The 57671-nt window shown below is 60.7% G+C and carries 36 protein-coding genes and 1 riboswitch (1 of these 37 running past the window's edge); of the genes, 20 read left to right on the forward strand and 16 right to left on the reverse strand.

Annotated elements, in window-relative coordinates; translation table 11 throughout:
- Positions 1–84: 84 nt before the first annotated feature.
- The 3 genes from AC1DY9_RS15495 to AC1DY9_RS15505 are packed head-to-tail and all read right to left on the reverse strand — an operon-like array spanning position 85 to position 2192.
- A complete protein-coding gene (locus tag AC1DY9_RS15495; RefSeq protein WP_477666978.1) occupies positions 85–858 on the reverse strand; it encodes a metallophosphoesterase family protein in 774 nt (257 codons plus the stop codon).
- Positions 859–897: 39 nt separating this feature from the next.
- Entirely contained in the window at positions 898–1707 is an 810-nt protein-coding gene (locus tag AC1DY9_RS15500) for a hypothetical protein (protein ID WP_477666979.1), read from the reverse strand.
- A gap of 29 nt (positions 1708–1736) precedes the next feature.
- The gene (locus tag AC1DY9_RS15505) at positions 1737–2192 is read right to left on the reverse strand and encodes a hypothetical protein (RefSeq protein WP_477666980.1); all 456 of its coding nucleotides are present in this window, start codon (positions 2190–2192) and stop codon (positions 1737–1739) included.
- A 270-nt stretch (positions 2193–2462) separates the two neighbouring features.
- Between AC1DY9_RS15505 and AC1DY9_RS15510 the strand changes: the two genes are divergently transcribed.
- The 5 genes from AC1DY9_RS15510 to AC1DY9_RS15530 all read left to right on the forward strand — a co-directional run bounded on the left by AC1DY9_RS15510 (position 2463) and on the right by AC1DY9_RS15530 (position 11165).
- Entirely contained in the window at positions 2463–2810 is a 348-nt protein-coding gene (locus tag AC1DY9_RS15510; RefSeq protein ID WP_477666981.1) for a helix-turn-helix domain-containing protein, read from the forward strand.
- An 820-nt stretch (positions 2811–3630) separates the two neighbouring features.
- Positions 3631–5010 carry a gamma-mobile-trio recombinase GmtY gene (gene gmtY, locus AC1DY9_RS15515; RefSeq protein ID WP_477666982.1) on the forward strand — a complete coding sequence of 460 codons (1380 nt, stop codon included), beginning with the start codon at positions 3631–3633 and terminating at the stop codon, positions 5008–5010.
- Positions 5011–5075: 65 nt separating this feature from the next.
- Positions 5076–9089, forward strand: coding sequence for a gamma-mobile-trio integrase GmtZ (gmtZ, locus tag AC1DY9_RS15520; RefSeq protein ID WP_477666983.1), 4014 nt, complete (start codon positions 5076–5078; stop codon positions 9087–9089).
- Positions 9073–9729, forward strand: a complete 657-nt coding sequence (gene gmtX, locus AC1DY9_RS15525; RefSeq protein ID WP_477666984.1) for a gamma-mobile-trio protein GmtX — start codon at positions 9073–9075, stop codon at positions 9727–9729. The genes gmtZ and gmtX overlap by 17 nt, the downstream gene beginning before the upstream one ends.
- 107 nt (positions 9730–9836) lie before the next feature.
- Positions 9837–11165, forward strand: coding sequence for a YifB family Mg chelatase-like AAA ATPase (locus tag AC1DY9_RS15530; protein WP_477666985.1), 1329 nt, complete (start codon positions 9837–9839; stop codon positions 11163–11165).
- A 43-nt stretch (positions 11166–11208) separates the two neighbouring features.
- Here AC1DY9_RS15530 and AC1DY9_RS15535 read toward each other — a convergent pair whose 3' ends face one another.
- The 6 genes from AC1DY9_RS15535 to metH all read right to left on the reverse strand — a co-directional run bounded on the left by AC1DY9_RS15535 (position 11209) and on the right by metH (position 30291).
- Entirely contained in the window at positions 11209–15348 is a 4140-nt protein-coding gene (locus tag AC1DY9_RS15535; RefSeq protein WP_477666986.1) for an OmpA family protein, read from the reverse strand.
- Positions 15345–23048 (reverse strand): DUF7933 domain-containing protein, encoded by a 7704-nt coding sequence (locus tag AC1DY9_RS15540; protein ID WP_477666987.1) that lies wholly within the window; start codon positions 23046–23048, stop codon positions 15345–15347. The genes AC1DY9_RS15535 and AC1DY9_RS15540 overlap by 4 nt, the downstream gene beginning before the upstream one ends.
- A 629-nt stretch (positions 23049–23677) precedes the next feature.
- Positions 23678–25003 carry an HdeD family acid-resistance protein gene (locus tag AC1DY9_RS15545; protein WP_457281753.1) on the reverse strand — a complete coding sequence of 442 codons (1326 nt, stop codon included), beginning with the start codon at positions 25001–25003 and terminating at the stop codon, positions 23678–23680.
- Positions 25004–25070: 67 nt separating this feature from the next.
- Positions 25071–26282 carry a M23 family metallopeptidase gene (locus AC1DY9_RS15550; RefSeq protein ID WP_457281754.1) on the reverse strand — a complete coding sequence of 404 codons (1212 nt, stop codon included), beginning with the start codon at positions 26280–26282 and terminating at the stop codon, positions 25071–25073.
- A 175-nt stretch (positions 26283–26457) separates the two neighbouring features.
- On the reverse strand, positions 26458–27258 hold the full coding sequence (locus AC1DY9_RS15555; RefSeq protein ID WP_477666988.1) for a glycine zipper 2TM domain-containing protein: 801 nt from the start codon (positions 27256–27258) through the stop codon (positions 26458–26460).
- Between the two features lie 213 nt (positions 27259–27471).
- Positions 27472–30291 carry a methionine synthase gene (gene metH / locus AC1DY9_RS15560; protein WP_477666989.1) on the reverse strand — a complete coding sequence of 940 codons (2820 nt, stop codon included), beginning with the start codon at positions 30289–30291 and terminating at the stop codon, positions 27472–27474.
- 15 nt (positions 30292–30306) lie between these two features.
- Positions 30307–30403: riboswitch (S-adenosyl-L-homocysteine riboswitch) on the reverse strand.
- A 93-nt stretch (positions 30404–30496) separates the two neighbouring features.
- On the opposite strand from metH, the gene AC1DY9_RS15565 reads away from it, so the two are divergent.
- On the forward strand, positions 30497–31105 hold the full coding sequence (locus tag AC1DY9_RS15565) for a Crp/Fnr family transcriptional regulator (RefSeq protein ID WP_457281758.1): 609 nt from the start codon (positions 30497–30499) through the stop codon (positions 31103–31105).
- Positions 31106–31175: 70 nt separating this feature from the next.
- Here AC1DY9_RS15565 and AC1DY9_RS15570 read toward each other — a convergent pair whose 3' ends face one another.
- Both AC1DY9_RS15570 and AC1DY9_RS15575 read right to left on the reverse strand, forming a co-directional pair.
- On the reverse strand, positions 31176–32159 hold the full coding sequence (locus AC1DY9_RS15570; RefSeq protein WP_457281759.1) for a Bug family tripartite tricarboxylate transporter substrate binding protein: 984 nt from the start codon (positions 32157–32159) through the stop codon (positions 31176–31178).
- Positions 32160–32403: 244 nt separating this feature from the next.
- Complete coding sequence (locus AC1DY9_RS15575; protein ID WP_477666990.1) at positions 32404–33450, reverse strand: homocysteine S-methyltransferase family protein; 1047 nt, start codon at positions 33448–33450, stop codon at positions 32404–32406.
- A gap of 179 nt (positions 33451–33629) precedes the next feature.
- Between AC1DY9_RS15575 and AC1DY9_RS15580 the strand changes: the two genes are divergently transcribed.
- Together AC1DY9_RS15580 and recQ are read left to right on the forward strand one after the other, a co-directional pair.
- A complete protein-coding gene (locus AC1DY9_RS15580) occupies positions 33630–34022 on the forward strand; it encodes a rhodanese-like domain-containing protein (RefSeq protein ID WP_457281761.1) in 393 nt (130 codons plus the stop codon).
- 117 nt (positions 34023–34139) lie between these two features.
- On the forward strand, positions 34140–36032 hold the full coding sequence (gene recQ / locus AC1DY9_RS15585; protein WP_477666991.1) for a DNA helicase RecQ: 1893 nt from the start codon (positions 34140–34142) through the stop codon (positions 36030–36032).
- Between the two features lie 50 nt (positions 36033–36082).
- On the opposite strand, the gene AC1DY9_RS15590 is transcribed toward recQ, so the two are convergent.
- Both AC1DY9_RS15590 and AC1DY9_RS15595 read right to left on the reverse strand, forming a co-directional pair.
- On the reverse strand, positions 36083–37117 hold the full coding sequence (locus AC1DY9_RS15590; RefSeq protein ID WP_477666992.1) for a glycosyltransferase family 2 protein: 1035 nt from the start codon (positions 37115–37117) through the stop codon (positions 36083–36085).
- Complete coding sequence (locus tag AC1DY9_RS15595) at positions 37107–37619, reverse strand: serine O-acetyltransferase (RefSeq protein ID WP_457281764.1); 513 nt, start codon at positions 37617–37619, stop codon at positions 37107–37109. The genes AC1DY9_RS15590 and AC1DY9_RS15595 overlap by 11 nt, the downstream gene beginning before the upstream one ends.
- Positions 37620–38108: 489 nt before the next feature.
- Here AC1DY9_RS15595 and AC1DY9_RS15600 point away from each other — a divergent pair, with 489 nt between their 5' ends.
- The 5 genes from AC1DY9_RS15600 (at position 38109) to AC1DY9_RS15620 (ending at position 43076) form a co-directional block, all read left to right on the forward strand.
- Positions 38109–39083, forward strand: a complete 975-nt coding sequence (locus tag AC1DY9_RS15600; protein WP_457282080.1) for an amino acid ABC transporter substrate-binding protein — start codon at positions 38109–38111, stop codon at positions 39081–39083.
- Positions 39084–39168: 85 nt separating this feature from the next.
- Positions 39169–40371 (forward strand): amino acid ABC transporter permease, encoded by a 1203-nt coding sequence (locus AC1DY9_RS15605; protein WP_477666993.1) that lies wholly within the window; start codon positions 39169–39171, stop codon positions 40369–40371.
- A 1-nt stretch (position 40372) separates the two neighbouring features.
- Entirely contained in the window at positions 40373–41476 is a 1104-nt protein-coding gene (locus AC1DY9_RS15610; RefSeq protein ID WP_477666994.1) for an amino acid ABC transporter permease, read from the forward strand.
- Positions 41477–41494: 18 nt separating this feature from the next.
- A complete protein-coding gene (locus tag AC1DY9_RS15615) occupies positions 41495–42238 on the forward strand; it encodes an amino acid ABC transporter ATP-binding protein (protein WP_477646928.1) in 744 nt (247 codons plus the stop codon).
- 4 nt (positions 42239–42242) lie between these two features.
- The gene (locus AC1DY9_RS15620) at positions 42243–43076 is read left to right on the forward strand and encodes a class II glutamine amidotransferase (RefSeq protein WP_457281768.1); all 834 of its coding nucleotides are present in this window, start codon (positions 42243–42245) and stop codon (positions 43074–43076) included.
- Positions 43077–43169: 93 nt separating this feature from the next.
- Here the strand turns inward: AC1DY9_RS15620 and AC1DY9_RS15625 are convergent, their stop codons facing one another.
- Positions 43170–45533: an ATP-binding protein gene (locus AC1DY9_RS15625; protein ID WP_477666995.1), complete on the reverse strand. Its 2364-nt coding sequence runs from the start codon at positions 45531–45533 to the stop codon at positions 43170–43172.
- Positions 45534–45786: 253 nt separating this feature from the next.
- On the opposite strand from AC1DY9_RS15625, the gene AC1DY9_RS15630 reads away from it, so the two are divergent.
- Positions 45787–46989: a threonine ammonia-lyase gene (locus AC1DY9_RS15630; protein WP_457281770.1), complete on the forward strand. Its 1203-nt coding sequence runs from the start codon at positions 45787–45789 to the stop codon at positions 46987–46989.
- A 17-nt stretch (positions 46990–47006) separates the two neighbouring features.
- On the opposite strand, the gene AC1DY9_RS15635 is transcribed toward AC1DY9_RS15630, so the two are convergent.
- Entirely contained in the window at positions 47007–47495 is a 489-nt protein-coding gene (locus AC1DY9_RS15635; RefSeq protein WP_457281771.1) for a glycine zipper family protein, read from the reverse strand.
- Positions 47496–47633: 138 nt separating this feature from the next.
- Between AC1DY9_RS15635 and AC1DY9_RS15640 the strand changes: the two genes are divergently transcribed.
- Positions 47634–47801, forward strand: a complete 168-nt coding sequence (locus AC1DY9_RS15640) for a hypothetical protein (protein WP_164483721.1) — start codon at positions 47634–47636, stop codon at positions 47799–47801.
- Positions 47802–48312: 511 nt separating this feature from the next.
- Positions 48313–50205: a phosphoenolpyruvate carboxykinase (GTP) gene (locus AC1DY9_RS15645; protein WP_477666996.1), complete on the forward strand. Its 1893-nt coding sequence runs from the start codon at positions 48313–48315 to the stop codon at positions 50203–50205.
- Between the two features lie 151 nt (positions 50206–50356).
- Here AC1DY9_RS15645 and AC1DY9_RS15650 read toward each other — a convergent pair whose 3' ends face one another.
- Positions 50357–51013: a hypothetical protein gene (locus AC1DY9_RS15650; protein ID WP_457281773.1), complete on the reverse strand. Its 657-nt coding sequence runs from the start codon at positions 51011–51013 to the stop codon at positions 50357–50359.
- Positions 51014–51195: 182 nt separating this feature from the next.
- On the opposite strand from AC1DY9_RS15650, the gene AC1DY9_RS15655 reads away from it, so the two are divergent.
- The 4 genes from AC1DY9_RS15655 to AC1DY9_RS15670 form a co-directional block, all read left to right on the forward strand.
- Entirely contained in the window at positions 51196–52152 is a 957-nt protein-coding gene (locus tag AC1DY9_RS15655) for a LysR family transcriptional regulator (protein ID WP_457281774.1), read from the forward strand.
- 727 nt (positions 52153–52879) lie between these two features.
- Positions 52880–55660, forward strand: coding sequence for an autotransporter family protein (locus AC1DY9_RS15660; RefSeq protein WP_457281775.1), 2781 nt, complete (start codon positions 52880–52882; stop codon positions 55658–55660).
- An 81-nt stretch (positions 55661–55741) separates the two neighbouring features.
- Positions 55742–56629 carry a hypothetical protein gene (locus AC1DY9_RS15665; RefSeq protein ID WP_477666997.1) on the forward strand — a complete coding sequence of 296 codons (888 nt, stop codon included), beginning with the start codon at positions 55742–55744 and terminating at the stop codon, positions 56627–56629.
- A gap of 402 nt (positions 56630–57031) precedes the next feature.
- Positions 57032–57671: the 5' portion of a Bug family tripartite tricarboxylate transporter substrate binding protein gene (locus AC1DY9_RS15670; protein WP_457281777.1), read on the forward strand. 362 nt of this gene lie beyond the right edge of the window; only the first 640 of its 1002 coding nucleotides appear in the window; it begins with the start codon at positions 57032–57034; the stop codon falls past the right edge of the window.

Here is a 57671-nt window from a genome sequence, read left to right on the forward strand (position 1 = left end):
AGAGAGGGAGCTGAGACAGTTTTTTTTTAGCCATGAGTGGCTCCGGATGCAGTACCCCGTCGAAGTCAAGAAAGAGAATCGGGCTCATGGCGGCGCGTTCTTGAAAACATCCAGGTATTTTTGCCGGAAGTCCCGCTGCGCATCCAGCTCTCCGGGGACGATCACGGTGGCGTTTCCGTCCGCGTTGATGGCGGTAATACCCCGCAAGCCAACGCCGAAACTCCTGAAGCCCTGCTGGCCCCATCGATCGGAACTGTCCAGGTTGTCGTGGTGGTGCCCATGCACTGTCAGCTTGACTCCCATGCTCTGCGCCAGGGTGTCCAGGATGTCAAAGCCGTTGTGGTGATAGCCCGGCGCTTCGTGGGTGATGAGGACGTCCGCCTGCATCAAGGACAAACGATCCAGCTCGTCTGGATAAATGCTTGACCAGTGTTGGCGCGGCACGCCACCCTGCCACCGATCTTGCTGGGGCGTGACCTTGACATGCTCCCTGCGGTTGCGGAACTTTGGTGGGGTAGGCAGGCTGGGATACCAGACGCCTTCCCGAAATACGCCACCCAGGCCGGCTATCCGAAGGCCATTGGGCAAGGCCACCACCCGGCCGTCGAGATTTCTATCCGCCAGCTGGCTGCCCCAGAGGTGATTCCAGTTGCGCTCGCTGTCGGTGTCGTGATTGCCGTGGATGTACCAGAGCTTGTCGGAAATCGGTGCCAACTCCTCGTGCAGCGGCCGCACTGGCTCCATGTCCCCCAGCAATATGACTGCTGATGCGCGCAACTCGTCGGCAGTTCGCAGGATATGGCCAAACTGCCCGTGCGGGTCGCCGCAGAACAAAACGATTTCGCCAGGGGATTTCACAGCACTCTGGACTCCCGCGGAATCTGGGGTGACCTTCGACTACTGCTTTGGAAGCGTGGCACCGACACGCCAGCTCGCCATTTCTTTATAGGCGTCGGGCTTGCCCTCATACGCCTGGTCGACCGCAGCCTGAAGGGTTTTCACCCAGCTTTGGAGGTGGGCAATGAACTGGCTCTTGATGGGATCGGCTGCAATTTCCGATTTGCTCCACCCACCGGCGAAGCCTTCGGAATCCGGAAAGATGTCAAAGGTCACGTCAAGCTTCTTTGAGTTCATGCCGTCTCGGAGAACCCCAACACGAATGGCCTGTTTCTGAAGAGGTGCTGCATTTTGGGGTTGCGTGATGTCGGGCGTCGCTCCGGACTGGTATTTGTTAACGGAGACAAATGCGCAATTGGTGCCGCGGGTGAACGTCGGTTGTTCAGCACTCAGCACGACGCCGTAGATGTCCTGCGCGCCGGCGCCCCCGCCACACGGGGTTGGGTTCGTCCAGGAAGTGTGCTTCTTGTTCTCGGCGTGGGAAACCCGAACGCTCTGAACGTCACGCACTACACCTTTCTCCATGCGCACGAAGTTGGTTCGACTGACAACATACTCACCCGTGCTTGGGTTGTCCTTATTCAGCAAGCCTTTGGACGGCGTCGCAGACAGGAGCGTCCAACCCTCGCCCGGCAACCAGATGGGGTAGCCGCCGGCCGTCATGGTTGCGGTTTGGGGGATGCCGGCCGTCGCATCGGCTGACGCTCGATGTTCTGTGCTGTTGGAAACGTACAGCTCCTCGGCTGTGGCGGAAAACGAAGCAGCGCCCAGTAGCGCAACGGCAATGCGGGTTTTGAAGAATTTTTTCATGTGGATGTTTTTTGGGGGGCAACGCAAAGTTATTGCGGCAAAGGAAAAGTGTGGTGGAGAACTTTTTTGCGCAACCGCTTGACTGGTGTGGCTAGCATCGAGTCGGCATACGTCGCACCCTCTGCCGTTTCGTAAATATCGGCTAACTGACCATGCTCCGACGGCTCTTCAGCCCGCCAGACCGCCCGCAAAGGTTCCATCTTCCATTGGTTGGTGCCGTTGAAGTGCCCCGGGGTGACGATGAATACCGAGTCAAGCTGGAGGTGGCTTGCCACATCCAGCTTCGTCAATGCTTCCACGTCCGAAATGTTCGATATCAACATCGTTCGGCTGACTCGGAAGGAGTCATCGTCAATGGAATCTGGTTGACTGATCGACACGAGGAACCATGGTCGCTGGAGGGCAAGTTCCGCGGCCCACCAATGAGTCAGTCCATCCCCAAAAGGGTTCAGTGGCGCCTTGTGCTCTTTGTAAGTAAGGAACATGTTGAATTCATGGGGTTTCGACTGTATAGATAGCCGGCTTCGGGAAGGTCTCGCGCTCGAAGACAGCGCCATATGCCGAATAGATTCGCTGGCCGGCAGGACGATGACCGTTACCGCTTCGAGGCTTGGTCCATGGGCGGCTTCGACAAGGTCTGAGAGAGCATGTTTTCAAATGCAAATATAGATGTTGTTTGTTGATTATCAACAAATTAGATCATTCTACATAGAGCGTCGATTGTCAACACTTTGATACGAATCAAAGGATGTGATGTGCGACGTAAGAAAAAAAGGGAATTTCCTGAAGACTTTCGACGGCAACTGGGTGCCGCTATTGCAGAGCGGCGCAAGCTCGGCAAGCTGACGCAAGACGATCTTGCCGGTTTAGTGGAAGTGGATGCGGAAACAGTTTCCCGGTTCGAGCGCGGCATTTCCATGCCTTCGCTTGAGCGCCTATGGGTCATTGCGGATGCGCTTGATGTCGGCATTAGTGATCTGCTGACGGCAACAAGCGCGTTACCGAACGATCAGGCTCGCAAGCTTGCGACAATCATGGAGGGACTTGTGGCCGCTGATCAACGATTGTTGATGGATTTTGCTCAGCTACTTCAAAAGCGATAGTTGGACGCACCGTAACCAAAAGAAGACGCGAAGGGGAGTTGCCCGTTCTACCTTTCGATTGAACCTGTCCAGGTATGTCGATTGGTCAGCCGTATGGTGCTGGCCAATTCTTCGCGGCGCAGAGCCTCAGCTTTCAATCGCTTGTGCTAGATCGGGATTGCCAGCAGTTGAATGACTGGGATGGCCGAGGCGAATGAAAGCATGTGCCTGCGAAACTCCTGACTAACCGTCTAGGCGGACTATGTCCTGGCGCTATGGGCATAATTTTCATCCGCCAGCAAATTCCTCCATCGCGCGAGTCCTCTTCGTACAAGTATCCGCAAAAAAAACAGATATCTCATAGCTTTTCTAAGCTCGCAGAACCATTCTGGGTGGTCACGTCGGATAAGACAAAAGACAACAATGTAAGTGTGCGATGGTGCTGGGTATATACATGGCACCATTCCGCTAAGTGATTCTTTGTAGTCCCAAAAAAAGCCTAGAAATATTGAATTCGCTAGGTCAGAATTTGCTTGATGCACAGCTCTTTAAGCAGAAAAGTTCTGAGATTCTTCCGGCAAGATTTTCTCAATCTGCGGACCCTCCCTAAGGGTTCCTCCGTCGAAGATTCTTCAGTTGCGATGTCATTTCTTCGCGAAGACTCGGGTCACGAACAACCAAACTTAACAGGTGGTACCCGGGCGAGCATTGTGACGCATGGCCTGAACATTCTTGGCCTTGAATCTAAGCACTACTACTCGATGAGTAGCTGGAAGTTGGGGGGTGCACCTTGGGCGTAGTGATAGAAAGTCAATCACAAGCAGAAAATGCTCTTCAGCCAATGGCGCTCACACGAGTGCGGGCTAGAGTTCTGACGGATCAAACCGGAGCATGGGTTGAAATTCCGGTGCTGCTGACGCCGTATGGTGTTCTCGAGCCACTTCTGCAGTATTGCATCGACTTGTCTCACGTAAAGAGCTTCACATGGATGAACAAACTAATCAGAGCAGTGAAGCTCTTTATTCAATACGCTTCTGTTCACCCAGCTGACCACAACCGCCGTACGCTGTTTCGCGGTTTTGCTCAACGTCTTTATACAGGGACCTTCGGAAAAGGCACGGATCCTAGCAATCTATGTTGGCGGCCGGCAAGTCATGAAGTTGCAGGATATTCCATCCAACTACTTTCGGAGTTCTTCGAACACATAGGGACAGGCGAGAGCCTCAATCCTCGGCGAGATGCTGGACGATACGACCGGTTTATTGACCAGTGTGCATATCAATATCGACGAGACAGGAGTTTTTTGGGCCATACGTGGGCCCCTATTGATGAGCAGCCAAAAAATAGAGCGGTTCGCCCAAAGAGGCCATTGGTTATTGATCGTTACGAACCTCCGAGATTCCCCGAAGACCGGTTGATGGACTTGCTTTTCAAGGGCTTTAAGGTGGGATCGCGCCAGGACTATCGCGGCATGCTTATAACCTTGCTGCTGCACGGGGCTGGGTTCCGCAGGTCGGAGCCATTTCATCTGTATGTGTCAGATGTGATGCTGGATCCTGAAAATAGAGACAGAGCACTCGTCCTAATCCACCATCCATCTCGAGGAGCGGCACCCCAGCACAACAGGGGCAGTCGTGCGAAAGTGCCACCGGACCGCGCGACATATCTAAGAACTCATTGGGATCTAGATCCGCGACATCATATTCTTGGAGCAAGCCATGCTGGCTGGAAAGGTGGTGCGCACGAGCAGGAATTCGACAGTATTTTTTTTCGTGCCTACTGGTTTATTCCTCAATTTGGTGAATTGTTTCTGAAGCTATGGCGTGAGTATCTAAAGCAGATCGTCCATTTAAATCGCAGCCATCCTTTTGCATTTGTCAATCTGCACGGCGGCGAGATAGGAAACCCCTACAACCTCGGACAATTCAGTAAGGCACATGCAGCGGCATGCCGCCGTATCGGCCTGGAAGTTTCAAAAGCTAAAGGCACTACACCACATGGTCACCGGCATGCCTTTGGGCAAAGATTGGAGGAAGCCGGTATCCACCCAGAAATTAGGCGTCGCATGATGCATCACGCATCACTGGATAGCCAGGAGGTCTATATGCAACCGTCACGTGCCAAGATTCAGAGCGAACTGGAAAAGGCCCAATCACGTTTGATTCAGAAAAATCCGCCGAAATGGGTTACTGACCTAGATTCGGCGAGCGACTCGCTCTAGGTTAAAGAGAAATCAGCATGGCTAGGATCTATGGGGAGTTCACACCGGAACTACGCAAGACTGCAATGGAACTCGCCAAGAAGGTTGGTGTAACGTCTGCAGCACTTGAGATGGGAATCAGTAAGTCGGCCGTCCATAAATGGTGCGCTGAGAACGGCGTTCATCTGCCGGAAAAAAGGCGTACGTATTCCGCCGAAGAGATGGAGCGAGCCGTACGGTTGGCGGTAAAAGAAGACGATGACCACGCGGCTCTAGAGCTTGGTATTCCACACTCTACCGTGCAAGGTTGGCGGGTAAATGTGCATGGCATTAAAAGGCGTAAGTACTCAGCTGATGATAGAGAACGAGCCGTGCAGTTGGCGTCTGAAAAGGGCACTGAGTTCGCCGCTATAGAAGTTGGTGTTTCATACGCCACCTTGAAAAACTGGCAAAGGAAAGTACACGGAACAACACAGCGCAGTTACTCCGTCGAGGAGATGGAACGAGGCGTGCAGTTGGTATCTGAAAGAGGCCTTACGTTTGCGGCTGTAGAACTTGGTATTCCAAACCCTACATTGAAATCATGGTTCAGAAAGATACACGGCTCTAAAGGGGTTACATACTCTGTCGAGGAGATAGGGCGGGCCGTGCGGATCGCCTCAGAAAAAAGCGTTGAGTCTGCGGCTGCAGAACTTGGTATTCCTTACCCTACCTTGCAAGCTTGGTGCGTAAATGCAGGCTCCTCAAGAGGCCGCAATTACTCCGTTGAGGAGAAGGAACGAGCCGTGAGGTTGGCATCCGATAAAGGCATTGAGTTCGCAGCTCTAGAACTCGATATCTCATACTCTACTTTGAAGGGTTGGTATAGAGAGGTACACGGCTCTAGAAAGACTAGGTCCTCGGCCGAGGAGAGGAAGCTGGCGGTGCAATTGGCAGTTGAAAATGGTGTTGATTTCGCTGCCTCGAAACTGAATATATCAAGTATTAATTTAAGGCGATGGATCACAAAAGTACACGGGTTAAAGAAGCCTAAGTACTCCGCTGATGACAAAGAAAAGGCTGTGCAGTTAGCGACAGAAAAAGGCGTTAGGTTTGCGGCTCAAAAACTTGATATCCGGCCATCTACATTGAGGAATTGGTACGTCAAGGTGTATGGCACGCAATGGGATATATACAAGTACAGCGCCGAGCAGAAAGAGGCCGCGCTCAACCTTTTGAGGCAAAACGACGGAAATGCTCCGCTTGTCGCAAGTCAGACAGGTATGAGAATTGGGGCAGTCGAGCAAATCTGGGCCGCGGCGCATCCGAAAGCGGTCAATACCTACTCCGCAGCGCAGCGTAAGGCCGCCGTTTCACGCGCAGTTGCGGTCGGCGCAGTGAAAGCGGGACTGGAATTGGGAATCAACCCTTCCACCATAAAAAATTGGCGCACTGCGGCGAGAGAAAAAGGTGAATTGCCGGTCAGGCGACGAGTCAACGATCACGCAGACATTGAACTTGAATGGGTATCTCGAGAATATCCTGAACTCGAAGTGTGGCGCGGTCACGCATTGATATGGCTTAGTGTGTGTACGAACAATATTGGGTTGCGCCTACGCGGATTGCGCGTTTTCTTTAGAGACTATTTGCTCGGGCTGGTGAAGCCCGAACATGGACTGCTCACACCCGCTGAGTTCTTTTCTCGTGGACTGGTGCTGCCGAACTTGTTCAAGTTGTGTTGTCGTGACTCAAGCTACGGGCGTGGGCTAAATAATGTGGTGCATGAGTTTCTGCAATGGCTATTGCTTGAGCAATTCAGTCTAGAGGACGACTATGGCCGATCTGTCGTAAGCCCGGCTTTTCATAACCCAGTTTCACATATTCAAGGCTTCAGCGATAAGAGAGAAGAAAGTGTCTATTCGCCGCTTCCTTATGGTTATGTCGACGAGTTACGCAGCATGCTCGCGCAGGGGCCTAACTTTAGAGATTGGAAGCGTGCGCAAAGCCTTTTCTCCAAAGATGCAGATCTTGATCAAAGAGGAGTTCGGGGATCTGACTGGTATCGCGTCTCCGAAGAAAAAATTGACACATCCGATCCAGATTGTGTTTGGCGGCATCGGAGTCGTCCGACCGATGCGACGCCGATTTTAGAAATGTGGTCCCCTGTGCGTTGGGTCGCATTGCTTACCAAAATGATTCTTCCACTTAGAACATTTCAAGTGCGCATGTTGGATTCCGGCGAAGCTGACACTTGGCGATATTCTGAGGGACTTTGGATACCCAATACCAACTCGCTCAGAGGAGGGAGTGAAAGAAAGCCGCTTGAACAAGGTGTTTTTCGTCGATTGAACTCCAGTGAAATGTTGATGCGGGACGATATGAAGAGTGGGACGGAGCTGTATATCAATACCAACAAAACCAACGACATTGCCAAGAGCGGTGCCGCTAAGGGTTACTCCATGCCGTGGGTCACGTTGGGCTCCCTCCACAATGATGTCTATTACTGGCTAGAGAAGCTTCGAAACTGGCAAGAAAAGTACAACCCAGTGCGCAGTAGGACTTCGTGGAACGACTTGATCCTGGGCCGGCATCTTCATGCTAAAAGTGATGTGCAGCTAGCGTCCTATCCGGATGCGTGCTTCCTCTTCAGGCTTGCAGAGGATAAAAATGGTGAACGCAACCTTCCACTGGCAGCGTTCATACTTGATTTGCCCTGGTACTTCCTGCTGCGTTCCTTCCAAGAGCGTCTGGCGAAACGCGGCGAGCGTCATGCTGACGGTAGTCCAATCGTTCTGGTATATCCGCGCGAAGCCTCACCAGAATCCGGGAAGAAGGATACAAAGCAAGACGTCAGTGGCGGGAATCGAAGGAGAACGTATTTCCCGCTTCACAGTCTTCGGGTTTCCATCATCACTTCGCTTGCCATTGACGGAGAGCTTCCATTTCCGATTCTGCAAAAACTAGCGGGCCATAGCCGGCTTCTTATGACGTTGTATTACACCAAAATCAACGGGCAAAGAATGCAGGCTGAGATCAACAAAGCAACAATTCAAATGGAGCAAAACAAACAACGTAGCATCATTGAGTTTCTGCGTCACACCGAATACCAGGAATTGGTGCGTCAAGCAATCTGCAACAGTGAAGCAGCTCTAGGCGCCGCTATCCCCGAGCATCCAGCCGCTCGAAACCCGGCCGGATGGATGCTTATGCATCACGGCGCATGTTTGGTAGGCGGGAATACAAGCCCCTTGGAGGACACCAGCGGTATTGGGGGGTGCTACAACGGTGGGCCGTGTGTGAGGAATGCTGGGGGAGCCTCTATACATGCGCCTGTGTCTGGTGGCGCTCGCAACTGCACCCGTTGTCGATGGTTCGTCACAACACCTCCATATCTTGCCGCGCTGGTGGCCCATGGCAATGTTATAGGCTACCACCTCGACCGCGCTAGAGATGAATGCGCGAAACAGGAGCGGCTCCTTTCTCAAATGGTTGGCGAGCGAGCAGATGCCGAAAATCGTGGTGCAGCCTTTGAAAAGGTGGCTGCAATGATTGAAGTGGAGAGACTCTTGGAGTCCGCCGCAGCACGGTTCAATGATCGCATCGATGACTTTGCAGCTTGCTGGCAGTTAATTCAGCGGTGCCGTGATGCCCTGAATAAAACTGACGAACTGAAACCTAAGTCGGTTCTGGTTCTTGGTGGCAGTGTTTCGGATTTTGAGGTTGCAATTAAAGATACCGATTCCGAACTTTTGCAATTGTGCGTAGTCTGCGAAACGGTCGAACTTTATCCAGATCATGGCACTGAGGACATTGCCATCATTCATCGCGGACAGCTACTTGATGCCGCACTTTTAAATGAAAATATCCGTCCTGTGTTTTTGACTCTCAGCAAAGAGGAGCAGCTGAAGGTTGGCAACGAGTTTGTACGAAACTTAGCGCAGATTTGCAATCCGCAATCTTGGCATAGTGGTCGCGATGCTGTCGTTGCGGCTATCGACAACAAGATCAAATTGTCGACCCTGTTGGGTGTCGATATCGAAAATATCCTGAGTGCATCCCTGAGCAGTCAGCCAGTTCAGCTATCGCTACCAAAACGTATCGGTGATGACAAAAAGAATTGAGCCCCAGGAGACGCTAGACGGCCTGCTGGCACGGAAGCCCCGGCCGGAGCGTATCAAAAATCTCAGACTACTTCATGAGATTTGTGCAGTACAAGCCAAAACAAGTTTTGACTTCAGCCTCGCCACAATCGGGAAATTGTCTGAGTCCAGAGGGGGTATCTCATATCGAGCGCTATACAACGCTTCTTCGTCGGACTATCGGTCTTTGATCGCAGCCTGGCAGGAGTGGTGCGACCGATCAGGGCTAAAACCGAAGCACATTGAAGCTCGAATCACAGACTCGCTCCTTCTCAAAATTGATGATCCGGCTGTTAGAGGACTGATCCAGGGGGTGCTAAGCGAACGCGATCGCTTAAGGGCTGAACTGAACTTGCTCAAATCCTCGACAATTTTGAATATTGATCTGCGCGCGGCCCCTCAAAAGCCTCCCCCAACTCAAAACGCCACGCCGACCTCACAGACCGTCTTTCCCCTTACAAATTCGGAGCGAGACGCACTCAGCAGGGCTGTTTCTTCCACTTTTCTTGCCGAACAAGGCTGGGCTCAAGGAGCTCTCGGTGAGGTCAAAACTAGTTCGGGACGTTTAATCTATTGGCACGGCTACGTCACGGCAATAAAGAAGACGCTAAATCAAACCTAATACTTTTGGGTTCATTCGAGAATTCAGCGCAATACACCGATTCGATACATAGCTACTTACTTGCCGCGCCTCTAAGGAATAGTAGCGGTGCGCGATCGGTGTATATATTGGAGTCGAGAGGCGCGCCCGGCCGGTTCGACCTGCCCATCGCGCTCGGCATCCTGGCGGCCAGCGGCCAGATCGACGCCCGCAAACTGGAAGGCTATGAGTTCGCCGGCGAGTTGTCGCTGGGCGGCGACTTGCGGCCCATTCGGGGAGCGCTTGCCATGAGCCTCGCCCTGGCGCGCCCGGAACGGCTGGCCGCCGAGAAGCTGCCGAAGCTGGTGCTACCGGAGGCCAGCGCCCAGGAAGCAGCGTTGGTCCCCGGCGCCGAAATCTTTCAGGCGCACCATTTACTCGATGTGGTGAGGCAATTTTTGCCGGGCGACACCCCGATCGAAGCAGGGGAAGGCTGGTCTCGCGTCAAGCCGATCGTGCCTTCGGGGCAGTCCCCGTATCCTGATCTGGCCGACGTCAAAGGCCAGGCGGCGGCCCGACGCGCCCTGGAAATTGCCGCGACCGGCGGGCACAGCGTACTGATGATGGGCGCCCCAGGCTCCGGAAAATCCATGCTGGCACAGCGCTTTGCGGGCCTTCTGCCGGCCATGACCACCGAAGAAGCGCTGGAAAGCGCAGCGGTGGCGTCATTGGGCGGCCGGTTCACGCTGGACAAATGGGCGATACGCCCCACCTGCGCGCCTCACCACACGGCCAGCGCCGTTGCGCTTGTCGGTGGTGGTTCCCCGCCGCGGCCTGGTGAAATTTCCCTGGCGCACCGCGGCATCCTGTTTCTGGATGAACTTCCGGAGTTTCCGCGGGCAGCCCTGGAAGCCCTGCGTGAACCGCTGGAGTCCGGCACCATCACCATTTCGCGAGCCGCCCAGCGCGCCGAGTTCCCGGCGCGCTTTCAGCTGGTTGCAGCTATGAACCCTTGCCCCTGCGGTTACCTCGGCTCGAGCTTGCGGGCTTGCCGTTGTTCGCCCGAACAGGTGTCGCGTTACCAGGGCAAGCTCAGCGGCCCGCTGCTGGACCGCATCGACCTGCATGTTGAGGTGGGTGCGCTCGCAGCCGATGAACTGGTCAACGCGGCGCCGGGCGAGGCCACCGCCGTTATCAGGGCCCGGGTTGCCACGGCACGTGATCGTGCTATTGCCCGGCAGGGCACCACCAACCAGGCACTGGAAGGCCAGGCCATTGATGCGCAATGCCAGCTCGATGACGCGGCCGCGAAATTCCTGAACACAGCAGCAGCGCGGTTAGGGTGGTCAGGCCGCAGCATTCATCGCTGCCTGAAAGTGGCCAGGACGATTGCCGACCTCGCAGGCGCCCAGGCCGTCCAGGTCGTCCACGTCGCGGAAGCCGTGCAGTACCGCCGGGCGCTCAAGGCAGCCCATTGACCGCCGCCGCACAACCGCGCGAAGGCCTGTTAATTTCAAACGTTCAATAGGTGGCAAGCACATTCAGGAACCAGCCCCGGCTGCGGTAAGACAGGTCGGTCAGGTCATCGGAATACTTGGTGAAGTTGTATCCCACCCCAACCTTCACCCCCTTGCCAAGGTGGCGATAGACACCGAGGAGCATGCCGGCTTTTGCATCCTGCGCCTCCGTGGCGCGCAGGTTGCGCCATTCAATCAGGGCGTCCCACTCCTTGACCAGGTGAAGATCCGCCCGGAAGATCAGAAGATCAGCACGGCTGGAGAACCACTCCCCGCCGGCAACCGGCATTTTCAGCTCGCCGATGCGGAACGCGTATTTGGCGCCGACGGAAAGCCACGGCTTCACGTCGTAAATCGTGTCGACGGAAAACACCTGGCTGCGCTGCGCGTAGTCGGCCGCCTGGCCCGAAGGGGTCAGCTGGCCCGCGGTCGGCACGTTGTGCAGGTTGGTGTACTTGAACAGGGTGTTCCAGCGGTCGTTGTCAACCGGCCGGTAGGCGCTGCCCAGCACAAACTCATGGTAGTTACCGTCGACAAAGGCCCCCTGGCTGTTGCTTGAACGCGAGATATTGAGCTTGCCCAGCACGCGCCAGGCAGGGTCCACCTGCATGCCCACCGTGTTGCGCATCAGCCAGGTGGTACGTTCGCCGGACACATTGCTCCGGTCGTTGCGCCACTCAAGATTACCGCCGTATTTCAGGCTGTCCTTTTTGTAGCCGACAGAGCCACCGAGCGCACGGCGCCTGAGGTCACCGGCCAAGGGATCGGACACGGTTCCGAACTCGACCTTGGCGCCCCAGTTCCAGCGGTCATTGGGCGACCAGTCCATGCCAAAGGCTTGCGTCAAGCTTTGCGGGCCGGCCCCATTGACTGCACGGCCCTCGCCGAACACCCGCAATTGATCGGACACGCGGGTGCTTGCACCAGAGACCAGCGTCCCTTGGCGGCCGCGCCACGCGACATCCGGGCTTTCTGTTTCCATCGTGTACGCCAGATAGGCATTGCTCCGGTCGGAGATGCGGTAGTCGGCGCCCAGCTTGCCGCCGGCGCCCATGCTGCCGCCGGATGCTTCGCCGCTGAGCTTCACGCGTTCGCTGACTTGCAGTGCGCCACCCAGGCCGACGCGGTTGTTGGGGTCGCGCGTATCGTCACGCTCCAGCGTCCCCTGAACGTAACCGTAAGCTTCCCAGTTTTCTTTTTCGCCGGGTTTTCCACCCGCACGATCAGGCCGGTAATCCGCCCTCACCTGCGCATCCGTGCGCGATCCGGTCTGGGAAAGCAACGGACTGGCATTCGGCGTGACATTGGAACGATCGTCCGCACGGACCCCGACAGCGACTTCCCATTCGCTGTTCAGCGTCTGCCGCACCGCAAGCTCGGCGTTCTGGTTATTCTGCAGATCGCCGTCGCGCTTGTCTGCCTTGACCAGCACGCGCGTGCCCGGAGCAAGCTCCACATCGGCAGCGGCACCGGCCTGCCGGACCGCCTCGCCGCCTATGCCAATCTGCCCTGGGGCCGAATAACCGCGGTCACGGTTCTGGACATAAGAGGTGATCTTCCCCTTCATGCTGTCGGTGACTTCGGCGAGATCCACCGAGCCTTCCAGACGTTCTGCGCCGGCCGACTGGATGCCGCCGTTGTTCAGCGTGTTAAATCCAAAGCCGCCATCAAGAGAGGTTTGGGCCCCATTGCCCGGCCCCTTTGAGCGTGCCGCCTCAAACTTCAGCCAGGTGCCAGGCTTGTAGCGCAGCGTCCCGTCGATTCCCTTGAGCGTCTGGCTGGATCCTGTTTCGCCCTGGTGGTAGCTGCTGGCGCCCAGCTGCACATGGTCGTTCAGCCATTGGCTCGCGCGAATGCCGGTCGACAGGTTGTTGATGGCCGTGACGCCGGGCGCAAACTCGTATGTCGTCACGAGGTAGACCGGCTGGCCGCCTACCGCAGACGCCATGATCAGGCCGGCGCCGGCGCCAGTCGCGGACAAGGGCGACTGCAACAGAATACGGCCTTGAAGGTAGTTGATCTCGTAATCCTGCGTAGGTGCGAGCTCGCGGCGCTCGATCACCATGCCGGAGTCCTTGTCGCGGACCTCGATCCAGACGCGCTCCGAGCCCTGTGTGATGTCGAGGTGGCGCAGGTAGTACAGCGAGCCTCCCGTGCCGCGAAACTCCTCGCGCGAAGCCAGCGTTCCCGGATCGGCGGCAAAAGCATCAATCTGGGTCTGTTTTTCGCCATAGGTCGTGGCATCTTCAGAGCGGTAGCGTACCTGTGCGCCATACAGGCCGCGTGAGTATTGCATCAGCTCCGTTCCGCTCCACGAGGTCTGGAAGTTACCCCACATGACGTGCGAGTCGCCTTTTTGCAGTTTGACAAAAAACTTGCCCTGCGTCGGCGCATCATCCACCGTTGTGCTGTCATCGCCGTAGACGGGGTAATAGAGGTTGGGGTCAATACTGCGCAGAAGGTATTTGGGATCCTTGCTGGAGAAGTTGGAAAACAGGTCCTCGATAGGACCTTCCCGGGTATCGGCCGAAGCCGTCAGCAGCCATTCGCCCTTGATTTTCCCCTTGAGGTAAAAAGCGGCGCGGCCATCGACATACACCTTGTCTTCGTAGTGACTCATGTCACCTGTCACCAGTTTCGCAGGCCCGGAGACGTTGTTTTTCCCGACCGTCAAATCCCCTAGTGCCAGGTAAAACCAGTCATCCGCGGCGATGTTGAGGTTGCGGCGAAAGGTGCTTGCGCGCCCGTCCGACTCTTTCAGCGTCACCTCTACAGACTGCGGACCTGCCGGCATGATTTGTTTCATGGCGAACTTGCCCTGCGCATCGATCGGCAGCTCCAGCCCCAGCGCTTCGATACGTTGGCCCGGCTTGAGATTGGTACCGTTGACCGTGACCGTGCCCCCGGTGACCGGAATATTGCGCAAAGCCAGGCTGTTTTCGCCATACCCCGTCAGCCGCTCGCGCTCGAGCTTCTCCGCATCTTCATTGACCGGCATGGCGCGCGCCAGAAGGTTCAGGGATTTCAGACTGGTCTCGTCGAAACGCCCCTGGGCGTCATAAACACGCAGGAGGTAGAACACCTGGTCGCCGGCTGTGTTGGCCGGAACGGTCCAGTTGAGCGCGCCTGACCATGTGATGGGCACGACCTCAAAAGGATGCTCCTGTGTCTTCTGCCCTGCACGGAAAAGCCGCAGTTCGGCCTTTTTGATCCAGGGAATGTAGTTTGACCAGGCCCGAAACTCCGCCACCTCGCCCTTGACCGCTGCATTGGGTGTGGCCCAGGCATTCATCACCGGCGCAATGGCCAGGCTGTCATAACGCACCTGGATGTCAGCCTTCTCGAGCGCGACGTCGGCGCACCGCTGGCCATCTGCCTCATTGGGAATCTCGGAGGTATTGATCGGCTCGCCATCAATCGTGATGCGAAACGGCACAGTGGACTGCCCCACGGCCTGTGGCGTGCAGGGCTTGGCGGCCGCCAGCGGAACAGGAACGCCCGCCGGCGCTGCGGCATCGAACCACACGCGCAGCTCGACGCGGCGATTGCGGGCCATCCCTTCAGACGTTGCGTTCGATGCCAACGGTTTGTTCTCGCCTGCACCTTCGATCGAATAAGTGATGGCGGGATTGTTCAGCTGCTGCTTGAGATAGGCTGCAACCGCCAAAGCACGGGCCTCAGAGAGCCCCTGGTTATCCCTGAAGATCCGCCTGGTTTCAGGCGCCAGACGCTGGTTGTCCGTGTGCCCGACAACAGCAATGCGCATGCCTGGAGACGATGCCCCCCTGGCGCGTATCTCGGCGGCCAGCGCTTCGATGGACGCTTTGGCGGCGGGCAGCAACTCGGCCTTGCCCGATACAAAAAGGCTCAGGCCGCTGGCTTCTTCCAGCGCCTTGTTGACGGAGGCGACGCTCTGCGGCACCTGTGCGGCGCGGCTGCGCATGCCTGCCGCCTCTTCCCGCGTAACGCCCGAAGGCAACGGGTAGCTGATGGCTGGCTGCACCTCCGAAGGCGGAGGCGTCGAGAACAGGTCGATGCGGCCATTGTCAATTCGCTTGCCGCTGACTTCGGTAGCGGCCCATACAGAAGACCCTGCACAAAGGACGCTGACGGCTACTGCAATGGTGTGTGTACGGAAATTCATTTCGCCGACTCCAGCTCGGTCTCAATCATCAAGGGATGGAGGGGTTCACTGTCTGTTTCCGCGCGCTCCTTCTTTCGCCTTTCCTTCCACAAGGTCTGTATCCGGTCACTGATCGCCGACACGCGTTTTTCCGCAAGCCCTGCCGCCTCGGCGCCTCGGTGATAGGCAATGCGCAGGATGGATGGACGTGTCGCCAGTTGCGAAGGCAGCTTTTCCAGCACCGCGAGATACGCAGGCTGCAACTCCGTGCCGTCGTTCAGGAATGCAGCGCCGGAGAGTTCGAGCCGGACCACACGATGGACCGTCGCGCCGAAATTGAGCTTCACCATCTTGCCGCGTGTCACCCGGACATCACGCGGGTTTTCGGTTGTCAACCGATAGCCCGAAGGCAGGGTTCTTTCGTCCACCTTCATCACGAAGTTGGAACCGCGATCAGCGTTCGGGATTGCCGCGCAAGCCACGTGGAAGCGTCCATCATGGTCGCTGGTAACCAGCAACCCGCGCGCAGTTGCAATGCGGACATTCGCGATGCCCGGCTCCCCCTCGTCCTGGTAACCATTGGCGTTCTTGTCGTCAAAGACCTTGCCGATGATGTCGGAGCAATCGAAGGTGGGATCGGGGACCACACGCACCGTCGCTGTGGCCGTGTTGGACACCTGGGCGTTGACCAGCGCATTGCGGGCTGCGACCTGATTAACGTAAGTACCTTCCGACACACCGCTGCCGACCACCAGCAGCATGCGCAGTGTTTTGCGCTCACCTGCGGTAAACGTCTGGCCGGCCCAGGTGAGGTTGCGTCCGCTCACCGTGGGCTCAAGTGCCACGCCATTGAGCGATGCCGAGCCGGTGCGATACCTGAAGCCCGCCGGAATCACATCCACGATGTTGATGTTGCCGAGCACCGCATTCAGCGTGTTGGTCGCCGTGATGTTGTACGGCACCAGGTCGCCACGGACCACGTTGACCAGCGGTGTGCTCTTTGTCATCACAATCGCGCCACCCAACACCGGGTCCAGCGGGATATGGTTGTTCAACACGTTGGCAGAGCCTGGAACTGCGGCGAAGGTGAACGTGTAGAAGTACTGGGTCGTGGCCGCACCGCCCGCAAGGGCCAGGGTGTTGTTGGGGCAAGCTGCGGGGTTGTGCAGCGGCACGCCCGCTGTGGGTGCGAAGTTGCTGTTCTGCACCAATGCCGGGTCTGGGCTCGGAGGCGCCAGGCCCACGCCCAGGGTCGCGGTACAGGCCGGAATAATCGCCGACGGACCGGGCAGGTAGCCCGGTGGCGACGTCACCGTCAGCGTGTACAAGGTCGCGCCTGCCGGAGCGCCGCCCAGCAACAGGAACTGGTAAGAACCATCAGCACCGGTGGTCTGCGTCAGGCTGCCGCCAATCACGTCGGCTGCGGTGAGGCCTGGGGCCGAGAGTGTGACGATGGCGTTGGGTACAGGCTGACGGCTGACCGCGTCATAAATCACCCCGCTCGGATCCAGCGGCAGGCTCTGGGCCAAGGTCGTGGTGCCAGCGGTTAGCGTAAGGCCTCTTAACGTTCCGTCGGTATTGTTCGCACCGGCCGGGTTGGAGGTCGAATTCACCTGTCCATTCGTATAGGGCAATCCGGTCTCATTGGGCACTGGGCGTCCATAGATGCGCCCGCTTGTGGGCTCCCGAAAGCGGATCTGGTAACCCGAGCCCGGCGCCACGCTGGGAAAGCTGTAAGCGCCGTTTGCGTCGGAGGTGGTGGTACCCACCACCACGCCGCCGAGTGTCAGCTCGACGATCCAGCCCGGGACCAATGGTTCACCTGGGTCCTTGATGCGGTCATGGTTGAGGTCGCGCCACACGCTGCCCTGTACCGCCGCCACATCGGAGATCGCCGTGGGGTCGGTTGCCGTGTTGTTGCCGGAAAAGCCGCTGGGCTCATTGCCGCCGGAAACCACAGCCGTGTTCACCAGGACCTGTCCGGACAAACCGGCAGCCACCGCAACACGCACCGTGATAACGGGCGCCGTCGCCCCGGATGCGATCACGCTGTTGGTGTTGCAGGTGACGGTTGTGGCGGTGTTGGAGCAAGACCACGTTGCGCCGCCATTGACGGCAGCTACAGTCATACCCACGGGCAAGGTGTCGACCACCGTCACGGTGGCGGACGTCGCCGCTGCACCGACGTTGGAGACGGTGATGGTGTAGAAGCCCGTGCTGGATCCCTGGGCGAAGCTGACCGGCGCGTGCGTTTTGGCGATCGCAAGATCAGGCGCATTGCCCGGGATTTCAGCGAAATTGTTGTCAGCCGACACGGCGTTAGCGGTGGCGAGCGGAATGTTCGAGATCGAGGACACCGGATTGGCTGGCAAGGTCGCCGTTCCACCCGTGCTACCGGCAATGGTCTGGCCATTGGTCGTGCCCGTCGCCTGGGGCAACGGCTGTGTCACGGTATAGGTACCCTGGGCCAACCCGGTGAAGCTATAGGTTCCGTCGGCCAGCGTGACTGTTGACCTGGAGACAGCGAGCCCATTGATGTCGGTGCCCGTCAGATTGATCGTCTGTCCGCCGATGCCGTGATCGCTTCCATTCATCAGGCCGCTGTTGTCATAGTCCAGGAAGACCTTGCCGGAAATCGTGCCGCCATTGGACACCTCGGCGAAGTTGTTGCCGCTCGAAACCGTATTGGGCGGCAGCACGATGCTGCTGATCCGGCTCGGTGTGACGGCCGGTGTGGTCGCCGTTCCGGGTGTTCCGCCATTCGGAACAGCACCCGCGGTGGTAATGCCGTTGGAGGTGCCGGCGGGTTGTGCGGGCTCCACCACGCTGTAAGTTCCAGGCAAAAGATTGCCGAACGAATAGTTGCCCGTCGCGTCGGTGACCGTGGTCGCGATCAGTGCATTGCCTGCGTCCCTGAGCTCGATGGTGACGCCTGCGAGCGGATCGTCTGCGCCGTCCTGTGCGCCGTTGTTGTTCAGGTCCTTGAACACTTTGCCTGAAATGGTCGAAGGAACGACTTCGGCAAAGTTGTTGTTGGCGGAGCCCGAAATTTCGGCGGCTGCGCCGTCACCATTGAGAACCACGTTGGTGATCTGGCTGGTGGTAGCCGTGGGGTTGGATGCCGCACCGGCTGAACCCGTGCTGCCATTGATGCCACTGATGGGGCCGGCGGTCGTGATGCCGTTGGTGGTTGCCGCGGGCTGCGCTGGCTGGCAAACGGAGTAGCTGCCGGCTGCCAGTGAGGAGAACAGGTAGTTGCCGAGCGCATCGGTGGTTCCTGTCGTCAGCAGTGCGCCACTGCAGTTTGCGCCGCTGCGCAGTTCAATGCCGACCCCGGCGATCCCCGTGTCGGTGCCGTTCTGAAAGGTGCCGTTGGGCGTGACGTTGTTGTCTCTGAAAACCTTGCCGGAGATGTAGCCAAGGGTGCTGATCGTCAACGTCGCATTGGCAGGCGCCTGGTTGTTGCCCAGATTCGTTTGCAGGGCACCGGCGGGAATGTTGTTGGTGTGTACGCCAGCCGTCAGCCCCGTCACATTGACATCAATCGTACAGCCACCTGCGGGGACCGTGCCGCCGCTATTGAGCCTCACGCTGGTGGCGTTGGCGGCAGCCACGACAGTTCCACCGCAGGAGGTCGTCATGCCCGGAGCTGCCGTCAAACGGATCTGGCCGGGTGCCGTCGGCAGGACGTCGTCAAAATCCGCGCTCAAGGTCATTGCTGCGGCGTTCGTGTTGCCGATGACGATGCTCAGGCGCGATACGCCGCTCGGTGGGATCACCGCAGGGGTGAACTGCTTGCCGACGGTCGGCGGGGTGGAGGTAATGAGCTGTGCGCTGGTGGGCTCCTGGTTGGTGACGCCCTCGGTGGTAGTAATGCTCCCGGTCGGGATGGTGTTGGTGTACACGCCCGAAATGTTGCTCAGAACATTCACCGTGACGGTACAGAACCCATTGGCTGCGAGTGTGGCCCCGGTCAGGCGAACGCTGGTGGCGGACGCTGCGGCAACAACAGTGCCGCCTGCACAGGTCGTGGCCGCAGCTGGCGTAGGCGCGACGACAAGTCCGGCGGGCAATGCGTCCGTCAAGGTCATGCCGTTGAGCTGTGTGTTGTTGGGATTGTCGAAACGAATCGTCATCACCGACACCGCGCCAGGCGCCTTGGTGTCGGACCCGGTTGTGAACCCGACAGGATTGCCTGCATCCAGTGTGCGGGCGCTGAAGGCCTTGTGCACCACTACCGGTGACTTCGCGCGCAGCGTATCGCTCGTAGGCTGGGTGTTCGCCAGGGCATTGCCGCCCGCGCTTGCCGTCAGTGCGTTGGCTGGAATGGTGTTGACATAGTCGCCTTGCGCCGCCACAAAGACGTCGATTTCCACCTGGCAGGTTGCTGGCACATTTCCGGCCGCGGCGACGATGATGCCGCCCGAAAGTTGCACCGTGTTGGCCGTCGAAGAGACCGTCGCACCCTGACATGTCGTCGTCGGATTCGCGCCACTGGGAACAGTCACGCCGGCCGGCAAGGTGTCGGTGACCGCCAGGTCGCTGACGGGCTGTGAAAGCGGGTTATAGAAAGTGATGCGCAAGCGGGACCGGGTACCCGGCGCCACCACGTTGGGCGTGAACTGCTTGACGATGCCAATGTTCGTGCTGATCGCCAGGCTGGTCGTTCCCGGGTTGGCATTGGTCAGGTTCTGGTCGGTGATGATGGCACCGGGCGGAATGGTGTTCGTGTTGCCACCGGTTACGGCAGACGTCACGTTGACCGATATCTGGCAGGTCGCGTTTACCGCCAGGTTTGCCCCTGACAGACGGACCGATCGCGCGCCCGCCGCAGCGGTCACAACCCCGCCCGGGCACGTCGTTGCGGTTGCCGGGGTAGGTGTCACCACCCACCCATTGTTGGTGCCGCCTGCAACACCGCCGACCGTGAAGTAGTCGGTGATGTCCAGGTTGGTAACCGCCTGGGACCCGTTGGATAGGTTGATCGTCAGCCGGCTCACCTGGCCGGGGAAGGCCAGGGAACTGATGGAAGTCGTTTTGCTGACGGCCAGGCCGGTGGGGGCATTGAAAAGCAGCGTGCCGACAACGGCGGTGACATTACGCACGCCGCCGTCCGCGAGGATGCCGTTGGGAGGGATGCTGTTGACCCAGTTCGCGGCACCTGTTGCCACCACATCAAACAGGAAGGCGCAATTTCCGCCGCCCGCCACATTGGCACCGGTCAGGGTTGCGCTGCCTGCCCCTGCAACAGCCGTGATGGATGTGCTTCCCGCGCAGGTCGTCTGCGCATTGGGCGGGGTGGCCAGCACCATGCCCGCCGGGAGGGGGTCGGTCACACTGACGTTTGTCAGTGCAAGCGCGCTCGAATTCAGGAGCTGAACCGTGACCGTTGATTTGCCGCCCGAGGACACGCTGGGTGGATTGAAGCTCTTGTTCGCGGTCAGCGCGGAGGTGTAGGTCAGCTGGGGGGTGTTGGTTGATACCGTACCCAGTGTGTGTGTCGTGCCGTTCCCGTAGGTTTCGGTGCCGTCGACCGTCGCGGTGTTGTTATAAACGCCGGCCGGCCCTACGACATCCACCTGCAAGTTACAGCTGCCGTCCGCACCCGTGCCGTTGTTGGCGCGAGCCGGAACGGTGCCGCCAGTGATGCCGATCGAAGTGGAACCGGCAACCGCCGTGATGGCGGGGGCGCCGCAGGTGCTTGCCGCGTTGGCCGGATTGGCGATGCGAAGCTGCCCCCCACCGCTGGTTGCCAATTGCAGAGTATCCGAGACCGCAACGTTGGTCAGTGGGTTCGCCGACTTGTTCGTCAGCGTGATGGTCATGCGGACAATGGTTCCCTCGGCAAACGTGCTGGCGCCGGGAGAGGACTGGGCAAACGCCTTCGTTGCAGCGAGCACAGGCGGGTTGGTGCCTACGCTGGTGGAGTTGGAAGCACCCCCGTTGCAAGTGGCGCCGCCGTTGTAGCAAACCCCACCGGCAGCGATGACGTTGTTCGAGGTGGCCACCGCAACAGTGGACGCCATGGCCCACATGGTGATGGTGCAGGCACCCGGTACGCTGACACTGGTGCGGGCCGGGACGGTGTCAATGGTAAAGACCGGCGCATTGCTGCCCAGTGCGCTCGCAGAGTTGACGTTGCCGCAGCCCGCGCTGACAGTCGGCGTGTAATTCAAGCCGTTGATCGTGCCGGTGAGGAATGTCTGGCCGTTGGTGAAGTTGTCCGTCACCGATACGGTATTGATCGCACCAGCGCCGAAGTTTTGCACGGTGATCTGGTACTGGATCGGGTTGCCCGGCGCCACAGGTGTCGTGGGTTGTACCGATTTGAGAACACGGAGGTCGTCGGCAACCAGGATGGTGGCCGATACCGCCTGGCTCTTGATGGCGGGATCGCCCACATCCACGGCGCCTTGGGGGATGCTGTTGGTGTAGGTAACCGGCACGCCGTTCACCTGAACAGCTGCGGTGAAGTTCACTGTCACCGTGCAGCTGCCATTGGCGGGAATGGTCCCGCCGGTCAGCCTGACGCCTTTGTTGCTGTTGATCGCGGCAGCGGCGCCGCCCGCACAGCTGGTCACCGCCGATGTGACGTTTAACCCTTTTGTCGGGTCGACGCCACCAATCCCGTCGATCGGCGTGTCATCAAAGGTGGTGACAGTCAGTGGCGTATTGCCGCTATTGCTCAAGGTGAGGGTAAGAAAGCCCGTGGCACCGCTTGAAAGGGAGGTGCTGGGCGTAAAGCCCTTGGACACACCGAGCGGAGACCGGACCGTCACGCTGGCCTGCGCATTGGCCTGGGCGGGGAGTCCAAGCACATTGGTGAAGTCGGTGCTCCGGTTGATGATGTTGTTCTGGGCACCGGTCGAGAACTGGCCGTTGGTCTGGTTCGCCTCCACATTCACAACGAAGGTGCAACTCCCGTTTGCCGGCAGATCTCCGGTGCCGGTCACACTGGTTGCGCCCGCTGCCGGTGCGGGATTGAAGGCCGGTACCGGACCGCTGGTGCAGGTTGCATTCGCGCCGGGCGTTGCCGCGACCTTCATGATGGCGCTGCCACCGAGCTGGGGAAAGTTATCGGTGATGCTGAACCCGGAAATTGCCACCGGGTTCGGGTTGACCAGCGTGATGGTCAGAGGTGTCGAAGCGCCTCCCAGTACCAGCGTCGAGCTGGTGAATGCCTTCGAAATTTGCGGTTGCTGCAGCGCCCGCACCGTAAAGGTCTGCGACACGTCTCCAACGTTGCTTCCGCCGGTACTGGTGACCGCGCCATTGAAGATTTGATACGCATAGGAGGTTGCGTTGCCGGTCGAGGTGCCGACCGTCACCGGAATATCGATGACACACTGGCCGTCAATCCCGCCGGCGGCGGCAGGTATGGTGCCGCCAGCCAGGGCAAGCGCCTGAGTTCCCGGGTTGGCGGTCAAAGCCCCACCGCAACCATTTATGGCCGCAGACGCAACGCTGAGGCCGTTGGGCAGAAGGCCAGGCAGGCTGTTGCTGAAGTCCACGTTGGTGGCGGGCACCGGATCGCTGTTGGACAAGGTAATCCGCAAGGTTGCCGTCTCGCCGGGATACATCCCCTGTGCCGGAATGATCGCGGTCACCGAAGCCGTCAAGGCTTGGGCCGCAACGGGCATCAATCCAATGGCCAATCCGAGAGCCGCAGCACGAAGCAAGGAGCCGGCAGAGGCTTTCGCCAGAAATTTCGAGGACAACATAGGCAGTTCGACTCTTTGAATGCTTGGGAACCGTGCCGGTAGGCAGTCCGCAGGAGCACCGAGTCAACGCTGGCAGAGGACGTACAGCGTTCACTCGGCATGTCTCATGTCAGACAACATACAGGTAACAAACAGTACGAAGATTAACTATGTTGCGATTTTTCTAATACTAAATTTACTACTTTGTTAGTCTGAAGTGACAGAAGTGGAACTTTTTAACAACCCTATTAGTTGTATATGTTTCCTTATGTAATTTTTCGTTGTGCCGATGCAAACCAAGTGGACATTTTTGGCAGCAGGCGGAAATACCCGAAGAAACCGCTGTTGAGCCAGGCGTGACTGCGGCTTTTGTGAACGGAATCCCTCACAACGGACAGAGGGCGGTATCTACGGCCCATGCAGCTCCCGCAAGCGGGAATGGCCAATAGCACCCGTGCGACACGCGCCGTACATGCACCGGCTGTCGAACGCAGACAGGTTGCCTGCGGCAAGGACTGCGCCTTTGAGGTTCGTCAGCCCTGATGCTTTTTCCTTTTGGATGGGTGTCGCCAGACCCTGGAACGGCCACTAAATCCGGACTTCGGGAGTCCGACCTTCACACAGCGCAGGTCAACCTTCTCGCTGAGCTTTCAAGGGATTTTTTTTGCGCGCTGACGTTGGGGCCGGCGCGTCTTCCACCAGCGCGCAAGGTGCACCCTCAAGTCCTGATGCGGATGGGTGATGCGCCGGATCGCGCCGGCATAATCCAGCGCCAACCCGGGTGTCCACGCGATCGATTCGGCACGCACCCGAACGCTTCCGGCCAGCCACATGTCGGGGTGAAAGGCCAGGCGCAGCAGGGTTCGCCAGAAAGGTTTGTCGGCAAATACACCTTCCATCGCGGCGTCGATAGCCTCGGTCACGACCACCGAGCAGTTGCGGTGCGTCAGGTTATAGGTGTCGTCCTGACGGTACGCTTCCCAGAATGACTGCAGGTGGCCGCGGTTAAACAGGCGAAAGCGGATGCGAAAGGTTGAAGGGCGCGTCGCACCGGCTTCCTGCTCATAAGAAGGAAGCCACATGCCTGGATGGTCATTGCTTTGTGTGGCGCGCACCTGGTCGACAAGATTGCGCTGCGTGATGGTCAGGCGCACGCGTGGATGGTGGCTGATATACAGCTGCGGCCCGCACTCCAGCGCGACATGGCCGGTAGTAACGCTGCCCTTGCGGGAGAGGGCCGCGATGTACCGGTCGACCAGCGGAAGCCGGATGCGTTCTTCGCTTTGATCCACGGCGGTCCAGATGTGAACCACCATCTGTTCGCCGGACATGCTGGCACCTGCGGGCGGGGGGGATAGCGGCGTACTGGCACCCATCTCCCTTTTCCTTTTATAGAGCTCGATGGCCGCAAGCCGTGACCCCGGCGGCAAGCGTTGCAGGCGCCAGGCGCCGCGCATCACGACGTAGCCGCCCGCCATCAGTGCAAGGCCGGTGCAAAAAGACACGTTCATCGCGGAAGGCAGGGGCCAGTCGGTCACCAGCAATATCGCCATGACCAGATAACCCCAACCGATGATGTTGGAGATGCGCCAGTTCGGATACCGGATCAAAAGACTTGACGCAATGCGGACCAGTCCATTGAAGGTAAATGCGGCGGCGAAAAGAACGCCTGCAGCAATCGAATTGTCCCAGGGGAAGTCCAGCAGCAGACAGGCAAACACCACCATGGCCGCGCCGCGCAACATTTCAAAGCGCCGCCGCGCACGCGTGTGTGTGGTGCCTATCACCAGTTCCACCAGGCCTTGCAACAGCAACACGGCGCCGAACACCCAGCCGGCCATGTCGGTCACACCATCGACCAGGTCTATCAGCACCACGACACCCAGCAACACCGCGAGCAGGCCCGCCACCAGAAAGATCTTCCAGCGCTTCACGAGCGCATCGCCGCCAAAAAGGGTTAGTGCAAGTCTGAACATGTTGGTACGGTGGCCGCCGGGGCCGTGCCACGCGTCAAGGGAATGCGTAGCTCGCAGCGCCCAAGCTTCACTTCAAAGAGGGGAAATCAACCACGTAGCCATTCATGGGCAGGGTGGCGCGCTGAATGGCCTGCTGCTGCGGCAATGCCGTCCACACCACTTTGCCCTGATCGGTCACGTCCGTAGCAACCCCCCTGGCCGTAAACGCGTCGATCACGTAGGGCACCCCTTGCGATGACAAGGGGCCGATGCCGTCCGACACATGGAAATGCAGGTGCGGTGCAGTGGTGTTGCCGGAATTTCCCAGCAGCGCCAGCACCTGGCCGCGCTTGACGCGGTCGCCGACACCCACCTTCAGCGAGCCCGGCTGCAGATGTGCATAAAACGCGTAGTAGCCACGTCCCAGGTCCAGGATCACATGGTTGCCCGTCACGTTTTGCATGGTCGTGTCGGGCGGCAAGGCGTTAGGCACCCGCTCAGGCAGCCCGTCGAGCACGGAAACCACTTTGGCATCCGCTACGGCAATCGCTTTTTGCCCATAGGTCGGCCAGTTTTCGTTCTTGTTGCTGTCGCCGTTGCTTTGCTGCGAGTTCGCGTCTATCTTGATCCAGTCGATTGCAAACCGCTGGCTGACGTAGAGAACGCCGTTCACCGGGATGCCGGCACGCCGGTGCGGAACCTCCCTGCAGCAGCCATTGAACGCAACCCAGCCGGAGCCCTCAAGCGGAGGGCCGATCAACGGCGCGGGCCGGGTGCTGACAGACACGGTGCCACCGGTTTGCGACGTCTGGACAAGGCCTTCACTCGCAGGTTTGACGGCGGCCGTGAGCCTGACTTCAGGTGCGGAGGTCACCACGCGATGCGACAGGGCTTTGGGGAGAGCCTGGCCGGCCTCCAGCACTACGTCAATCCAGAACAAACCGGCCTGTGCCGCGCCGATGCTGTCACCGCCCGCGCCGTCCAGCAACGAAAAAGTGCCGGCAACATCCGCCCCGGCGACGGTGGTCAACACCTTGCCGGAAGCGGCATCCAATACCTCCAGCGATACCAGCTTGACCGGCGCGGCCCGCGCATTGGTGACCTGCAGCTCGTAGTCGATGTGCACACGCCCATCAGCGCCRCGAAAAGGCACGGGGCGTGAGGCGGCGCTCAGCAGTACGGGTGTGTTCTGGTCGTGCGCACCGGCAAATTCCAGGTTGTTCAGTCCGGGTTTGGGTCCTGCCGCAAAGGCGTGCAGACTTCCGGCAAGTACCAGCACGGCCACAAAAAAACGACGCATGCGATCCTCCTTGTGATGGCGGGGCCATCATAGCGCCAAGCATCGCACCGTCGAAGCATAAAAGGGAGCGTGCCGCGCGAAGGAATCCCGCGCGGCATCAGAAGGGAGACTCAACGGGGCAAGCGCCCACACAAGCAGGCGCACTAAAGCTTGCGCCTTCCGGTCTCTGACTAGATCAGCGGTTGCTGTAGCCGGGAGACTGCTGCTGCGTGACCACGGGGGCCGGCGGTGGTTTGGGGCCGTAACTGGCGCCGTCCTGGGTCCGCAAGGTCGCCCCTTCCACCGTCACGCGGCTGCCAACACTGGGAGCTTGGGCAACTTCTACCAGGCGGTGAGAACCGTCTTCCATGCGCACGCCGACCTGGTAAACCGTTTCCTTGCGAACATGCCCTTCGATGGCGTTGCCGGCGAAACCGCCACCCACCGCACCCAGGATGGTGGCTGCCGTACGCCCACCGCCATGGCCGACCTGGTTACCGAGCACGGCGCCCAGCACGCCACCCGCCACAGCACCTACGCCAGGGCCGGCCGGCTTGGTGGAGCGCTCAACCGGCGTCACCGATTCCACCGCGCCGCACACATGGCACACAGGCGCCGGCGCTACGGCGACCGGTGCAGGGTAAGGGGCCGGCGCGGGCGAAATGCCCGCATAACTCGGGACGGGTGCCGGTTTTGGTGTCGGCTTGACCACTTTCTTGGTCGGCACGGGCGCGGGCTTGGCGGGTGCGGCAACCGGCTTTTCAGCCATGTCGTCCGCCGCATTGCTGGCCGCGGCCATGGGCGGCGCCACTAGCGGCGCGGCTTGCGGTGCTGCGAGTGCCACCGGCGTCGCCGTGACCGGGTTGCGCATCTGGTAAATCATGGTGCCGCCCATGGCCAGAACGGCCACTCCCAGTATGCCGACGGCGGCCCACAAGGGCTTGCTGGCCGACGGGGCCTGCTGGCCCGGCTGAAGAGTTTCGGTGGATGTGTTCATGGCAATTCCCTCTGGTGAAATCAATCGGTCCCGTGGCGGGAGTTCATCTATGGTTGTTCAACGTTTCCCATGCCGCGAAGGTAAACACGCTTTGGCAGGCGGCTGTGTATTTATGTAAACGCAGGTTATTTTCCGGCAAAGTCGCCGTAAACGCGAATTGCAACGGCAGCCCTGAAAACTGTTCACGGTTTGCACCGCACCGTGAACGGCTTTTCAGAGATTGGGTGCCAGCAGGCGCTGCAACTCGCCGGCCTTCAGGCCGCGCCGCTTGGCCAGGTCCTGCAGCTGGTCGTCGCCGATCTTGCCGACGTTGAAGTAGGCGCTTTGCGGGTGGCTCAGATAAAAGCCGCTCACACTGGCCGCCGGTGTCATGGCCAGGCTTTCGGTCAGCGCCATGCCGACCTCTTCGGCCTTGAGCAACTCGAACATTTCTTTCTTGACGCTGTGGTCCGGGCAGGCCGGATAACCTGGCGCCGGGCGTATGCCCTGGTATTTTTCGGCGATCAAGGCTTCGCTGTCCAGTGACTCGGCCGGCACATAGCCCCATAAATCCTTGCGTACGCGCTGGTGCAGGCTTTCGGCAAACGCTTCGGCCAGGCGGTCAGCCAGCGCCTTGAGCATGATGGACGAATAATCGTCATGGTCATCCAGGAAGTACTTTTCCTTTTTCTCGGCGCCAATGCCTGCCGTGACGGCAAAAAGACCGATGTAGTCCGGGATTTTTGAGGCGTTTTGGCCCGCAGCGCCCGCATATTCAGCGCGAGCAGCTATCAATTCAGGAGCAAGCACCTTGGGTGCGACAAAATCAGCCAGGCAACGGCTGGGGCGCATCACGCCGTCAATTGCGGTTTTTTCGGTTTGCTGGCGCAGGCCGTACCAGGTCATGGCCACTTCGCTGCGCGACTCGTCGGTGTAGATCTCGATGTCGTCGCCCACGCTGTTGGCGGGGTACAGCGCCATCACGCCGTTGGCGGTGAGCCAGCGGCCTTCGATCAGGCGCTTGAGCATGCGCTGCGCGTCGGCGTACACGCGCACAGCCTCGGTGCCCACCACCTCGTCTTTCAAAATGGCCGGGAAGGCTCCGGCCAGGTCCCAGGTCTGGAAGAAAGGACCCCAGTCGATGTACTGGGCCAGCTCCGACAGGTCGAAGTTCTTGAACACGCGGCGGCCAATGAACTTGGGCACGGGCGGTGTGTAGTGGGCCCAGTTCATTGACGTGGGATTGGCGCGGGCCTTGGCCAGCGGCCACATCGGTACCTGCTTTTTGTTGGCATGCTGGGTGCGCACCTTGTCGTAGTCGGTATACAGCTCTTCGATGTATCTGGCGGCCTGGTCGGACAGCAGGCTTTGCGCCACGCTCACGCTTCGTGACGCATCGGGCACATACACCACCGGGCCTTCGTAGTGCGGGGAGATCTTGACGGCCGTGTGCACGCGGCTGGTGGTGGCGCCGCCTATCAGCAGCGGAATCTTCTTGATGCGGAAATGATCGTCCTTTTGCATCTCGGCGGCCACATACTGCATTTCTTCCAGGCTGGGGGTGATGAGACCCGACAGCCCGACGATGTCGGCGCCTTCAACCTTGGCGCGCGCCAATATTTCATGGCAGGGCACCATCACGCCCATGTTGACGACTTCAAAGTTGTTGCACTGCAAGACCACCGTCACGATGTTCTTGCCAATGTCGTGCACATCACCCTTGACCGTGGCGATGATGATCTTGCCTTTGGTCTTGACGTCACCGCCGGCGGCTTCGAGCAGCAGCTTTTCGGCTTCGATGTAGGGCAGCAGGTGCGCCACGGCCTGCTTCATCACACGGGCGCTTTTGACGACCTGGGGCAAAAACATCTTGCCCTGGCCGAACAGGTCACCGACGATGTTCATGCCGTCCATCAGCGGGCCTTCGATGACGTGCAGCGGCCGGCCGCCCTCCGCAAGGATCTCCTGGTAGACCTCTTCGGTGTCAGTCACGATGTGCTCGTTCATGCCGTGGACCAGCGCATGCGACAGGCGCTGGCGCACCGGCAGGGCACGCCATTCATTCTTCTTGCTGTCGTCCTTGGCGCCGCTCCTGGCAGTCTCGGCCACTTCAATCAGGCGTTCGCTGGGCGTGAGCTCAGGCTCGCCCGGCTTGTAGACCGGTGTGCGGTTGAGCACCACGTCTTCGACGCGCTCGCGCAGCACAGGGTCCAGGTCGTCGTACACGCCGACCATGCCGGCGTTGACGATGCCCATGTCCATGCCCGCCTGGATCGCGTGGTACAGGAACACGGTGTGGATGGCTTCACGCACCGGGTCGTTGCCGCGAAAGCTGAAGGACACGTTGGACACGCCGCCAGAGACCTTGGCGCCCGGCAGGTTCTGCTTGATCCAGCGCGTGGCGTTGATGAAATCGACCGCGTAGTTGTTGTGCTCTTCGATGCCGGTGGCGATCGCGAAAATGTTCGGGTCGAAGATGATGTCTTCGGGCGGAAAGTCCAGCTCGTCGACCAGCACGCGGTAGGCGCGCTCGCAGATTTCGACTTTGCGCTCATAGGTGTCGGCCTGGCCTTTTTCATCAAAAGCCATCACCACCGCTGCCGCGCCGTAGCGCTTGAGCAGCTTGGCCTGCTGCTTGAAGGGCTCCAGACCCTCTTTCATCGAGATCGAGTTGACGATTCCCTTGCCCTGGATGCAGCGCAGGCCGGCTTCGATGACGCTCCACTTGGAGCTGTCGATCATGATGGGCACACGCGCGATGTCGGGCTCACTGGCGATCAGGTTCAGGAAGCGCACCATGGCGGCCTGGCTGTCCAGCATGGCCTCGTCCATGTTGATATCGATGATCTGGGCGCCGTTTTCGACCTGCTGGCGGGCCACGGCCAGCGCCTGCTCGTATTCACCGTTGAGGATCATGCGGGCGAAGGCCTTGGAGCCGGTGACGTTGGTGCGTTCGCCAATATTGACAAACAGCGTGCCCGCACCGATGGCGACCGGCTCCAGGCCGGACAGCTTCATGGGGGGAACATTGGGTAAAGATTCAGTTTCAGACACGGACTCACCTTGAGGCAAAGGTGAGCGTCGTTGCCGCAGGGGCCGCCGGAAGCCGCCGCCTGTAACCCAAGCCTGACGAACGCTTGTGTTCGCTGCAACGCTCCTTGGGTTACCATCATTTTAAGGGCTGAACGCCGCCCGCGCCATATCCTTGCACCAATGGCAAGAGATACCAACAAAAGTCCAGGGGATAGCCGGAGCCACCATGTTTGAAAACCTGTTCGGCAGAAAACAGCGGGGAACGCCCGATGCGCCCGAGTCCATGCGTCCCAAAGACCGCATGCGGGCCATTGAGGGCTCCAGCACGGCCGAGCTTGCCGCCAGGCTGCTGATTGCACCAACCGCCCTGATGCAGCTCACGCCCGAAGAGGCTTTCACTGTCGTCAGCTACATGACGCCGCGCAGGATTTCCGAGGGAACGACCTTCATCCGCGAAGGCGACAAGAGCGATACCGGTTATATGGTGCTGCTGCTCGAAGGCGAAGTCACTGTCGAAAGCATTGTGGTCAGCCGCCGCACGCCGGTCACCATCACGGTGCTGGGCCCCGGCAGCCTGATCGGCGAAATGGGCCTGGTCGACGGCCAGGCGCGGCTGGCGTCATGCACTGCCAGCAGCGACGTGAGCTGCGCCGTGCTGTCGCGCGCAGCGCTTGAAAAAATGGGGGAAGAGCAACCGGTGACTGCGGCCAAACTGATGTTTGCCGTTTCACTGCGCATCGCCGAACGGCTGCGCGACACCAGCGAAAAACTCAAGATGTACAGCCAGCTGGTACAAGCCATGCAGCAGGAAATCGACCGGCTGATGCCGGGCTGATTTCCGTCTGGCAGAAAAGCGGGGAAGGCGCCAGGCTAGCCGCCCTTTCCGCCCTTTCCGCCCTTTCGATTTAGTCGAGCTTGATTTTGGCGACCTTGATCAGGCGTCCATAATCGGCGTGCTCTTTCATCACCATGTAGGCAAAGTCGGCAGAGCTCATGGGGCTGGGGGTCGCGCTCATGCGTGCAAACTTTTCCGCGGTATCGGGCGTGTTGAGCGCGTCGGCGAATGCCCGCTGAAGCTGGTCTGCCGTGGCTTTGGGAAGGTTGGCCGGGCCAAAGATGCCGAACCAGGTGCTGATGTGAAAGCCGGGCAACACGTCATTGATGGTCGGAATTTCCGTGAAGCTGCTGGAGCGGTTGATGGTGGTCACGCCAAAAGCGACCAGCTTGCCCGACTTGATGTTGGCGCTGGCAGAGGCCAGGTTGTCGAACATCAGGTCGGTCTGGCCGGACAGCAGGCCAGCCTGCGCCTGGGCCGAGCCGCTGGAAGGCAGGTGCACCACGCTGATCTTGGCCAGGCTTTTAAACAGCTCGCCCGCGAGGTGGCCGGCGCTTCCATTGCCGCCGGAGGCATAGTTCAGCCGGCCGGGATTCTTGCGTGCGTAGGCAATCAGGTCCTTGGTGTCCTTGATTTTCAGCCGCCTGGCCGTCTCGGCATTCATGACCAGCACGTTCGGCACCCGCGCCACCAACGTGATGGGCGTGAAGTCCTTCAATGCGTCGTAGGGCATGTTCGGGTAGAGCCATGGGTTGATGGCATGGGTGGCCACCGCCCCCATCACCAACGTATGGCCGTCTGCAGGCGCCTTGGCGACGAGGGCCGCACCCACGTTTCCGCCGGACCCCGGCCGGTTGTCAACCGTGACTTCGGTTTTGAGCAGGGGACGCAGCTTCTCGGCCAGGATGCGCGCAGCGTTGTCCAGCGGGCCGCCGGCTGGATAGGGCACGACGATCGTCACCGGTTTTTGGGGCGACAGTTGTGCATGGCCTGCGAAAGCCGTCATCGCCAACGTGAATGCCGCTGCGGCCTTGATGAATAAACCCACCTTCATGATTTCCTTGGTTGTGTTGTGTTGCGTTGTTTTGCCGAACCATCAACGCTGCAGGGCGCAGCGCCGGAGAATGAAAACAGGGTTCGGCAAAGGGGCCTGACTATAGCCGCGAAATATGACTTTTCGGGACATCGCCGGGCACGTCATCTCATATGCATACTTATTAAGTACACGCGCATCAGAGAACCGGCTTTTTCGGCTACCCGACGGCATCACCCGGAAGTGATACGGGGCAGCGCTGCCCTCAGGCGGCCTCTTTGTAGAAGGCGCCGCGCTGCAGGGAGCGGCTGGCGATCGGCGCAACCGCATGGGCGATGGCACCTATGTGATCCGGAGTGGTGCCGCAGCAACCGCCCACGATGTTGACAAGGCCTTCCTCGGCAAACTCGCGCAGCAGGCGGGACGTCACGTCGGGTGTTTCGTCAAAGCCGGTGTCGCTCATGGGGTTGGGCAGGCCGGCATTGGGGTAGCAGCTGATGAAGGTGTCGCCGGCCACGCGGGCCAGCTCCTGGATGTAGGGGCGCATCAGGGTGGCGCCCAGTGCGCAGTTGAGGCCGACTGCCAGTGGTGCGGCATGGCGCACACTGTGCCAGAAGGCCGTCACGGTTTGCCCGCTCAGGATGCGGCCCGAAGCGTCGGTCACGGTGCCGCTGATGATCAGGGGCAGGCGCTCGCCGGAGTTGTCGAAGTATTCGTCAATGGCAAACAGCGCCGCCTTGGCATTGAGCGTGTCGAAGATGGTCTCGACCAGCAGCACGTCGCTGCCGCCCTTGACCAGCGCCTCCGTCTGTTCGTAATACGCCTTGCGCAGCTCCTCGAAACTGGTGTTGCGCGCGCCCGGGTCGTTCACGTCGGGGCTGATGCTGGCCGTCTTGGGCGTGGGGCCGAGGGCGCCGACGACAAAACGCGGCTTGTCGGGTGTTGAAAACTTGTCGCACGCGGCACGGGCGATGCGGGCCGACTCGTAATTCATCTCGACGGCCAGGTCGGCCATGTCGTAGTCGGCCTGCGCCACGGTAGTCGCGCCGAAGGTATTGGTTTCAATCATGTCGGCGCCCGCAGCCAGGTAGCCCTCATGGATGTCCTGGATCACGTCGGGGCGCGTCAGGCTCAACAACTCGTTGTTGCCCTTCACGTCCTTGTGGAAGTCCTTGAAGCGTTCGCCGCGGTACTGGGCCTCGTTGAGCTTGAAGCGCTGGATCATGGTGCCCATCGCACCGTCGAGGATGGCGATACGCTGTTCCAGGATGGCCGGCAGTTGTTGGCCGCGTGTGTAGATGATTGGCTTCATGGCCTCGATTTTAAGGCGCGGCAGCTTTTTCAGCAGACTTCGATGGGTTCTCTTCAACCAGCAGGGGCTGCGGAACCGGCTTTGCCGGGCCGCAGGCGCAGCGCCCCCTTGGGGGGCAGCGCATTACACGAAGTGAAAAGCGTGGGGCGTTAGACGACAATAGGGGTATTGCCCTGAACATGAAAAACTTTCAACCCAAAGAAGCCTGGACCTGGTTGCAGGCGCATCCCGACGCGCTGTTCGTGGACGTGCGCATGGAGATCGAGTCGTTGTACGTCGGCCGCCCCCCAGGCGTGGTCAACGTGCCGTGGTACGAATACCCCGACCTGCAGCCAGACCCGCAAAAGTTCGCCGACGCCGTGGCGCGCGAAGCTGCCGGCAAGGCGCAGCCGGTGCTGCTGATCTGCCGCTCCGGCAAGCGCACGCTGGACGCCGGCAAGGCCCTGGAAGCAGCCGGCTTTTCTGATGTGCAGCATGTGGTGCACGGCTTTGAAGGTGAGCTCGACGAACAGTTCCAGCGCTCCACCCTTTCCGGCTGGCGCTTTGACGGCCTGCCCTGGGAGCAGATGTAGCCGGTTTTCCCCGCTATTTATGTGTCAAACAGGCCTCCAGCCCTTATGGATCTTGCGCAAGCAGCTCCTATTTTCATAGCACTCATTTTCACCACACCGACTTTCCGGCTTAACACCTTGTCTTCACTGCCCATTTCTGCGCCTTTGCCGACACCCCTGGACGTGCTCAGCCGGGTTTTTGGCTACGACAGCTTCCGCGGCCCGCAGGAGGCCATCGTGGACCATGTAGTTCGCGGCGGCGATGCCCTGGTACTGATGCCCACCGGCGGAGGCAAATCACTGTGCTACCAGATCCCGGCCATCGTGCGGCAAAACGCCGGCCACGGGGTCACGGTGGTGATCTCGCCGCTGATTGCGCTGATGCATGACCAGGTGGGCGCCCTGCATGAGGCCGGCGTGTCCGCCGCATTTTTAAACTCGACACAAAGCTTTGAAGAAAGCAGCCAGCTTGAAAAGCAATTGCTGCGCAACGAGCTGACGCTGCTTTATGCCGCACCCGAGCGCATCAACACCCCGCGCATGAAGGGACTGCTCGGCTCGCTGCATGAACGCGGCCTGCTCAGCCTGTTTGCGATTGACGAAGCGCATTGCGTGAGTCAGTGGGGCCACGACTTCCGGCCCGAATACCGGTCCTTGAGCCTGCTGCACGAAACCTTCCCGAACGTGCCGCGTATCGCGCTGACGGCGACCGCGGATGCGCTGACACGGCAGGACATGATCGAGCGGCTCAAGCTGGAAGACGCACGCGCATTCGTCAGCAGCTTTGACCGGCCGAACATCCGCTACACCATCGTCGAAAAAACCGACGCCACACGCCAGCTGCTGCGATTCATTGAAAGCGAACACGCCGGAGAAGCCGGCATTGTGTATTGCCAGTCACGCAAACGCGTGGAGGAAATTGCCGAAGCCCTGCAGGATGCCGGCCTCAAGGCCATGGCCTACCACGCGGGCCTGGACAGTGCCCTGCGCCAGCAGCGGCAAGACCGCTTCCTGCGCGAGGAAGGCACAGTGATGGTCGCAACGATTGCCTTCGGCATGGGCATCGACAAACCTGACGTGCGTTTTGTCGCGCACCTGGACATGCCGAAAAACATCGAAGGCTATTACCAGGAAACAGGCCGTGCCGGCCGCGACGGCCTCCCCGCCAACGCCTGGATGACGTACGGCCTGCAGGACGTGGTGAACCAGCGCCGCATGATAGACACCAGCGAAGCCGCCAGCGAAGAGTTCAAGCAGGTCATGCGCGGCAAGCTGGATGCCTTGTTGACGCTGGCTGAAGACACGCGTTGCCGGCGTGTCAGCCTGCTGCATTACTTCGGCGAAGACAGTCAGCCTTGCGGTAACTGCGACAACTGCCTGCAGCCGCCGGTGGTATGGGACGCGACCGAAGCCGCACGCAAGATGCTCAGTTGCATTTACCGCGTGCAGCAGGCCAGCGGCATCAGCTTTGGTGCAGGCCACCTGATGGACATCCTGCGCGGCAAGGCGACCGAAAAAGTATTGCAGTACGGCCACGACAAGCTCAGCACCTTCGGCATTGGCGCCGACCTGTCCGAAGTGCAGTGGCGTGGCGTGTTACGCCAATTGATCGCCAAGGGCATGGTGCGGGTCGACCCCGATGCGTTCAACACGTTGCAGCTGTTGCCTGATGCACGCCAGGTGCTCAAAGGCGAAGTCAGCGTGATGCTGCGCGAGCAGTCGGCCGGCGCCGGTGAACGGCGCAAAGGCAGTTCCAAAAAAGGCACCAAGACCTCCGCCAAAGGCATGGCCGAAGCCTCGCTCAATGCCGGTGCACTGGAGCGCCTGGCCCGCCTGAAAGCCTGGCGCGCCGAAGTCGCCCGCGAACACAACCTGCCGGCCTTCGTGATCTTTCATGATGCAACCTTGCGTGCCATTGCAGAACGCGCGCCGCAAGGCATTGCCGATCTCGAAGGCATCAGTGGTATCGGCGTCAAAAAACTCGAGGCCTACGGGGCCGAAGTGCTGCGCGTCTGCGCCGGGGCGGATTAGGCCCTCGCTTCCGATGGCCGATTCCCGTGCGGTGCCGGCAGCCCGGCCGCTTAAGTTGCGCCAGACGTATTGCGGATTTCGACGCTGTCTATGGCAGCCCGCGCAGGGCGCTGCGGTGTCAACAACCCGCGTACCAGGCCAGCGGCGTTAAAGCACCACGACACGACCGAGAACACGGCTTTGGTGGCGCTGCGTTTTCGCCATGCCATCAACAGGACGGGTGCTGCTGCAATGCCGGAGAAGGCTCCGATGCGCGCTGTCCACGGCATGGGAACCACCAGAACGGCAAGCAACACTGCCCACCACGCAAGCACGGCGACATACAGCCGCAACTCGCGCACCCGCGTTAGCACCAGCCCCAGGTGCGACTCACCCCAGGCCGCGCGCAGCACTTCGCCCAGGCCGCAGATGTAGCGGCTGCGCCAGCGGCGCACCAGCAATTGATAGGGAGGCGCATCGTGGCCATGGTGCCGCACGGAATCGGTGCCCAGGCGCCACAGCTTCCAGCCCCGGGCATGCAGGCGCATGGCCAGATCAAACTCTTCATAGCTGTGCAGGTTGCGGTCTGAAAAATACCCGGCCTGCTCCACCGCAGCTCTGCGATACAGGCCGCCCATGTCCAGCCGGTCCACCATGCCCGCCTGCATATGACCCAAACCGCGCTCCACGCGCGCCACGTATTCCAGGCTGCTGGTGTTCATTTCAACGACCTGCCCTCCCACGCCGGCCACGTCGGGGTGGGACTGCATGAAGGCCAGCGCCTGCGGCAAAAACCCGGGCAGCATTTCCATGTCGCCATCCAGGATGTACACAAATTCGCCTGCCGAATGCTGGTAACCCAGCTGCGGGCCGATGCCGCAGCAGCGCTCATTGGCACGTGCCAGCTGCACGATACGGATGGGATAGGCAGACGCCAGCGCCACGGTGCGGTCGCTGGAACAGGAATCGGCCAGCACGACCTCGCCACCGACCATCCGGACGGCCGCCAGTGCACTTTCCACCGCGGCCACGATGCGCTTTTCTTCATTCAGGGCCTTGATGACGATGCTGACCGTGCAAGGCGTTTCGCTGGCTTCAGGAAGCATCGTCACGGCTCCTCAAAATAATGCGGGCCGGCACACCCACGGCAAGGGCTCCGGCGGGGACGTCGGTGATCACCACGGCATTGGCGCCAATGTCGACGTCGTCCCCGATCCGTACAGCCCCCAGGATCTTCGCGCCGGCGCCGATATTGACGCGGTTGCCGATGTGCGGCGCCTCGAGCGGCCTGTCGATACGCTGGTTGCCGATGGTGACGCCCTGGCGGATGATGCAGTCGTCCCCGATCACGGCCCGGCCATGCACCACAATCGCACCGGAATGCTCAATCACCAGGCGCCGCCCAATTTGGGCCGAGACGCCAATCGTGACGCCGCAAAACATTTCAGCCAGTTTGGCCAGCACCAAGTGCACGGCACCCAGCGGATAACGCACCAACCTGGACTGAAACCGGTAGCGCAGGTGCCCCAACCGGTACACCTGCAATGCCCAGAAGCCCAGGGACAAGACGCCTTCCTGCGCCACCCGCAAGTCTTCAAGAAAAGCCATTGTTATTGAGCTTTCGTAACATGCATCAAGACGTGAAACCCCTCCCCCGGCCGCAGGCTCCAACGGGGCCGCTCGGGTTTGGGGGATGAGGTCCGCGGCAAGTCCATCAGAACCCGACAAAAGCCGGAGCAGAAAATTCAGCCCTTGCGGAAATGCGGCGCAAGATTCGTACCAATGGACTCACCCGGAACTTGCCTGGCTGCGGTACCACCGGCGCAAGCAAGCTGTCAGAAGGCCATTGTGCCGGGGATGATTGGGGTTCCCTGTCAGCCGTATTCCCGCATAAGGTTATGCATCTTTCGCCGTGGTTAGCCTTTGCCTAGTAAGGGCTTGCCCTGAGAGGTACCCGCCATAGTTGGGCTAGCATCCGCCATTGGCATGGTTCGTGCTGATGTCGACCTACTTATTGACTGGAGAATCCTCGTGATCAAACTCGTAAAGAAACATGGACTTGTTGCCCTTGCAGCGGCCGGCCTCACTGTTGCGGCCATGGCACCTGCCCATGCCGGCAAGACACTGGACGCCATCAAGGCACGGGGCCAGGTCATCTGCGGCGTGAACGTCGGGCTGGCGGGGTTTTCCTCTGCCGACAGCAACGGCGCCTGGACCGGGCTCGACGTGGATGTCTGCAAAGCCGTCGCCGCCAGCGTGCTGGGCGACGCCAGCAAGATCAAGTGGGTTCCCCTGAACGCCCAGCAGCGCTTTACCGCCCTGCAGTCCGGCGAGGTTGATGTCCTGTCGCGCAACACCACGTTCTCGCTGACGCGCGACGCCTCTCTGGGCCTGCACATGACCGCCGTCACCTACTACGACGGCCAGGGCTTCATGGTCCCGGTGAAAAGCAAGATCAAAAGCGCCAAGCAGCTGAAAAACGCCACGGTCTGCGTACAGTCCGGAACCACCACGGAAAAAAACCTGACGGACTTCTCCAAGGCCAACAACCTCAACATGAAGCCCGTCGTGTTTGAAAAGCAGGAAGCCGTCAACGCCGCCTACTTCTCCGGCCGTTGCCAGGCCTACACCACGGATGCATCCGGCCTGGCCTCGGTGCGCAACAAGGAGGCCAAAGTACCGGCCGACCACCTGATCCTGCCGGAGCTGATCTCCAAGGAGCCGCTGGGCCCCATGGTGCGCCGCGGTGACGATGAATGGTTCGCCATTGTCAAATGGGTGATCTACGGCATGATCGAAGCGGAAGAATATGGCGTGACCCAGGCCAATGTCGATGCCATGACCAAGGAAAGCAAAGACCCGGTGGTCATGCGCCTGACCGGTAGTGGCGAAGACACCGGCAAGCTGCTGGGCCTGGACAAGGAATGGCTGGTTCGCGCCGTCAAGGCCGTCGGCAACTACGGTGAAATCTTCGACCGTAACGTCGGCCCCAAAACGCCCCTGGCACTGCCGCGCGGCCAAAACAATCAATGGAATAAAGGCGGCCAGATGTACGCCATGCCGGTGCGCTGAACGACTCCTTCCGATGCGCTGAACGCAACGGGCCGCTCGCAACCATCCGTTGACGAGCGGCCCGTTTTACTTGGGTAACCGCCTTATGTCCGAGCACTCCCTGATTCCCGCGCGGCCGGCGCCGGCGCTGCGGCGCAGAGTTTTTTCCTGGCGCAGCAAGCAGGCGCGCGCCGTTGTCTACCAGATCCTGGCCGTCAGCCTGATCGTCTTCCTCGTGTGGCTGCTCGTGAGCAACACCATGAGCAACATGAAGACGCGCGGCATCCAGAGCGGCTTTGATTTTCTGTTTCAGCCCGCCGGTTTCGACATCGGGGAAGGCTGGCTGAATTACGACTCGATTGATCCCTACTGGAAAGCCTTCCTCGTGGGGCTGGTGAACACGCTGCGCGTGGCCGTGGTGGGCATTGTGCTCACGTCCGTGCTGGGAACCCTGCTGGGCGTGGGACGCTTTTCGCGAAACGCCCTGATCCGCGGCCTGTGCTATGGCTATATCGAGATGTTCCGCAACATTCCGGTGCTGCTGCAGCTGTTGATGTGGTACCTGCTGTTCACGGAATACCTGCCGGCCATTGACCAGGCCCTGCATATCGGCAGCCTGGTGTATATCAGCAAGAACGGCCTGTCTTACCCCTTTCCGGTGTGGCATCTCGGGCAGACGCTGGCCCTCGTCGGCATGGCGGCCGGTGGTGTGGCGGGGTTTGTTTATGCGCGCCGGGCACGCCACCACTTTGACCAGACCGGCCATACGCGCCCCGTGTTGTGGGTGGTGCTGGGACTGGTCGCGGCCGGTGCGCTGCTGGGCTGGCTGGCCGGTGGTGCACCTTCCGAATGGAACCTGCCGAAACTGACGGAAACCCAGGTGGAGGGCGGTGGCGCGCTGTCGCCTGAATACCTGGCGGTGCTGCTCGGGCTGGTGCTCTACACCTCGGCCTTTGTGGCGGAGGTGGTCCGCGCCGGAATTGCCTCGGTCTCGCTGGGCCAGCACGAGGCCAGCGCATCGCTGGGACTCTCGCGCGGCCACTCCATGCGCCTGGTGGTGCTGCCCCAGGCGCTGAGGGTCATCATCCCGCCGCTGACCAACCAGTACCTGAACCTCACCAAAAATTCGTCACTGGCCGTTGCCGTGGGCTACCCCGACCTGGTGTCGATTGCCAACACCTCGCTCAACCAGACCGGCCGCGCCGTCGAATGCATTGCCATCATCATGCTGATCTACCTCACCACATCGCTGGCCACCTCTGCGCTGATGAACTGGTTCAACAGCCGCGCCGCCATCAAGGAACGCTGACATGAACCAGACCTTTGTTCCCGTCGCGCCGCGCCCGGCCCCCATCAAGATGGAGGGCCCGGGCCCCTGGCTGCGCAACAACCTGTTTTCCAGCGTCGGCAATGCGCTGGTGTCAGTCGGGGTCATCGCCCTGTTGCTGTGGGCCGCCTCGTCGGCCCTTCGCTGGGCGGTGTTCAATGCCGTGACCGCGGCCGACGCGGATGCCTGCCAGGCCGCACGCGGCATAGGCGCATGCTGGGGCGTGATCAACGAAAAAGCCCGCATCATCCTGCTGGGCCGCTACCCCCTGACAGAGCACTGGCGGCCGGAGCTGGCAACCTTTTTGCTGCTGGGCCTGGTGGTTGCAAGCTGCAGCCGCTGGTTCTGGAAACCCTGGCTGGGATTGATCTGGGTCGTGGTCCTGACGGCGTTCTTCACGCTCATGAGCGGCGGCATGTTCGGGCTATCCAAAGTGTCCACCGACCAGTGGGGCGGCCTGCCGCTGACCGTCATGCTGACGGTGATCTCCATGACGATTGCCTTCCCGATTGCGGTGGCGGTGGCGCTGGGGCGGCGCTCCAACATGCCCGCCATCAAGACCCTGTGCGTCATTTACGTTGAGCTGATTCGTGGCGTGCCGCTGATCTCCGTGCTGTTCATGGCCAGCTTCATGTTTCCGCTGTTCATGCCCATCGGCAAATCGCCCGACGTGCTGATCCGGGTGATCGTCGGCATCACGCTGTTTGCCGCGGCCTATATGGCGGAGATTGTCCGGGGTGGTTTGCAGTCCCTCTCGAAAGGCCAGACCGAAGCAGCCGCCAGCCTGGGCTTGGGCTATTGGCAGACACAGATCAAGATCGTGTTGCCGCAGGCCCTGGGTACGGTGGTACCAAGCATCATGAACAACTTCATTTCGCTGTTCAAGGACACCTCCCTCGTGACCATCGTGTCGCTGTATGAACTCACCGGGGCCCTGTCGCTGGCTGTCGGGTCCGATCCGAACTGGCGGCCGTTCAAGATTGAGGCTTACCTCTTTATCGCCGCGATTTACTTTACCTGCTGCTTCGCCATGTCCCGCTACAGCCTCTGGATAGAGCGGCGGCTGGCTGTGGGCAAGGCCCGCTGACAAAAACCAAGGATCCCCATGAGCGACCCCATCATCCGCTTTGACAAAGTCAACAAATGGTATGGCAACAATTTCCATGTGCTGCGCGACTTGCAGCTGGACGTGCAGCAGGGCGAGCGCCTGGTGATTTGTGGGCCGTCCGGCTCGGGCAAATCCACGATGATCCGCTGCATCAATGCCCTGGAGGACTACCAGGAAGGCAAGCTCACCGTGGCCGGCTCCGTCCTCGGCGACGACATCAAGGCCATTGATGCCGTGCGCCGGCAGGTCGGCATGGTGTTCCAGCAGTTCAACCTGTTTCCGCACCTGACCGTGCTTGAAAACCTGACCCTGTCGCCCACCTGGGTCGCGGGCCTGTCCAAAAAGGAAGCGACCGAGCGGGCCATGCATCAGCTCGAGCGGGTGCGCATCGCGGAGCAGGCGCAAAAGTACCCCCTGCAGCTGTCGGGCGGCCAGCAGCAGCGCGTTGCGATAGCGCGCGCGTTGTGCCTCACGCCGAAAATCATGCTGTTTGACGAGCCGACATCCGCGCTGGATCCTGAAATGATCAAGGAAGTGCTGGACGTGATGATCTCGCTCGCCGATCAGGGGATGACCATGCTTTGCGTGACGCATGAAATGGGCTTTGCCAAGGCAGCAGCCGACCGCGTGATCTTCATGGACCAGGGCCAGATTGTTGAACAGAACACGCCCACGGACTTCTTCAACCACCCGCAGACCGACCGGGCGAAGGATTTCCTCTCCAAGATTCTGGGACACTAGAGGAATGTGCCAACTCCTCGGAATGAATGCCGCCAAACCCGCAGACCTTCGCTTTTCATTCACAGGTTTTGCCGCACGCGGTGGTCTGACGGACCATCATGGCGACGGCTTCGGCATCGGCTTTTTTGAAGACAAGGCCTGCCGCATTTTTATGGACAGCCAGCCAGCCGCCACCTCACCCGTGGCCGAGCTCCTCAAAAGCTACGCCATCAAGTCCTGCAATGTCGTGTCCCATATCCGCAAGGCGACGCAGGGCGATCCACAGCGCCTGGAAAACTGCCATCCGTTCACCCGTGAGCTCTGGGGCCGCCACTGGCTGTTTGCCCACAACGGCGACCTGATCAACTACTTTCCCGCCCTGGGCGGCAACTACCAGTCCGTCGGCACCACCGACAGCGAACGCGCTTTTTGCGCCCTGATGGAAAAACTCAAGGCCATCAGCCCGCGCGAACCCTGCTCGCTGGACACGGTGTTTGAAACCCTCTGCAGCATGAGCGAAGGCACGGGCGAGTATGGCGTATTCAACTACCTGCTCTCCAACGGGCAAGCCCTGTTCGCGCACTGCTCCACACGGCTGTATTACCTGGTGCGGGAATGGCCGTTTTCACACGCCAAGCTCGTTGACGCCGACCTGAGCATCGACTTTGCCCAAACCAATGTCCAGGAAGACCGGTTGTGTGTCGTCGCCACCCAGCCGCTGACGCTCAATGAAAACTGGCAGCAGCTGCAGCCCGGGCAATTGCTGTGGATTGAAGGCGGCCGTATCGTGCGGCAGGCGCAGCTGAAGGTCAGCGAGGATGTGCGGCGTAAAAACGAAGCCAACCTGGCTTGCGTATAAAAATCAGGCCTCAGACCAATAGTGACGGGCGCAAGCGGCTATTCTTTTGATAGCAATCCGGCCCTGACGGAGCGTCTGTAATAGCGCCTGTTCCTATTGCATGAACCCCATGGCCCGCCCTTCGCGTACCTCGGGCTTGATGCGGTGCTCTGCCTCCAGCTGGGCCAAAAATTCCTCGCTGGAAAACTCTGCCGCGAGAATATCCACCTGCCGCTTCACGGCCGCGAAATCACCCGGGCACAGCTGCACCAGTTTGCCGAGCCTCTCCCGCAGCGGCGCCGTCAGCCGGTCGGCGTCGCCTGCGAGTGCTTCGGTGACAAACATCTGGTCGCGCTGCGCGTGAGTCAGCGGCATGAACCTGATCTTGAAGGTGAAACGCCGTAGCGCCGCCTGGTCCAGGCTTTCAAGCAGGTTGGTGGTGCAGATGAAGATGCCCGCATGGCGCTCCATGCCCTGCAGCATTTCGTTGACCTCAGTCACCTCGTAGGTCCGCTGGGCGCCGCGCCTGTCCTGCAGGAAGCTGTCCGCTTCATCCAGCAGCAATACGGCTTTTTCCGCTTCGGCTTCGCGGAACATCGCTGCCATATTCTGCTCGGTTTCACCGACATACTTGCTCATCAGGTCGCTGGCCTGCTTGATGATGAGCGGCAAATCCAGTGCTTTGGCGATGTGTTCGGCCAATGCCGTCTTTCCCGTGCCCGGCGGGCCGTAAAAGCACAGGCTGCCGTGGCTTCGGCTTTTCAGTGCCTCGACGATACGCGGTACCTCGAACCGGGATTCGACATTGAGCATGGAAAGGTCATAGGTGGTCGCGTTGCGCCGGCCGGAAGTTTCCGCCCTGTTGCCCAGCGCCACATCGGCATTCTTGAGCTGGCGCTCGATCAGCGACTCCATCAACAGCGGCCTGCCGCCCGACAGGATGGCGTGCATGCCTTCTGCGTCCACCTGTGCGTCTACCGCGTCTTCAGGCGCGCTGGCCAGCCGGGCAAACCGGACAGCCGTGCGTATTTGCGCGGGCGTCAGGCCCTTGCGGGCCGTCAGCTTGGCCACAAAGGCATCGCTGACATGAACACCTTCCAGTGTTTTGCGCACCAGGCCTTCACGAGCACCCGGCGGCGGCGACCTGAGTTCCAGGTGGTAGGCAAAGCGCCGGCGAAAAGCAGGGTCGATCTGCTCGATGCGGTTGGTGACCCACAGGGTGGGCACGGTGTTGGATTCAAGGATCTGATTGACCCAGGCCTTGCCGCTGACCGACCCGCTGGCAGGTACGGGCAATTGTTCGGAGCGCGCCATCAGCTGCGCGGCTTCGCTGGAAATCGGCGGAAACACATCTTCGACTTCGTCAAACAGCAAGGCGGAGTGCGTGCTGCCCTTCAGGAAGACCTGGGCGATTTGCAGCGAACGGTAGCGGTCGCGGCCACTGAGCGAGTTGCCGTCACGGTCGGCATATTCGACTTCGAACAGGTCCAGGCCGGCGGCCTGCGCCACCACCTTGGCCAGTTCGGTCTTGCCGGTGCCGGGCGGGCCGTAAAGCAGCACATTCACGCCTTGCTCCTTGCCGGCCACCGCATTGCGCAACAGCGACACCAGCACCTGCGCATCCTCCTGCACAAAAGCGAAGTCCGCCAGGCCCAGGCTGCTGTGCGCGGCCGGCCGTGTGAAGACCGCCATCAGCTCGTTCTGGTCGCGGTATTCGCGCATCAGCACGGGCGGCAGTTTTTCACTCACCTTCATCAGGTCGGCAAGGTCGGTGATGTTGTGCTCGGAAATCAGGTTTTCAACCATGCCGATGCGCTCCAGGCGCGAGCCGGCGCGCAGCGCTTCGGCAACCTCGGGCGCCTTCACGCCGGCCACGTCGGCGATGGCGGCATACGCTTCGGGGGCATTGTTGACCTTGAACTCCACCAGCAGGGAGCGCAGGTCGCGCTGGTAGCGCGCCAGGGTGCCGTAGAGCAACAGCGCACGCTCGGCCCGGTTGAGCTGCAACAGGTTGGCCAGTGCATCGATGTTTTTCTCGACCAGCGTGGATTGTTTCTTGAGCGCCTGGGTCAGCCATTCGCCGGTGGCGGCCAGCACGGAGAGCAGGTCCTTGGGCTGGTCCTTCGCATGCTCGTCTAGGTAGAAGAACAGCGTGCCTTCTTCATAAGGGCCGCGCCAGGCGCCGTGGCGCGCCATGAACTCGGTGTCGGTCAGGCTTTCATGGCCGCGCCAGAACTCGTTGTCCTTGCAGCGGCGGCCAAGAAACTCGCGCAACCGCTGCACCGCTGGCAGGGGCCACACGAGATGCCGGCCCGAAAGCGAGAGCAGGCTGTTGAGGTCGCGGCGCACATTGAACTTCGCGCCTTGCCTTGCCGCCAGCGTCAGCACGAAATGCGAGCACATCAGGTCCAGCACCGGCGCTTCTTTCAGCCCGGGGGACAGCAGCCACTGCTGCTCGCTAACGGAACGCTTGCTCATGGACAAACCTCCCTTTGCAACTACACGGTTGGTAGACATGCCTGTGAGATACCCTGCTTCGAGACCGTCGCCTCACTGGCTATGAGCACCGCAGATGCGACCTGGTTCAATGAGACTCCACCATAACGCAGCTTGAAGCATCATGGAAGACGCTACTTGTACCCCCACGTGTGAAATGCACCACAGAAACTCCTGCGAAGATGCGCAAAGATGATCCCGCACAATCCCACCATAGCCCCGCAGAGGAATTCCCATGCTCAGTCTCAAAGATATAGAAACAGCCGCCCAGCGCCTGCAGGGCCACCTGCTCGATACGCCCTGCGTGGAGTCCAGGACGCTTTCCCAGTTGACGGGCGCGCAGATTTACCTGAAGTTCGAGAACCTGCAGTACACGGCGTCCTTCAAGGAGCGCGGCGCCTGTAACAAGTTGGCCCAGCTCTCAGCCGATGAACGGCGCCGCGGCGTGATCGCGATGAGTGCGGGTAACCACGCCCAGGGCGTCGCGTACCACGCACAGCGCCTGGGCATACGGGCCGTGATCGTGATGCCGCGCTTCACGCCGGGCGTCAAAATCGAACGCACCCGGGGTTTTGGCGCCGAAGTGGTGCTGCACGGCGATACGCTGGACGAATCACGCACCCACGCGCTGACGCTGGCTGAGCGGGAGGGCCTGGTCTTCGTGCACCCTTACGACGACGAAGCCATCGTCGCGGGCCAGGGTACGGTGGTGCTGGAAATGCTGCACGCGCAACCCGACCTCGAAACGCTGGTTATCGCCGTCGGCGGTGGCGGCCTGATTGCCGGCATGGCCACGGCGGCCAAGGCGATCAAGCCCGGCATTGAAATCATCGGTGTGCAGACCTCGCGTTTCCCGGGCATGGTCAATGCGATCAAGGGCACCCGGCACCCCCAGGGCACCAGCACCATCGCCGAGGGCATTGCGGTGGGGACGCCGGGCGTCATCCCGCAGGCCATCATCGCGAAGCTGGTTGACGACCTGGTGCTGGTAGACGAGGGCGATATCGAGCAGGCCATGGTCATGCTGCTCGAGATCGAGAAAACCCTGGTTGAAGGCGCCGGCGCGGCCGGGCTGGCAGCGCTGCTGAAGTACCCGGAGCGTTTTGCAGGTAAAAAGATCGGTCTGGTGCTGTGCGGCGGCAACATCGATCCGCTGCTGCTGGCAGCCATCATTGAGCGCGGCATGGTGCGCGCCGGGCGCCTGGCCCGCATCAAGGTCAGTGTGCGTGACATTCCCGGCTCATTGGCAAAGATCACCGCCACTGTGGCCGACGCCGGGGCCAATATCGACGAGGTGCATCACCAGCGCGCCTTCACCATGCTCTCGGTCCAGAACGTGGAGATCGAGCTGGTGATCCAGACACGCGGGCGCGACCATATCCAGCAAGTGCTGGCGGCGCTGAATGCGGCCGGCTTCGAGGCGTCAGAGCAGCACTGAGCGCTGCGAGGGACCCGTCAATTCCAGCCAATCACCTCAAAACCCTTTTCACTCAAGCAACGCTGCACAAAGCTGCGGTAGGTGCTGTTGGGTTTGTCGTTGTGAAACGCGCCTGACACCGCACCCGCAGAGCCGCCCACGGCGGCGCCCGCGGCGCCGGAACGCAGTACGCCTTCGCCGCCGCGCCCGGTGATCAGCGCACCCACCGCCGAAGCCACACCCCCGACGGCTGCGCCTTCACCGGCACGCCGGCCGACTTCGTTGGTGCTTTGCGACGGGCTGAGCCCGGCGGCCGAGGCCCGTGACATGCAGGCGCTGGCCTCCGCCTGGCCTTGCGCGTCACCTACCCGGTTAAGGGTGGCGTTGGGATAGAGCACGGGCTTTGCCGAGGCGCTGTTGGGACCGCCGGAAGCACATGCCGACAACAGGGCCACGGCGGACAAAACAGCACCGGCTGAAAAAAAACGGAACCGCCGCTGAGGCGCGAAATGGGCTGGGGATTTCATGTATTCCTTCCACAAATAAGCATGGCAAAGGGTACCGCAAGCCAGGCGCCGGGCATCTTTGTCGCCCGCATCTTCATGTAACCATCTTCATGCAGGTAAAATCTGCCAAGACTCTCAAGCATTTCAGGAATCAACCCCATGTCCAGTCCAGCCAGCCACACCACCAATGCAGCCCACGACAGCGCCACTCCCGCCCAGGAGCAGGATGCCGTCGACGCGATCGTTCCGTTGATCCCCATTGTTCTGCCCGTGGTGGGCGGCGTGCTGATGTTCCTGCTGGCGTTTATCGCCATCTACATGGCCTGAAAGCCCCCGCTCTCACCCCGAAAGTCCGCATCTTGCGGACTTTTTTGTTTCCGGGGCTCCGCGCCCTCTTCTCCACTCTCTTCCCGGCCCACTTCCCGACCCCTTCAGCCTGTTCACCGAGGAACCGGCCTGAAACTGCGGGCCGAAACGGCCGTCCAGGCATTCTTCACCCCGATGTCATGACTGCCGGAACCCCGGCGCAGTCTATGCATAACCTCATGCCGGTTATGCATAACTTTTGCCTGTAACTTACAGGTAACTCGCGCTGATCTTCTTAAAATGAATTGGACTGGCCGATCCGTGGAAGATGAAAAGCAGCCTCACGCTGCCGCTTTTTGTCATTGCGCCGCAGCACTTTTGAAGCTTGCGCACCGCCCGCCGACCGGGACCTGTTTGTTGTGCAAAGGGAAGCTTCCAAGCCTTATTTCGATAAACGTCTCCGTGTCGCAACCATCCAGGTTGCCGCGCGACATTTCCCGAAATAACGCTTTTTAACTTTGGAGTTTTTTCGATGAACCACCCCGCGATGCAAGGGCTTAACCTCAACACGCCCCCCTACGTCAAGAATGCCAAACTGATTGCCTGGGTTGCCGACATGGTGGCCTTGTGCAAGCCCGACAACATTTATTGGTGCGACGGCAGCGACGCCGAATACCAGCGCCTGTGCCAGCAACTGGTCGACGCCGGCACCTTCAAAAAGCTTAACGAAGCCAAGCGCCCGAACAGCTTCCTGGCCTGCTCCGACCCGACCGACGTGGCACGCGTGGAAGACCGTACCTTCATTTGCTCGGCCAAAAAGGAAGACGCCGGCCCGACCAACAACTGGATGGCCCCCGCTGAAATGCGCACCACACTGCAGCCCCTGTTTGATGGCTGCATGAAGGGCCGCACCATGTACGTGGTGCCTTTCAGCATGGGCCCGCTTGGCTCGCCCATCGCGCACATCGGCATTGAACTGTCCGACAGCCCTTACGTGGCCGTCAACATGAAGATCATGACGCGCATGGGCAAAGCCGTGTTTGACGTGCTCGGCCTCGACGGCGAATTCGTCCCCTGCGTGCACACCGTGGGTGCGCCGCTGGCCGAAGGCCAGCAAGATGTGAAATGGCCTTGCAACAAAACCAAGTACATCGTGCATTACCCCGAAACGCGCGAGATCTGGTCTTACGGCTCCGGCTATGGCGGCAACGCCTTGCTGGGCAAGAAGTGTTTTGCGCTGCGCATCGCCTCCAACATGGGCCGCGCGGCTTCGCAAGACGGCTCCGGCAACCCTGGCTGGCTGGCCGAACATATGCTGATCCTGGGCGTGACCTCGCCCGAAGGCAAGAAGTACCACGTCGCGGCGGCCTTCCCTTCGGCCTGCGGCAAGACCAATTTCTCGATGCTGGTGCCGCCGGCAGGCTTTGAAGGCTGGAAGGTCACCACCATCGGCGACGACATCGCCTGGATCAAGCCGGGTGCGGACGGTCGCCTTTACGCCATCAACCCGGAAGCCGGCTACTTCGGCGTGGCACCGGGCACCAACATGCTGACCAACCCCAACTGCCTGCGCAGCCTGGACAAAAACGTGATCTTCACCAACGTCGGCCTGACCGACGACGGCGACGTCTGGTGGGAAGGCATGGAGCAGGACGCCCCCGGCAAGGCATTGCCGGCGCACCTGATCGACTGGCAAGGCAAGGACTGGACGCCACAAATCGCCAAGGAAACCGGCGCCAAGGCCGCCCACCCCAATTCACGCTTTACCGTGGCCGCCACCAACAACCCGGCGCTGGACCCGGCCTGGAACGACCCTGCCGGCGTGCCGATTGACGCCTTCATCTTTGGCGGCCGCCGTTCGAACACCGTGCCGCTGATCACCGAAGGCCGCAACTGGGTGGAAGGCGTGTACATGGCCGCCACCATGGGCTCCGAAACCACGGCCGCCATCACCGGCCAGGTTGGCGTGGTGCGCCGCGACCCGTTCGCGATGATCGCTTTTGCCGGCTACAACATGGCCGACTACTTCCAGCATTGGCTCAACGTGGGCCAGAAACTCGAAGCCTCGGGCGCGAAGCTGCCGAAAATCTTCACGGCCAACTGGTTCCGCAAAGGCGAAGACGGCAAGTTTGTCTGGCCCGGCTACGGCGAAAACATGCGCGTGCTGAAGTGGATGATCGACCGCATCGAAGGCAAGGGCCAGGGCGTCGAGCACATCACCGGCGTCAGCCCCCGCTATGAAGACATGAACTGGACCGGCCTGGACTTCAGCGCCGAGCAGTTCAAGACCGTGACCAGCATCGATAAGGCCGCCTGGCTCAAGGAGCTGGAACTGCACGCCGAACTGTTCAAGCAACTCGAACATCACCTGCCGAAAGAGCTGGAGGAGACCAAAGCCGCGATCGAGCGCCGCCTGGCCGCCTGACCGGCACACCACGCGCGGGGCGTTTCGCACAACCTGCGGTACGCCTCATTCCTGGTGCAATGACTGCGCCAAGGCAAAAAAAAGCCACCGATCCGGTGGCTTTTTTTGTGGGCCGCTGCAAAGAGCGGCGCGGCGTAGAGGCGCCTGGCGCTTAGATGTAGCTGCGGTGGTAAGCCCGCAGTTCCGCACCACCGAGGCGGCGGGCGCGCTGTGACAGTCCGGCTGGAGCAGATGCCTCATCAACCACAGCTTCGGCAGCGGCAACTTTCGTGTCGGCCTGGCTGCGCAGGAAAGCCTTCAGTTCTGCACCGCCCAGACGGAGGGCGCGCTGTGTCAGGCCGGCCGGAGCGGACACCACGGCTGCGGGGGCAGCAACAGCCTCTTCAACGGCGGCTTGCTGACGGGCCATTGCAACTTGCAGGTCGGCCATCACGCGGGGATCGTTCTTGGCGGCTTGCCACAGGCGCTGGTCGGCGCGGGCTTCGGCCAGGCTACGCGACCAGGCGTCCAGGCCGACCTTGAGGCTGACGGCTGCATTGCGCGCAGCGCCGGCGAAAATCGCCAGGACAGCAAAAGCGACAGCCCAGATGCCGATCCACATGACCAGCAGGTGGCCTTCGGCGACGCTGTCCATCACCTGGTAAGCCACCACCATCACGGCGGCCGCAACAGCGGACAAGAGCAGCGTAGCCAGGCCGCGGGTGCCGGAGAAAGCACCGCCCAGCTGGCGTACGGCACCAAAGGCCGACTCAGCGCGGACAACGCCGGGGTGCTGTGTGGAATATTTGATATTGACGAAGCTGGTCATGGTGAACTCCCTTTGGGTTAACTCCGCTGAACCAAAATTGCAGCGGGTAGGAGGATATTAGGGTTATCACTGATGTTATTCAACTTTATCTTTATGATGTGATTCATTCACATTGGTGATAATTTGAGCTTTTCCACCCTCTTTTCACCCTCTTTTTCGCTCTTCAACACCCGCCCCAAGCCGTGACCCCGCTCAATTTCCGGACCCTGGACCTCAACCTGCTTCGCGTGTTTGACGAAGTGATGGCCGAGCGCAGCCTGACCCGGGCGGCGCGCAACCTGTCGCTGACGCAGCCGGCTGTCAGCAATGCCTTGCGCCGGCTGCGTGAGACCCTGGGCGACGAGCTCGTACAGCGCAGCGGCCAGGGCATGGCGCCCACCCCGCGCGCCGTGGCGATCTGGCCGGCCGTGCGCGAGGCCCTGCAGCAATTGCAGGAGTCGCTGGTGCCCAACGAATTCGTGCCCGGCGAAGCCACCACCATCTTCGTGCTGGCCATGGCCGACGCCACCGCGGCCGAATTGATTCCCGGCCTGGTGGAGACACTGGACCAGGAAGCCCCAGGCGTGTCGATCCGCGTGATTCCACTGACCACACGCGACCCGCGGCGCCTGCTGGACGAGGAGCTGTGCGACCTGGCGGTCGGCTACTTTCCCTCGGTGCTGGCCGATCTGACGGCCGGCGCGCAAAGTGGCGAGCCCCTGCCCTTTTTGCACCAGCGGCTGTATGACGGCGAATACGTCTGCGTCATGCGCAAAGACCACCCGCTGGCTACCGGCCCCTTCACACTGAGCAAGTTCTGCGCGGCGCGCCACATGCTGGTGAGTTTTTCGGGCCGTCCCTATGGTTTCGTCGACGAAGCCCTCGCCTCGCTGGGCCGGGAGCGGCATGTGGTGCTGACGGTCAACCAGTTCTTCACTGCCGGGCGCGTCGTGGCGAACTCGAACCTGCTCACCGTGCTGCCGCGGCATTTCGTCGGGGTGACGGGCATTGCCGACCAGCTGGTGCTGCGCCCCCTGCCGTTTGACGTGTCACCGGTGCACGTGGATACCCTGTGGCACCGGCGTTCGCAACAACGCAGCGCGCATGCGTGGTTGCGGCAGGTGCTGGTGCGTGCGGCCGACAGGGCATTTTTGGCCTGAAGCCCCTGACCCACCCAAAGGACTGGCCAGCCTGGCTATCCGGAGAGACGTCTACACAGCGCTATAAAAATCATAGCTGCTCGCGCAAGTCAGTATTGGGCGAGGGTCATTTTTGATGCCAAACCAGGCAGTTTTGGGCGCGGAAATCGTCGCCGGGAGCCATCGCTACTGCGGCGCGCTTCTCCAGCACACTTTTTTCCCATCATATTGGTGTTTTAGCCAACAAAGACGAGCGCAAGTCGCTAGCTATTTGATAGCAGCCGTGGCAAGCGGATCAAACCACTGCAGTTCCCGGCTGCGGTGTGGCCAGCACGCAACGCAGACACCAAAACAGCGCACTGAATGACCCGGATCCGGTGCCCTGCGGTGCGATTTTCAGCGTGTGGCGCCGCTTTTTCTGGCTACAGGCCAGCCTCCGGCCACTCTTAGTCAACGCCACAAGATCAAATTAATTCTTTAGTTCTCCCATTTGACGCTCTGGGCGTTATAAGTTGTCAAACGACCTACTTGCAAAAAAATGTAACGTGAAGCAAAGTCAAAACATGGACATCACACCCGTACGGAGCTCTTTCCGGAGGCCATAGTTACTGCGAGGCATACGTTAAGAAATGTTAGCTAAATTATTAACTGCGCCTGCAGCCGAAATCGCGATGTCCTCTGGCAAGGCAATCGTCTTTGGGTTCTGCTGACCGGCACGGCTTGAAGCCTCACCCCAAAACCGGCCCGCATGAATTCCCGCCCGCACTTTCCCCTCAAGCCGCTTGGCCTGGCGCTGGCATTCGCCGGCCTGGCCATGGCACCGCATGCCGGCCATGCCCAGGTCACCAACGATTTCTCGGCCGCAGGCACTCAGGACTGGAACGACGCGGCCAACTGGAGTGGCGGCACGCCTACAGCCGCCAGCTTGGCAAGGGTCCCGACGAACCAGCAGGTGGACATTATTAGTGGACCAGCCGCCCAGGTGGGCACGCTGCAAGTGGAGGAAAACGGCCAGGTGGTCGTCCATGCGGGCCGCACCCTGGCCGCTGGCACGCTCCTGCTGGGCACCACGCCGACGCCGGGTAACGCGGGATCAATGCTGATTAATGGGAGCGTCACGGCCACGCGGCTGAGCGTGGGCGACACGGTGACCGGAGGGCAGATCCTCATGGACGGCGCCGGCGCCAGCCTGAACGTGTCCCCCCTCAGCCTGGCTCCGGGCGACCAGTTCATTGTTGGCAACAATGGAGACGGGCTCCTGGGCATCCGCACCGGCGCCACCGTGACGGTGGGCGGCACCCGCACCCTGCACCTGGGCAATGTGGGCACCGGGACGCTGGTCATCGGCAACATCGGGCCCAGCGGCACCCTGAATGCTGACGCCGTGGTTTTCGGCAATGCCAGCTCCAGCATCAAGTTCAACCAAAACGACGCCACGCCCTACACCTTCTCCGCGGCGATCAGCGGCGCCGGATGGGTAGAAGTGTTCCGCCACCCCGGGGGCTCCTCCACCATACTGACGGGCGCCAACAGCTACACCGGCGGCACTTTCATCAGAACCAATGCCCGCCTGACCGGCAGCACCACCAGCCTGCAGGGAGCCATCAGCAACGACGGCGTGCTGACCTTCGACCAGACCACCAATGGCACCTATGCAGGGTCCGTCAGCGGCGGCGGCGCACTGGTCAAGGAAGGCAGCGGCACGGTGATTCTTTCTGGCACCAACACCTACACCGGCGGCACCACCATCAATGGCGGCACCTTGCGCGGTACTACCGCCAACCTGCAGGGCTTGATTACCACCAACGCCAACCTGGAGTTCTTGCAAGCAGGCAACGGAACGTTTGGCGGCGTCATCAGCGGCACCGGCAACGTGGTCAAAAGCGGCACCGGCAATGTCACCTTTTCCGGCACCCACACTTACAGCGGGACTACCGTCGTCAGCGGCGGCACGCTGTCGGTCAACGGCAGCCTGACCAACTCTGCCGTGCAGGTGCAGAACGGCGGCACGCTGGGCGGCACCGGTTCCGTGCGCAACACCACCATCCAGTCGGGCGGCACGCTGGCGCCCGGCAATTCCATCGGCACGCTCACCGTCGTCGGCAATCTGACTTTCAATGCGGGCTCCAATTACAGCGTGGAGGTCGATGCAGCCGGCAGCAACGACCGCACCAACGCCACCGGCACGCTGACCATCAACGGCGGCACGGTCAACGTGCTGGCCAGCGCCGGCACCTACTCGCCGACCACGCAGTACACCATCCTCAATGCCACAGGCGGGCGCACCGGCGTCTTTAGCGGGCTCACGACCAACCTGGCGTTTCTGACGCCGTCGCTCACCTACGACCCCAACAATGTGTACCTGACCCTGGCGCGCAACAGCACCGGCTACAACACCCTGCCCGGCATGACGCCCAACCAGCAGTCAGCCTCGAATGCGCTGCAAAATGCCTCCGGCAGCGCGAGCGGCGACATGAGCACGGTGCTCAGCGCCCTCAACAGCCTTTCAGTGCCGCAGGCCCTCGCCGCCTTCGATGCCATAGGCGGTGCCAACCTAGTCGCCTTGCGCCGTGCCGGCCCCAGCTTTGCCGCCGCATTCGGCGAACAGCTGCAGGCACGCGTGGGCCGAAGCAGCCTGGGCTCAGTCTGCGGCAGCGACGACGTTGCGGGCCGCGAAGCCCTGAGGGCGCTTTTCCCGGCCATCGAAGACGGCTGCGGTTTCTGGCTGCGCGGTTACGGCAGCCACCAAATCACCGACAGCGACGGCAATGCCATGGCCAGCCGCCTGAACAGCACCGGCCTGAGCGCGGGTTACGACGCCGAAGTGTCGCCAGGCTTGATGCTGGGCGGCGCCGTGACGATGGGCACATCAAGGGTCAGTTTTGATTCAGGTGACCAGGGCAGGGCTCGCAGCGCGGCGCTGGCGATGTACGCCGGCTACACCGACGGGGCCTGGCGCCTGAATGGCGTGACCAGCGTGGCGTTTCACGGCAACCACATGGACCGCGGCATCGTGGTCGGGCCGATCGCCCGCCTGGCCTCGTCGAATTTCGACAGCAGCACCGCCACGGCCTACGGCGAGTTGACCTACGACCTGGACATGACCGGCTGGACGCTGCAACCGATGGCCGCGCTGGCCTTCAGCCGCAACCAGACCAACGGTTTCGCCGAGCAGGGCGCYGGTGCGCTCAACCTGCAGGTTGCCGCGCAAACCGTGTACTCGACCAAATCGATGTTGGGGCTGAAAGCCGGCTTTGACGTGGGCCGGCTGCGGATCGAACCGCGGGTGGTGTGGGCACATGAGTTTGGCAAATACAACACCCCGATGACGGCGCAGCTGCAGGGCGCCGGCACGCCCTACCAGTTCCAGATCGCGGGCGTGGCCCTCAATGCCAACACGGTGGTCCTGGGCGTGGGCGTTTCGGGCCGCATCCACGACAACTTCAACCTCTTCGCCGACCTCCAGACCGAACAGAACGCACGCCAGCGCAACCTGGCCCTGCTGATGGGGGTGCGCGGCAAATGGTGAGCCGGGCATCTCAAGGCATGTTGCCCCCTGACCGACCTGATTCACAACACATTTAATCCAGCCACACCCGCGTCATATCTCATGGCTTACAAAAGCATGCCCCCCATCCCGCCATCCCTGCCGCCTCTCCCGCCGCGCCAACCCAAACCGAAACCCGGCAAGGACGCCGGCGCCCACCGATACGACACCATCGTTTTTTTGCTGATCATCGGCCTGGCGATTGTGGTGGCCGGCAGCGCAGCGCGTTACACCCTGGTAGACCGGCCTGCGGCCAAGGCACAGAAGGAAGCCCAGCTGCTGATGCAGCAGCTGATGGCCGCGAACCAGAAGAACCAGCAGCAGCTTGAACAAAAGCTCGCCGAAGCCAAGGCCCAGACCGAGGCATTGCGCGCCAACATGGAGCAGATGAAGGCCGAGATCCAGCAGCCCAAGGCCGCAGCGGAACCGGTTGCGGAGCCGGTGCAGAAACCGGTGCCCGACGCCCAGGCCGCGGAACGCAAGCGGCTGGAGCGCGTCAAGGTGGTCGATGAACTGGTGGACTCCCTGACGCCTAACCTGCAGGTCAAGTTCCAGCAAAAGGTCACCTGGCTGGACCGCAGCGTCTCCTTCGGTTTTAGCCTGACCAACGCAAGCCGCCGCGCCGTCCGCGTGACCCCGCCGCGCATCGCCCTGACCCTCAACCCTCTTCCCAACACAAAGCTGGCACTGAAAGCCAGCGATGTGCAGGCTGACATCTGCCCTGGCGGCTTGATCGGGCCGGGAGAGACCATTAACTGCAATGTGGTGCTGCGTTCAGAAGCCACCTTCACCGGCGTCGGCCACATTCCGTTTCGCGCCGTCATCTCGGCACGCACGGAACTCCCGGCAACCAGCGAAACCTGGAAAACCGTGCGTTCCGCCTACAAGGAAGCCTACCTGGAGGAACACATGGTCAAAAGCGTCTCCTTTAACGGGGAGCTGTGGCGGTAGCCGCGGGCCGGCAGCAGGATCACGCACGCACCCTATCGAGGCGACTGAAGCCGGCGGCAGATTGCCATGCCATTCGCTATCAAATAGATAGTGGCTTGCGCCCGTTTGTATTGGGCTTTAGCCATCTTTGGCACTTGAAATCAGTGGTTTTCTCGGGGTTTCCGGCGTCGCCAAGGCTTTTGCGGCACCCCAGGGGCAGGCTGGAGGATAAAGAGCCCCCTGAGTCGCTTTTTACCCACTCAATCGGGCTGTAACCCAATGAGAACAGGCGCTAGCCGCTATTAATTCAGTAGCATCTCGCCGACGCCGAACGCCCACGGGCAACCCCGTTCAAGCGGCTCGCGGCGAGGGGCATGGTTTTTGCACACACTTTTGCACACAAACTGTACGCAGGAGCCGCGCATGCCAGACCACCCACACACCCCAACGCCCTCCCACCCACTTGCGCGCCGCACCGCGCTGAAGATCCTCGCCAGCGGCGCCGCGTCCATGGCGCTGCCGGCCCTGGCTGCCTGGCCGGACAAGCCGATCAAGATCGTGGTGACCTTTCCGGCCGGCGGCGCCAGCGACATCGTCGCGCGGGTGATGGCCGAGCAGCTGGGCAAAAAGCTGGGGCAGGCGGTGGTGGTCGACAACCGGCCGGGCGCGGGCGGCAGCGTGGGAGGCCTGGTGGTGGCGCAGGCGCCGGCGGACGGCTACACGCTGATGCTGAGCAACTCGACACCGGTTTCCATCGGCCCGTTCGCGCTGGAAAAGCAGCCCTATGACCCGGTGGAAGGCTTTACCCATATCGCGCTGATCGGCAACGCCCCCTGCGTGGTGATGGCCAACCCGCACGCGCCCATCAAGACGATTACCGATGTGGAAGCGCAGGCCCGCAAGGCGGGCCGGCTCGACTTCGGCTCGGGCGGCCCGGCTTCGATCGGCCACATCTACGGCGAGCTGATGAAAAAGTCCATGGGCGTGAACCTGGTGCACATCCCGTACCGCGGCGGTGCGCCCATGACGACAGACCTGATCGGGGGCGTGATCCCCGTGGGCA

It is taken from the genome of Polaromonas sp. P1_F6 (assembly GCF_056405695.1).

Coding starts and splice junctions, on each gene's coding strand:
- AC1DY9_RS15500 (WP_477666979.1), bottom strand. CDS start 1,707: ATGAAAAAATTCTTCAAAACCCGCATTGCCGTTGCGCTACTGGGCGCT.
- AC1DY9_RS15505 (WP_477666980.1), bottom strand. CDS start 2,192: ATGTTCCTTACTTACAAAGAGCACAAGGCGCCACTGAACCCTTTTGGG.
- gmtY (WP_477666982.1), top strand. CDS start 3,631: ATGGCGCTCACACGAGTGCGGGCTAGAGTTCTGACGGATCAAACCGGA.
- gmtZ (WP_477666983.1), top strand. CDS start 5,076: ATGGAACTCGCCAAGAAGGTTGGTGTAACGTCTGCAGCACTTGAGATG.
- gmtX (WP_477666984.1), top strand. CDS start 9,073: ATGACAAAAAGAATTGAGCCCCAGGAGACGCTAGACGGCCTGCTGGCA.
- AC1DY9_RS15535 (WP_477666986.1), bottom strand. CDS start 15,348: ATGAATTTCCGTACACACACCATTGCAGTAGCCGTCAGCGTCCTTTGT.
- AC1DY9_RS15540 (WP_477666987.1), bottom strand. CDS start 23,048: ATGTTGTCCTCGAAATTTCTGGCGAAAGCCTCTGCCGGCTCCTTGCTT.
- AC1DY9_RS15545 (WP_457281753.1), bottom strand. CDS start 25,003: ATGTTCAGACTTGCACTAACCCTTTTTGGCGGCGATGCGCTCGTGAAG.
- AC1DY9_RS15555 (WP_477666988.1), bottom strand. CDS start 27,258: ATGAACACATCCACCGAAACTCTTCAGCCGGGCCAGCAGGCCCCGTCG.
- AC1DY9_RS15565 (WP_457281758.1), top strand. CDS start 30,497: ATGTTTGAAAACCTGTTCGGCAGAAAACAGCGGGGAACGCCCGATGCG.
- AC1DY9_RS15570 (WP_457281759.1), bottom strand. CDS start 32,159: ATGAAGGTGGGTTTATTCATCAAGGCCGCAGCGGCATTCACGTTGGCG.
- AC1DY9_RS15575 (WP_477666990.1), bottom strand. CDS start 33,450: ATGAAGCCAATCATCTACACACGCGGCCAACAACTGCCGGCCATCCTG.
- AC1DY9_RS15580 (WP_457281761.1), top strand. CDS start 33,630: ATGAAAAACTTTCAACCCAAAGAAGCCTGGACCTGGTTGCAGGCGCAT.
- AC1DY9_RS15590 (WP_477666992.1), bottom strand. CDS start 37,117: ATGCTTCCTGAAGCCAGCGAAACGCCTTGCACGGTCAGCATCGTCATC.
- AC1DY9_RS15595 (WP_457281764.1), bottom strand. CDS start 37,619: ATGGCTTTTCTTGAAGACTTGCGGGTGGCGCAGGAAGGCGTCTTGTCC.
- AC1DY9_RS15600 (WP_457282080.1), top strand. CDS start 38,109: ATGGCACCTGCCCATGCCGGCAAGACACTGGACGCCATCAAGGCACGG.
- AC1DY9_RS15605 (WP_477666993.1), top strand. CDS start 39,169: ATGTCCGAGCACTCCCTGATTCCCGCGCGGCCGGCGCCGGCGCTGCGG.
- AC1DY9_RS15610 (WP_477666994.1), top strand. CDS start 40,373: ATGAACCAGACCTTTGTTCCCGTCGCGCCGCGCCCGGCCCCCATCAAG.
- AC1DY9_RS15615 (WP_477646928.1), top strand. CDS start 41,495: ATGAGCGACCCCATCATCCGCTTTGACAAAGTCAACAAATGGTATGGC.
- AC1DY9_RS15620 (WP_457281768.1), top strand. CDS start 42,243: ATGTGCCAACTCCTCGGAATGAATGCCGCCAAACCCGCAGACCTTCGC.
- AC1DY9_RS15625 (WP_477666995.1), bottom strand. CDS start 45,533: ATGAGCAAGCGTTCCGTTAGCGAGCAGCAGTGGCTGCTGTCCCCCGGG.
- AC1DY9_RS15630 (WP_457281770.1), top strand. CDS start 45,787: ATGCTCAGTCTCAAAGATATAGAAACAGCCGCCCAGCGCCTGCAGGGC.
- AC1DY9_RS15635 (WP_457281771.1), bottom strand. CDS start 47,495: ATGAAATCCCCAGCCCATTTCGCGCCTCAGCGGCGGTTCCGTTTTTTT.
- AC1DY9_RS15640 (WP_164483721.1), top strand. CDS start 47,634: ATGTCCAGTCCAGCCAGCCACACCACCAATGCAGCCCACGACAGCGCC.
- AC1DY9_RS15645 (WP_477666996.1), top strand. CDS start 48,313: ATGAACCACCCCGCGATGCAAGGGCTTAACCTCAACACGCCCCCCTAC.
- AC1DY9_RS15650 (WP_457281773.1), bottom strand. CDS start 51,013: ATGACCAGCTTCGTCAATATCAAATATTCCACACAGCACCCCGGCGTT.
- AC1DY9_RS15665 (WP_477666997.1), top strand. CDS start 55,742: ATGGCTTACAAAAGCATGCCCCCCATCCCGCCATCCCTGCCGCCTCTC.